This is a genomic window from Labrys monachus (genome assembly GCF_030814655.1).
Lineage (GTDB): Bacteria > Pseudomonadota > Alphaproteobacteria > Rhizobiales > Labraceae > Labrys > Labrys monacha.
In genome coordinates this window covers 57672-115342 of record NZ_JAUSVK010000001.1, presented here as the reverse complement: position 1 = coordinate 115342, position 57671 = coordinate 57672, and the positions used below count along the sequence as shown (strand labels likewise).

Genomic DNA, 57671 nt, shown 5'->3' with positions numbered 1-57671 from the left:
GCCTTCATCGCCGCCGTATTGAACCAGAGATCGTGTGCATCGGCGTTGAAGATGTACATCGGACGATCGCCGGTGAGCTCGTCGAGCCATTCGCGGCGCGGATAATCGTCACCGAACGAAACGCCGACCGTCCAGCCGTGGCCCCGCAGGGGCGCATCGAGCGGCTGCGTGGCGATCCACTTACGGATTTCGTCGAGTATCCTGTCCTTGCCGACGAGGCCGCGAATGTTCACGCCCAGTTTGGTGAGGGCCGCCACGGCGAGGTGGTCGTGGGCATCGATGAAGCCGGGCAGCAGCATTCGTCCATGAAGGTCGACGACGCGCGTCGCGGGGCCGCGCCACGTCTGCGCCCCATCGGCATCGCCGACGTAGACGATCCGATCGCCGAGCACCGCCACCGCTTCAGCCGAGGGTCGGGCGGGATTGACCGTGTGGATCGTTCCGTTGAGAAAAAGCCAGTCGGCTTTTCCGTCTGCTGGCGTTGCGGGCTGCGGCTTCGCTGGCGTTTCCGCTGAAAAGCCCGGCGACGGCGCGTCGACCGCGGCCGCCATGAACACGCCGGCGCCGCGCGGCGCCTGGCTTCGCGAAGCGGGGAAGCACCTGTCGAGGGCTCTCATCCAATCGCAGCTCGGACACATGGCTCAACGTATCCTCTTCACCCCGCCGTCTTGCAAAGGTCCGGTGCGCAAGGCTGATCGAGAACGCATACCGTCGCTCCTTCTTCCACCTCGCGCCCGCCTGAAGAATTGATCTGGGTCAATCTCATGCCCATGCGAACCCAACGAATTCGCTCCCCAAGGGTCCGTCCCGGAAGGGTCGGCGGGGAACGTTCCGGGCGTCACGTCGGCCAGGACCAGCCTCGTCCTGGTCGAGCCGATGTCGGCTGGTCGTCGACGACGCGACGTAAGGGAATGGAGGCGCCTCAGGCCGTCTCCAGCGCCAGGGCGATCCCCTGGCCGCCGCCGATGCACAGGCTCACCAGCCCGCGCTTCAGCCCGTCCCGCCGCATGGAATGGACGAGGCGCGTCGTCAGCACCGCGCCGGTCGCCCCGATCGGATGGCCGTGGGCGATGGCGCCGCCCTCGACGTTGACGATGTCCTCGGGCAGGCCGAGCTGCCGGATCGCGGCGAGGGGAACGGCGGCGAAGGCCTCGTTGATCTCGATCCTCTCCACGCTCGAAAGCGCCCATCCCGCCCGCTCCAGCGCGATGCGGATGGCCGGCACGGGGCCGAGGCCGAACAGCCCGGGCTCGACCGCCGCGACGCCATAGGCGACGAGACGCGCCGCCGGCGCCAGCCCCGCCTTGTCGGCGAAGGCGCCGGTCGACACGATCATGGCGGCCGCGCCGCTGTTGAGGCCCGGCGCATTGCCGGCGGTGATGGTGCCGTCCTTGCGGAAGGCCGGCTTCAGCCCGGCGAGGCCCTCGATCGTCGTGTCGGGCCGGGGCGCCTCGTCGTCCGCGAAGACCGCCATGCCCTTCCGGCCCTTCACCTCGACCGGCACGATTTCCCCGGCGAATTTCCCGGCCTTCTGCGCCGCCGCGAAACGCTGCTGCGACCGGGCGGCGAAGCGGTCCTGATCGACCCGCGAAAGCTGCAGCTGCGTCACCAGATCCTCGGTGTGCCAGCCCGAATGCTCGCCCGAGAAGGCGTCGACGAGCCCGTCGGTCAGCATGGAATCGAGGATCTCGGCGGGCCCCATGCGATAGCCCCAGCGCCCGCCCTCCATCAGATAGGGCGCGCGGTCCATGTTCTCCATGCCGCCCGCCACCGCCGCCTCCATTTCGCCGGCGATGATCTGCTGGGCCGCCGTCACGATCGCCTGCGCCCCGGAGCCGCACACCCGGTTGACCGTCAGCGCGGGCACCGAGACGGGAAGGCCGCCGCCGATGGAGGCCTGGCGGGCCGGGTTCATGCGGTTGCCGGCCTGGATGACGTTACCCATCACCACCGAGCCGATGTCGCGGCCGTCGAGGCCGGCGCGGCGAAGGGTCTCGCGGATGACGAGGGCACCGAGATCGGTCGCGCGCGTCCCCTTCAGCGCCCCGTTATAGGCGCCGATCGCCGTGCGGACGGGATGGCTGAGGACGATGTCTGCGGTGGTCATGGCGCTGATCCTTCCGATATGCCGGCGCTGTTCAGAAATGCTCGACCCAGGGCCGGAGCTCGACCTCGAGCGACCAGGCGTCGCGCGGCTGGCGGAGGAGGTCGAGATAGGTCTGGGCGATGCCCTCCGGCGACAAGGTCGAGTCCGGCCGATCCGGCGGTTCCGGCCGCCGCTCGCTGCGGACCATGCCGTCGACGACGATATGGGCGACGTGGATGCCCCTCGGCCCCAATTCCCGCGCGCTGCTCTGGGCGAGGCCCCGCAGGGCGAACTTGCCCATGGCGAAGGCCGCCGAATGCGCGAAGCCCTTCAGGCTCGCGGTGGCGCCGGTGAGCAGGATGGCGCCCCGACCGAGGGGAAGCATGCAGCGGGCCGCCTGCTGCACGACCAGGAAGCCGCCGAAGGCGCTGATGGCGAGGGCGTTGCGCACCGCATCGGGATCGAGTTCGGCGATCGGCCCCTGCGCCCGGGCGGAGGCGTTGTAGACGACGACGTCCGGCGTACCGAGACGGCCGGCGACGGTATCGAAAACCGCAGCGACCGAGGCGGGATCGGAGGCGTCGCCCGGCAGAGCGAGCGCGCCGATCTCCCCGGCCAGGCCGCCGAGCTTCTCGGGCTGGCGCGCCACCAAGGCGACCTTGAGGCCGGCCGCCGCGAATTTTCGCGCGACCGCGGCGCTGATGCCCGGGCCGGCACCGACGATGAGGGCGGTGGAATAGGGAGTGGTCGCCATGGCAGGCTCCTTCAGCGTGCGGCTCGCGCCGGAATGTCGGCTGGGCTCTCTCCCCGGCCCGCGGCGCCGAGGGCGCGGCGGGTCGAGGCCAGGATCTCGTCGGAAAGGGCGGGGTCGTCCACGGCGCGGGCGAGGACCAGGGCGCCGACCATGCCGGCGAGGGCTGCCAGGGCGCGCTCGCGCCGCTGCCCCTCCGCGTCGGCCGGCATGATGGCGGCGAGCTTGCCGATCGCCGCCGCGATGCCTCGGCCGAAAGCCTGCCGGACGGACGGCTGCCGCCGGCGGGCCTCGCTCCCCAGGGCCGCGTAGGGGCAGCCGGCAGCCGGATCGTCGCGATGCGCGGCGGAGAGATAGGATTCGAGGAGCGTGCCGAGCGGATCGTCCGTCCGCGCCAGCAGCCGGTCCCACGTCCTGCCGGAGCGCTCGACCGCGTGGCGGCAGGCCGTCTCGACCAGCCCGTCCTTGGAGGGGAAGCTCTTGTAGAAGCCGCCGCGCGTCAGCCCGGCACCGGCCATCACATCCTCGATGCCGACGCCGTCGAAGCCGCGCTCACCGAAGAGGCGGGCCGCGACCGCGACCACGCGCTCCTTGTTGCGGGCCGCCTGCTCCCTCGACACTCTCACGATGCCACCTCGGACCTGCCGCCTTGAAAACATGCAGTCCCGTTACGATAGATGATAACAAACATCTATCGCAAGGCGGCAGGAGGCCGCGGGCTGCGGAAAGGCTTTCGCTCCAAGCCGAGATTTTCGGGTCCATCCGCTGGACGGGCCCGAAAATTCTGCTCAGGCCGGCTTGGCCGACGCCCGCAGCATCTGCTCGGTGGTCTCGCCGGTGCGGCGGTCGTGGCGATAGAGCACATCGCCCGCCAGCCGGCCGTCGCGCGCTTCTAGCGCCGCCATCAGCGCCTCGTGCTCGGCCATAGCCTCCGCCCAGCGCTCGGCGGAGGCGAGCGCCGAATAGCGGCCCCAGCGCGCCTTCACCATCAGCGTGGCATGGGTGGCCGCCAGCGTCTCGTTCCTGGCCGCGGCGACGATGGCGATGTGGATCTGGTGGTTGAGCACGAAATAGTCCTGGCGCTCGCCGGCGGCGAAATGCTCCGCCATCCTGTCGTGCATGCGCTTCAGTCGGTCGAGATCCCGGGCGGTCATGCGCGTGACCGCCAGTTCCGCCGCCAGCCGCTCCAGCCCGCCGATCACCTCGAACAATTCGCCCACCCCTTCGGGCGTGAGCTGGCTCACCCGCGCCCCGCGGCCCGGCAGGAGCTCGACCATGCCCTCATTGGCGAGCAGCTTCAGCGCCTCGCGCAGCGGGGTGCGCGACACGTTCAGCGTTTCCGAAAGATTGGTCTCGTGCAGGCGCTCGCCGGGAGGGATGATCCCCTCGATGATCATGTCGCGCAGCCGGTCGACCACCTCCTCGTGAAGGGGCCTCGCCCGGCCGATGGGTGCCGGCTGTCCCCTTTGCAGCGATTTCCTGGGCATTCTGAGCGGCCGGCTGATCACCATGGTTCTTCCAATTTGGGTTCTTCCAATTTGCGACATTCGGCCCGCCCATTCGCTGGGCACGGGACGAGGCTTTGCCTTTTTTGTATGCAGAATGCAACAGATCACTTTGCATGCTGAATTCTGCATGCAAGGATATCTCAGCTTTCCGAGCAGGTTACCATCGTTTTCAGTCTGGCACGTACATTGCATTCCGACAATCGAGGGGGACGCGACGGCCGGGGAAGATCCCCGGACGGCGGGAAGCCCGGCGCATCGCAACCGCCCATCCCAGGGGACCCCGCCGTCCCGGAAATCGAGGAGTGACTCATGCAGACCAAGCTTCCATCCGGCCTTTCGGGCTGGCGCCGCCGCGTCGGCCGGCTCGCCCTGCTGGCGGGCACCGTCGCGGCGCTCGCCATGCCGCAGGCCGCACGCGCCGCGGACCGTTTCGTCCCCGGCACGCCCGAGGCCGGCGCCGACATTCCCAAGGCCACCATCAAGTTCGGCATGCGCCCCTACGCCGACAACACCTTCTATTATATCGGCATGAAGAAGGGCTGGTTCGACGAGGTCGGCATCAGCTTCGATCCCGCGCCCTACGGCCTCAAGGCCAACGATTCCAACGCGACCACCCTGCTGCTCAACGGCCAGCTCGACGTCATCTCCGAATTCTGCCCGCTGATGCTGCCGACCTACAAGCAGGCCGACAAGCTCAAATGCATCGCCTTCACCGACAATTTCCTCGGCAACGCCATCCTCGCCAATCCCGCGCTCAAGCTGAAATCCTTCAAGGACTACATCGCCGAAGGCAAGAGCTATGAGGAGGCGCTGAAGGCGGCGCTGGCGCCGATGAAGGGCAAGCAGCTGGTCGGCGCGCCGCAATTGTCCGACCGCGCCTTCGAGGAATATGTCAACAAGACCTCGGGCGCCGGCTTCCGGCTGCAGGTGCTCGACGATTCCAAGTCCCTCGTCCTCGCCAAGGCCGGCCGCGAGGATTTCGTCAATCCGGAAGGCGCGCCCATCGTCTACACCCTGCGCCAGGCCGGCTGGACCGACCTCATCGACATCGGCGACCTCATCAAGAACGGCCCCGGCGGCGTGGACTCCCCCATCGAGCCGCTGATCGGCATCGTCGGCGTCGGCGCCAACAGCGACTATGTCAACAAGAACCCCAACACCGTGCTGCGCTTCCTGTCGGTGGTCTGGCGCATCATCGCCGAGGTGAAGAAGGACCCCTCGCTGTTCGCCATCCAGGCGCCCTACCTCAATTCTGTGGCCGGCACCGACCTCGACGGCAAGGGCGTGGCCGACACCGTGTCGGTCCTCGACCCCTTCACCAGTTTCGAGGACGACAAGCAATATTACGATGATCCCCACGCGACCGTGAACTACGCCAATGTCTGGGGCGCGACGATCAAGGACTTCGAGGCGCACAAGATCATTCCCGAAGGCAAGGTGAAGCCCGACGACGTCGTCTGGGGCGGCGCCATCTGGCACCTCATGGTCGACTACAAGACCAAGACCGACGCGCTCTTCGCCAAGCTCGACACCGCCAGGCTGAGCGGCGACAAGAAGGCGCTCTACGACAAGGCCAAGGCCTTCTACGCCGATTACGACTTCCTCGACGCCTATCGCCTGGCGCTCGCGGCTTCGGCCTGACCGACATGGCCGAAGCGGAACCGCTGGAGATGACGGAGGGGGCCGAGAATCCGTCCGGCGGCGCGCGCCGGACGGCGGGGTCCCGCCCCGTCCGTCTCCTCGCGCTCCGCCGGCTGGCCGCGGCGCTCGATCCGCTGCGGCTGGCCGGGCTCGTCCTGGTCGTCGCGATCTGGGAGGGGCTCGCCGCGGCGGCGCCGCCCATCATCCTGCCCTCGCCGCTCGCGGTGGCGGCCAGGCTGTGGAACGACTTCCTCGACGCGCCCTCGCTCGCCTATTACGGCGTCGCCAATCCGAACCTGTGCGACAATCTGATCTATACGATGGAGAACGTCGCGCTGGCGGTGGCCGTCGGCGCGGCGCTCGGCACCGTGGCCGGCCTCGTCAGCGCCCGCTTCGGCCTGGTGCGCGCCGTCGTCGACCCCATCATGATGACGGCGGGCACCGTGCCGATCCTGATCGCCGCGCCGTTCCTGCTCATCTGGTTCGGCGTCGGGCGCCTCAGCGCCGTCTGCCTGGTGATCTTCTACGTCGTCGTCATCCTCTATCTCTTCGCCCAGCGCGCGGCGAGCAACCTCAACCCCATCTATGAGGACTTCGCCCGCACGCTGGGCGCGACGCCGCGCCGGATCGTCGTCGACCTCCTCATCCCCGCCACCATCCCCGAGATCCTCGGCGGCCTGCGCATCGCCCTCGCCGGCGCCTGGGGCCTGGAGGCGGTGGCAGAACTCCTCGGCTCGCAGGAGGGCGTCGGCAAGGTGCTGGAAGTGCTCGCCGGCGCCACCGATACCGAGGGCATCATGGCCAACCTGCTCATGCTCGGGCTCGTGGCCGTCATCGTGGACGCCGTCGCCGGCTGGTTCGTGCGCCGCGTCGCCGGCTGGAGCGCCAGCTTCGTCCCCGAAAGGAACTGACCATGGCCGAACCGCAGCGCCGCATGATCGAACTCGTCCATGTCAACCGCCGCTTCCGCCGCGCCGACGGGCAGGAGGTGAGCGCCGTCAGCGACGTGTCCTTCGTCATTCCCGAGGGCGAGTTCGTCTGCCTCGTCGGTCCCTCCGGCTGCGGCAAGTCGACCCTGCTGCAGATGCTGGCGGGGCTCCTCGACCCCAGCGACGGCGACATCGTCGTCGCCGGCCGGCAGATCGCCGGTCCGGGCCCCGACCGCGGCGTGGTGTTCCAGAAGGACAGCGTCTTCCCCTGGATGCGCGTCATCGACAATGTCGAATACGGCCTGAAATGCCGCGGCCTCGGCGCCCGGGAGCGGCGCGAGATCGCCAGCCTCTATCTCAGGCATGTCGGCCTCTCCCATGTCGAACAGGCATGGCCGCGCGAATTGTCCGGCGGCATGCTGAAGCGGGTGGCGATCGCCACGGTGTTCGCCAATGGCGGGCGCGTCCTGATGCTGGACGAGCCGTTCGGCGCGCTCGACTACGTCACCCGCCACCAATTGCAGGACGTGCTGCTCGACCTGTGGAACGCCGACGGCGCGGGCACGCGCCGGACCGTGCTCTTCGTCACCCATGACGTCGACGAGGCGCTGGCGCTGGCCGACCGCATCATGGTCTTCCATTCCGGCCGCCAGGTCGACGACATCGCGGTGACCCAGGACCGCCCCCGCACCACCGACAGCCTGCTCCTGCCCGACATGGTCGCCATCAAGCACAAGCTGCTGCGCCATCTCGGCCTCGACCGCACGGCGGCGCGCGACAGGGGGGCGGCGGCATGAACGCATCCTCCGCCGCGCGCGACCGCTGGATCTCCGTGGCCGTCTTCCTCGCCATCGTGGCGATCTGGCAGCTCCTCTCGATCGCCTATCCCGTCGAGGCCGCCCCGGGCGAGCCGATGGTGGCCGGCTGGCAGGTGCTGTTCAGCCGGACCTTCCTGTTCATGGCCGATTACTGGCAGGGCGGCCTCGGCGTGCCCGCCGTATCGGAGGGCGCTCCGCGCAGCTACGAGGCGGCGGCGCTGTCCCTCCTCAGCCATTCGCTCTACACCCTCACCCGCCTCGCCTGCGGATTGTTCGCCGGCGGCGTCCTGGGCCTCGCCCTCGGCCTCGCCATATCGTGGTCGCGCTGGACGCGGCGGCTGGTCGATCTGCCCGTGCAGTTCCTGCGCACCCTGCCGCTGCTCGCCATGGTGCCGTTGTTCCAGCTCTGGTTCGGCACCGAGTTCATCGGCGAGATCCTGTTCGTCGCCTACGGCATCGGCGTCATCGTGTTCGCCGGCACCGTGAACGCCGTCCGCAACGTGCCGCAGATCTATATCGACAATGCCCGCACGCTGGGCGCCTCCCAGGCGAGGCTCTATCGCACCGTCATCCTGCCGGCGATCCTGCCGGAAATGCGCTCGACGGTGCTGCTGAGCCTCGGCGCCGGCTGGGGCGCCGTGCTCGGCGCCGAATATCTCGGCGCGCAGTCGGGGCTCGGCTACATCATCGTCTACGCCCAGCAATTCGCCTTTCTCGACCGCATGTTCCTCGTGGCGCTGCTCTTCATTCTCTACACCTCGCTCAGCTACTGGCTGGTGAGCCGCATCACCGAGCGCATGCTCGAATGGGCGCCGCCCTCGCAGCGCCGATGAGGAGCGCAAACGTGCCACATCCCCTGCTCGACCGCTCCGCGCCGGACCTTGCCGCTGCCCTGCGCAGCGGCGCAGTCAGCGCCGCCGATCTCGCATCGGCCTGCCTCGACCGCATCGCCGCGCGCGAGCCCGACATCGCCGCCTGGACCTTCCTCGATGCCGACAAGGCGATGGCCGATGCCCGCGCCCTCGATGTGCAACGCGCGCTCGGCCGGCCGCTCGGGCCGCTGCACGGGCTGCCGGTCGGCGTGAAGGACATCATCGACACCTTCGACATGCCGACGGAGAACGGCACGCCGGTGCATCGCGGCCGGCGGCCGGCGGCCGACGCCACTTTGGTCGCGCGGCTCAGGGCGGCCGGCGCCCTCGTGCTCGGCAAGACCGTGACCTCGGAGCTCGCGGTCTACACGCCCGGGCCGACGCGCAATCCGCACGACCTCGCCAGGACGCCGGGCGGCTCGTCGAGCGGCTCGGCCGCCGCGGTCGCCGCCGGCATGGTGCCGCTGGCCCTCGCCACCCAGACCAACGGCTCGACCATCCGGCCGGCCTCCTTCTGCGGCATCGTCGGCTACAAGCCGAGCCTCGGCCTGCTGCCGCGCACCGGCGTGCTCAAGCAATGCTTCATCCTCGACCAGCCCGGGCTGATGGCGCGCGACCTCGCCGGCGCCGCCCTGCTGGCCGAGGCGCTCGCCGGCGCCGATCCGGCCGACGAGGCGAGCCGCGACCCCGGCTTCTCCTTCCCCGCGGCCCTCGCCGGCCCGCTGCCGGCGCCGCGCCTCGCCTTCGTGCGCGGCCCCTATTGGGAGCAGGCCGACGCCTCCGCCCGCGAGGCGCTCGACGATTTCGTCGCCGGCCTCGGCGGCACGGCCGAGACAATGGAGCCGCCGCCCGCCTTCGCCTCGGCGGCGGCAATCCACAAGGTGCTGATGAACGCGGGCATCGCCGAAGCCTTCGGGCCCGACTACGACCGGGCGAGGGACCAGCTCAGCTCCGTCGTCACCGGCATCGTCGAGGCCGGACGCGCGCTCTCCGCCGTGGATTTCGTCGCGGCCCTCAGTGCCCGCGAAGCGCTGCGCACCGCCTTCGCGCAGCTCTTCGCCGGCTATGACGCCGTCGTCACCCCCGCCGCGCTCGGCGTCGCGCCGCCGCGCGAGGACGGCACCGGCAATCCGATCATGGCGACCACCTGGACGCTGCTCGGCGCCCCCGCGCTGACCCTGCCGCTGCTGCGCGGGGCCGGCGCCCTGCCGCTCGGCGTGCAACTGGTCGGCCATCCCGGCGAGGATCGCCGGCTTTTGCGCGCCGCCGCCTGGCTCGAGCGGCAGCCATCCCCTTTCCTCTAGTCCGGAGACGCATTTGCACATCCTGCTGCTCAATCCCAACACGACGGGAACGGTGACCGACCTGATGGCGGAGGCCGGCCGCGCCGTCGCGGCGCCGGGCACCGAGCTCCTGCCGGTCACCGCCGGCCGCGGCATGCCCTATATCTCGACCCGGGCGGAAGCGCAGATCGGGGGCGCCATCGCGCTCGAAATGCTGGCCGGCCACGCCGACGAGATCGACGCGGCGATCATCGCCGCCTTCGGCGATCCCGGCCTGCTCGCCGCCAGGGAGCTTTTCGACTTTCCGGTCGTCGGCGTGTCGGAGGCGGCGATGCTCACGGCCTGCATGCTCGGACAGCGCTTCGCCATCGTCACCTTCTCCTCCAGCCTGGTCGGCTGGTATCGCGACTGCGTCGCCCTCAACGGCATGACCTCGCGCTGCGCCGGCGTCTTCGCGCTCGAACTCTCCTTCGCCGATGTCGCCGGTGATCCGCAGGGGACGAGCGAGGTGCTGGTCGAGCTGGCCGTGCGGGTCGTGCGCGACAGCGAGGCCGACTGCCTCGTCTTCGGCGGCGCACCGCTCGCCGGCCTGGCGCGCCGCGAGCGCCACCGCATTCCCGTGCCGATCATCGATCCCGTGGCCGCCGCCGTGAAGCAGGCGGAGGCTCTCGTCGCGCTCGGCCCGCGCAAGGCCGTCGCCGGCTCCTTCCGCAGGCCGCCGGCCAAGCCCACCTCGGGGATCGAACGGCGCCTCGCCGCCCGCATCGAGCATCGCGACGGCCCGCGCCCGTAAGCAGCGTTCGAGCGCCGGCCGGATGGCGCGCCGACGACGACGACAAAGCCCGCAGCCCCTTGCCTTCCACCCTTGGATTTCTCCCGGGGCGCTCGGTAGGAATCTGCGGGCCTGTCATCACACGTCAACGGACGACTGGTTCGTGGCATGGGCGCATCCGCGTCCCGGAGAACGTTTCACCGCCGTACGTCGCCAATCTGCCTCGGCGTGACGCGACTTATGCTTGCCGCAGGTCGGACATGGCCGCATTGACCTGGATCAAGCCCGCGCATGATCGGCGGGAACCGGCCGGGAGACTTGATCTGGCGCAAGCCGTTCCGCCCCGGAACGGACGACAAATGTTCGGTAGAGACATCGCCCGTTTCGCTCGCCCGACCGAACGACGCGCGCGAGGCCGGCTCGAACGCTGGAGGTTCGCCATGCAGGTTCCCATCGACATCACCTTCAGGCATTGCGAGAGTTCGGATGCCGTCAGGGCCGAACTCGACCGGCAGCTGAAGCATCTGGAAAAATTCGACGACCGGATGACGAGCTGCAGCGTGGTGATCAGCGGCCCGCAGACGCGCCATCGCCATGGCGACACCTTCGAGGTCAACTTGCGCATCGCCATGCCGGGCCGCAAGGACATCGTCGTCCACACCGCCCGCGAGGCGGCCCCGGAACACGAACATGCCCTGGTTGCACTCAGAGACGCGTTCGGCACCGCGCGGCGCCAGGTCGAGGACGCCGTGCGCGACCTGCAGGGCGAGGTGAAGACCCATGCGGTGGAAAGCCATGGCCGCGTGACGAAATTCCTCGCCGGCGAGGATTGCGGCTTCATCGAGACGGCCGACGGCCAGGAGATCTATTTCCATCGCAATGCGGTTCTCGACGGCGCTTTCGACCGCATGGCCGTCGGCTCGGAGGTCCGTTTCGTCGAAGAGCAAGGCGAGAAGGGCGCCCAGGCGAGCACGGTGCGCCTGATCGGCAAGCATCACCTCGAATAGGGATGCAGAGCACCGCCCCCACCTTGCGCCCTTTTTCGGGCGGGTGGCGGGAGCGTTGCCCGTCCGGCCCGCCGATCAGAAGGGCTGCTCGCGCAGGCCGAGCCTGAACAGCAGGCGGGACAGCAGGACCTCCAGCACCACGAAGAGGGCGAGCAGCAGCGCGACGGAGGTCCAGCAGAGGCCGAGCCGCAAGCCGACCAGCAGGAGCGGCACCAGAGCCTCGGGAATCTGGTCGAGGCCGAAGGCCTGGCCATGCACCTTCACACCATGTCGCCGCTTGATGAAGCTCGCGGCGAGATCGCCCGCCATCGCCCCCGCCGCGATGATGGCGCCGTTGGCCCAGCCCAAGCCGAGGACCGCCGATGCCAGCGTGGTGCATGCGAGCGACACGAGGAGGCCACGAAAGGTCTTCGAGGACCCGAACAAAGGCCGGCCGTCGGAGAGGATCACCCCTCCGTCGAGCGGCGCGGCGCAGCGATCGCCGAACAGCGTCTTGGCGAACATCGGCATGCTGTTTGCGACTCCGAGCAGCACGAGCAGGCGAAGCAGCAGGAACCAGTCGTTCACGGCGGTGTCTTCGCGGGCGGACGGCGGATCATCGGGATCATCGTGTGTGCGCCAGGGTCAGGGCCGGCCGGGCCTGCGCCTGTTCGCCGGTGGACGAAGACGACGGCTCGGCCGGATGCTCGCCGCCCTCCTCGGCCGGGGCGGACTCCGCACGCTCCTCACCGGCCTGAACCGGCGCCACCCGCCGCACATGCCGATGGCCGAGGCGCAGTGCGATCGCGAGGGACGCTGCCACCGCCTCGCGTGCAGTCCCGCCGTCCCCGAACGGAAAAAACCGGAAGCCGTCCGTGAGGCTCGCCCGCCAGCCTTCCGCCGTTTCGAAGAGATTGTTGACGCGCAGTCCGGCCTGGTGGGCGCGTTCGATCGCCGCTTCCAATTTCGACTTCACCGGACGGTGCAGCTTGCGGGCTGCCATCGTGCGAGTGTGGACTTCCTGTGTACGCGATGAGGGCATGATCGATCCTGCCTTGAGACGAGCGACGCTCTACGCCGCGGTTCAGCCGCGCGCCGCGATGAACGCAAAAAGGGTAGCATTCAGCCGCCTGCCCGGTTTGATATGCATCAACGGTTCCGGCCTCGCGCGCCCCCTCCGCAGCGCCGCCGGCCAGCCAGCCATGGCGGGATCGTGCATGGCGGCAGCCCGTCTTGATCTGCAGCAATGCGGCCAGCCTCGCGCCGACGCTCAATCGGCGCTCCCGAAGGGACGCGGCAATCGCGCATCCCGCCGATGTCGATCGCCGGCCATGACTCTCACCGCTCGGATCACCTCTTGCAGGTCGCCGCCCGGCCCGATGCCGGGCGTCGAGGCCGGCGCGATCGTGGCGTTCCTCTCGAACCGGGACAGCTATGCCGGCAGGCCCCGGACGGTCGAGGTGCTGGAGACGCATTATTCCTGGCTCTTCATGATGCCGGAGCGGGTCTACAAGCTGAAGAAGCGCGTCAAGGGGCCATTCTTCGACTTCACGACGATAGAGCTGCGGCGGCGCAATTGCGAGACGGAGCTGCGCCTGAACCGGCGGCTCGCGCCGGAGGTCTACCGCGCCGTCGTTCCGCTCACGCTCGACACCGCCGGCCGCCTCGCCCTCGGCGGTGCCGGCCCCGTCGTCGACTGGATCGTGGAGATGACGCGGCTTCCCGCCCGGCGCATGCTGGAGCGATGCCTGCTGGAAGGGCGCTGGACCGAGGGGGAGATCCGCGGCCTTGGCGGCAGGCTCGCCGGCTTCTTCCGCAAAGCGCCGCCCGTCCGCGTGCCGGCCCGCCATGCAAGGGACCTGCTCGGCCGGGAAATCGACACCGCTCTCGACGATTTCGACAATGCCGGCAACCCGATGCTCCTCCATGCGGCGCAACGCCTGGCCCTGCGATTGCGGGCCTTCATCGCCGCGAACGAGGCCCTTTTCCGGCGGCGCTTCCTGGAAGGGCGTTTCGTCGAGGGCCATGGCGACCTGCGGCCCGAGCATGTCTGCCTCGGGCCCGAACCCTGCATCATCGACTGCCTGGAATTCAGCCGCGGGCTGCGTCTCCTCGATCCCGTCGACGAGATTGCCTTCCTGTCGATGGAATGCGCGCGCCTCGGCGCGCCGCAGATCGAGAGGATATTGTTCCAGTCCTACCGGCGCGCCACCGGCGACATCGCCCCGGCCCGCCTCGTCGCCTTCTACAAGGGCTTCCGCGCCCTGGTGCGCGCCCGCATCTCCATCCGCCACCTTCTCGACCCGGTCGTCCGCGAGCCCGGCAAATGGCCGGCGAGGTCTGCCGACTATCTTGCCATCGGCCTGCGCGAAATGCGCAGCGCCCGCTGAAAGGCAAGCCTCGAACGTCAGCCGCCCGGTCCGGTGCCGGATGGCGCGCGGCAAGGGCGCAGAACATCGCATCGATGTGGCGGTGATCGTCGGCGAGCAGCGCCGCCAGCAGGTCGCACGCCATCGGGCCGGCGGCGCGATGCGGCCGATATGTCCCGATCACCGGCTCGCCCGAGCCGGCGGCCTGTTCGAGCAGGCGCCGCAGCCGCACGGCGTGCTCCTTCGGCGCGAGGCGGTCGAGCCGGTCCTCGCCCCAAGGCAGAACGAGCCACGGCCGGGCGTTCTCGCCGAACAGCAGGCGCCAGCCGCGGGCTTCCCCCAGGCTGTGCCAAAACTGTCGCTGCGAGCGGTCGGCTTGCGACGGGCGCGGTCGCGCCTCAGCTCGGGGCTATTGCCTTCGTTCCGAAGGCGTTGACGGCGAGGAGGATGTTGAAGGCGAGGATCGAGAGCGCCGCTTCCGCCTTCACCGCCCTCAGTCCCCCTGGTCAGGAACCTTCCGCCGCCCGGCACCGGACATAGGCCGCCGTCGGATCGGCTGATTGCACGCTCATGGGATCAGCGCCTCCTAGCTCAGGCGGGCAAAGGTGGCGCGGATGTCGTCCACAAGCACCTCAGGCCGCTCAAGCGCTGCGAAGTGGCCGCCGTCATTCTCGCCGTTGAAGTAAATCACGTCGGAATAGCGTTTTTCGGCCCATCGCTTCGAGATGCGGACGTGCTCGCCCTTCAGCATTGTGAAGCCTGTTGGCACGGCGATCGGACCTTTGGGCTGTCCGCCTGCCGGTCCGCCAGCCTTGGAGAGCTCCCAGTAGAGCCGGGCGGCGGACGCGCCAGTGTTGGGAAGCCAATAAAGCATGATGTCGTCAAGAATCTCGTCGAGAGAGAAAGACCCCTCAGCGTTCCCGCGCGTGCCGCCGGTGTCCTGGAACATAGCGTAGATCCAGGCCGCCAGCCCGGACGGCGAATCCGCCAGCGAATAGCCGATCGTCTGCGGACGCGTGGATTGTTCCTTGGCGTAACCGGAAAGATCGTCCCAGAAGTGCTTGGCGTCGCCGAGCATCGCCTTTTCCTCAGGCGATGCTTCCGCCATTTCCTCAGGCGTCGGCATGACCATGGCGAAATTGAGGTGGGTCCCAACCAGGCCCGCAGGCGTCTTGCGCGCAATGGCGTCAGCGACGCCGGCGCCCAGGTCGCCGCCTTGCATGCCCCAGCGGAGGTAGCCGAGTTGCGCCATCAGTTTGATGTAGAGGTCGGCGATCTGGGGCAGGCCGCAACCGGTCGAGGCCGGCTTGCCCGAGAACCCGAAGCCGGGCATCGCGGGCGCAACGATGTGGAAGGCGCGGCGGGGGGCGCCGCCGTGCGCGGCCGGATCGGTCAAGGGACCGATCACCTTGCGGAACTCAAGCACCGAGCCCGGCCAGCCGTGCATCATTAAGAGCGGCAGGGCGTCGGGCTCAGGCGAGCGGACGTGGAGGAAATAGAGCTCCTGGCCGTCAATCGTCGCCATGTGTTGGCCAAGGCTGTTCAGCAGAGCCTCGCAGGCCCGCCAATCGTAGCGGGTGCGCCAATGCTCGCAGAGCGCTTGTACTTTCGCCAGCTGAGGCCCCTGGCTGGTGTCGGCGACCGTTTCGCGATCCGGCCATCGGGTTTTGGACAAGCGCTCACGCAAATCCACGAGCACGCTGTCTGGAATAGCCAGATGGAAGGGCTTGATCGTTGCGGTCATGGTCGTTTCTCCAAAGGCTGGGGAGGCGGCGGGCATCGCGAGGACGGCGGCAAGCGCAAGGAACGCGCGGCGATCCAGTTCGCCGGGTTTGGGCGTGGAGTCAGAGGCTGGCGGCATGGGGATCCTTTCACCGCTCCGATGTATCTTGTTCCGGAAAAAAGGATTAGACGTGCAGAGTGGCACTCAGCGTTCCACCTGAGGAACGAGGCAATGAACTTTGACGATGTTCGCGTGTTCGCCCGAATTGCGGAGCTGAAGGGCATATCAGCGACCGCGCGGGCGCTCGGCCTTCCCAAATCATCGGTAAGCCGGGCGTTGGCACGCATGGAAGCCGCCGCCGGATCCGCCTTGGTCGAACGGTCCACACGGCATGTTCGGCTCACCGACGCAGGGGTTCTGCTTCACACTCACGCCGTGCGCATTCTGGATGACATCGCTGAGGCGGAAACAGCCCTGGAGGGACTGGCGGGCGCGCCGCGCGGGCGTCTGCGCGTGAACGCGACCCATGCCTTCGGCATGGGCGTGATCGCCCCGATGCTGCCTGACTTTTTGGCGCGCTACAGTCAGGTGCAGGTGGCGCTGGACGCTGACGATCGCCGCATCGACCTGGCAGCGAAGGACACAGACTTGGCGATCCGGATCGGCCCGATGGCGGACTCCGCGCTGATCGCTCGCCGGCTGCCTTCGGTGGACTTGTGGCTCTGCGCCAGTCCGGAGTACCTGGCGGCGCATGGGACGCCGAGGACCGTGGCGGAACTGGCTGCTCACAGCCTGGTCGATCGCCAGGATCGCACCGATTGGCGCTTTGCCGACGCCGGCGCGATCGATGTAGAGCCGCGGGTCATCATACCGGACGCAAGCGCACAAAAGATCGTGGTGGAGGGCGGAGCGGGGATCGGTCACTTACCTGATTATCTCGTCCGCCCGGCCGTCGCGAGCGGGCATCTCGTTCGTGTATTGCCGGATGTGATCGCCGCCTCGATCGAGGTCCATGCGCTCTATCCCAGCCACCGCAGCCTCTCGGCCAAGGTGCGGGTATTCATCGATGCGCTTGCCGAACACATGCGAGTCACCGCTAATTTGGCGGAAGGTCACTGACGTCTGGAAAAGACCCGGGAGCGCCGGCTGGCGCCGGACTACCGCACCATTGCCGCGTTTCGGCACGACAATCCGGAGGCGATCATCGCCGCCAGCGCGGCCTTCGTCTGCCGGAAACAAGGGCTCGTCGGCGGGCGCGTCGTGGCGGTGGACGGAACCAAGATGCGAGCGGTCGCGAGCCCAAAGAACATCGCCGGCGCCGAACGTCTCGTCCGAGACATCGCGCACACCGAAAAGGAGATCGCGTACTACCTCGACCGACTCGACATCATTGACGAGACCGGGGCCCAGGGCTTCGAGAATCAGCCATTGCACCGTGAGAATTTTGCGGCCGCCATAGCTTCGCTCCAGCGCCGGAAGGATCGGCTCGTCCGAAGGCAGCAGGAGTTGGAGCGTCGCGACGAAAAGGCGCTCGTCCTCGGTGAGCCGGAGGCAAGCCGATGGGCTATGGCCGTGCGCCCAAGATGCCATCGTATAATCTCCAGAGCGTGGTGGACGTCGACAGCGGGCTGATTGTCCATCACGACGTCTCCAACGACGCCAACGACAGTCCCATGCTGCACCCCGTGTCCGTGGCGGCGAAGAAGGTGCTGGAGGTCGACCAGATCCAGGTACTGACGGGCGGTGGGTACTCCAATGCCGCGGAAATCGCGCGTTGCGAGCGAGAGGGGATCAGGTGGCAGCCCGATCAAGCGCGGCGCCATGAACTCCGATCACTTCCGGCCCAGTTCGTCTACGACAACGCCTGCGACACCATCCGCTGCCCGGCCGGAAAGGCCCTTCGACCGTCTGGTCTACACACCCGGAACCGGGCGATCCGATATCGCACTTCGGCCTGCCCGAGTTGCAGGTTGAAGCCGCGATGCACGCCCGGCGCCCAGCGCACGATTCATGGACTGGTTGATCAAGGCGCTCTGGACCGAATGGAGGCGAGAATTTACGCCGACCCCAGCTTGATGCCGATCCGCCGATGTACCGTTGAGCACCCCTTCGGGACGATCAAGCGCATGTCGGGTGGTGGAAGGTTCCTCACCAGGGGGCTTAGGGCGGTGAAAGCCGAAGCGGCGCTCTCGATCCTTGCCTTCAATATCCTCCATGCGGTGAACGCCTTTGGCTCTACAGCGATCATTCCAAGCTGAGCAGGGGCTTCGCGTCGCGTCAGCCGAGCTCGGACACTGCCGGACTGAGTTCTTGCACAGCCTGCCACGACGCCCTCCGGCAGGCGAACAGGCCGGCCGTGCCGCCTTCCCGCGCCGCGAAGTCGGAATCGGCCAGGGCGGGAAAAAGCAGGCCGTCGCGCCGGACGAGCCAGAGTTCGAGCGCCGCACCCAGGGCGGAATCGACCGGCGTGGCGTCGATGCGGTCGAAGAGGCGTTTCAGGGGCGGAGAAAGGGTCGCGAGCGTGGTCATCATGCGCCTCCGGACAGTCTCCCGCACTTTGACGCGCGGCGCCGCCTGCCGCCTTGATCGTCGTCAAGCCGCAAGCGGGGCGACGGACGGAATCAAGAGGCCAGGAGATCCGCGAAGGGCTCGTTCTCGTGCAGCCGGCGGATCGCCTCGGCCAGCAGCGGCGCGGCGGGGACGATGTCGAGCTTGTCCCGGCAGATCCCGTCCGGCAGGCGAAAAGGCGCCGCCGTGTCCGTCACGATGAAGCGCTCGATCGCCGGGTCGGCGAGGACCTGCTCGGCGCCGGCCGAAAACAGGCCGTGGGCGGCGCAGGCGATCACCCGGCGGGCCCCCGCCTTCCGTGCCGCCGTCGCCGCCCGCAGCAGCGTGCCGCCCGTGCTGACGAGGTCGTCCACGATGATGCACGTCCTGCCTTCGACCTCGCCGACGAAGAGGTCGCCGCTGACCGTGCCGGCGCTGCGATGCTTCTCGGCGAAGGCCCTGCCGATCCGCTGTCCGGTCTGCCGCTCGAGGGCCTCGCGCAGGAGCTCGGCCCGCTTGCCGCCGCCGAGGTCCGGCGAGACCACGCACAAGGGCTCCGTTCCCACCACGGCCCGGATCCTCTCGATCAAGAGCGGCGCGGCGCTCAGCGCCACCGTGCGGCAGCGAAAGGCGTTCTCGAACGCCGCGTCGTTGTGCACTTCGAGCGTGACGACCGCATCGGTCCCCACCGCCTCGAAGAGAGCGCCGACATAGCGGGTCGTCACGGGATCGTTCGGCTTGGTGCGGCGATCCTTGCGGGCGTAGCACAGATACGGCACCACCGCCGTCACCCGCGCGGCCCCGGCATCCTTCACGGCCCCGATGAAGAACAGAAGCCGGCAAAGCTTGTCGTTGGCGCTCCGGCCGGACGAGCCGTTCAGGCTGTGCAGGACATAGACGTCGCGGCCGGCGACCGGGCCGAGGGGCCTGGCCTTGTGCTCGCCATCCTCGAAATCGCGCTCCTCGTGGGCGGTGAGCGGCGCCCCGAGCAGGGCGCTCACCGCCTCGCCGAGGTGGTCGGTCCCGGCGAGGGCGAACAGGCAGAAGCCGGCGCCCGCGACGGGCCGCACGGCGGCCGGGGACCAGAGGGTCTCGTTGTCCGGCATGTCGCTCCTCCAGGTCCGCAGCACCGGCGCCCCCGTCATGAGGTCGCGCCCCGGGCGCCGGCGCGGGGCCCGTCCGCCAGCATGGACGGCGATGGCGCAGCCGCATTGACGCCGGTCAAGACCGATCGGTCATGCCGCAGCGCAGCATTGCATTTGACAATTACAAAACTTTATAGTTTTTAAATTTGGCGACGCGATCCCGCGCCGGACGGTTTTCCCGTTCCTCCTCCGATACTCGATCCCATAAGGCCACCATGATGCGCTTTTCGCGCCGTGCTTCACCCCTTCGCTGCGGCCTCGCTCTGGCGGCGGTCGCGATGCTCGCCAGTTGCAACGATCAGCAGAGCGCCGCCGGTGCGCCGCCGCAGCAGGGCCCGCCGCAGGTCGGCTTCGTCACCGTCAAGCGCGAGCGGCTCGCCGTCACCGAGGAACTGCCGGGCCGCACCAGCGCCTATCTGGTGGCGGAGGTCCGGCCGCAGGTCGGCGGCATCGTCCAGCGCCGCGACTTCAAGGAGGGATCGGAGGTGAAGGCCGGCGATCTTCTCTACCAGATCGATCCGGCCAGCTATCAGGCCTCCTACGACAGCGCCGAGGCGGCGCTGGAGAAGGCGCAGGCCAATGTCGCCAGCTCGCAGCTGAAGGCCCAGCGCTACGCCGACCTCGCCAAGGCGCGGGCGGTCAGCCAGCAGGATGCCGACGATGCCGGCGCCACGCTGAAGCAGAATTTCGCCGACGTCGCCTCCGCCAGGGCATCGCTCGAAAGTGCACGCATCAATCTCGCCTACACCAAGGTGACGTCGCCGATTTCCGGCCGCATCGGCAAGTCTGCGGTCACCGCCGGCGCGCTGGTGACGGCAAGCCAGTCGACGACGCTGGCCACCGTGCAGCAGCTCGACCCCATCTATGTCGACGTCTCCCAGTCGAGCACCGAGCTGCTCCGCCTCAAGCGCCAGCTCGCCGACGGGACGCTCAAATATCCGAGCACCGCCGGCGCGAATGTCCGCCTCTTCCTGCCCGACGGCACCGAGTACCCGCTTCCCGGACGGCTCGAATTCTCCGACGTGACGGTCTCCACGACGACGGGCGCCGTCACGCTCCGCGCCGTCTTCCCCAATCCGCACGAGGAGCTGCTGCCCGGCATGTATGTCCGCACCCTCGTGGAGGAAGGCGTCGACGACAACGCCATCGTGGTGCCGCAACGGGGCGTCACCCGCGACCAGCAGGGCAACGCCACCGCCCTCGTCGTCAACGGCGAGGGCAAGGTCGAGGCGCGAACCCTCGGCATCTACCGTTCGGTCGGCGCCGGCTGGTGGATATCGAAGGGTCTGGAAGCCGGCGACCGCCTGATCATGGACGGCCTTCAGAAGGTCCGCCCCGGCGTCGCGGTCCAAACCGTTTCGCTCGACGCCGCCGCCGGGCAGGCGCCAGCCGGCGGGTCGGCAACGATGACCGCAGACAAGTGAGATAGGCCATGGCTCGCTTCTTCATCGACCGGCCCGTCTTCGCCTGGGTCATCGCCATCATCATCATGCTCGGCGGCGTGCTCGCCATCCGCAGCCTGTCCATCGCCCAATATCCGAGCATCGCGCCGCCCGCGGTCGCCATCAGCGCGACCTATCCGGGCGCATCGGCGCAGACGCTGCAGGACACCGTCACCCAGATCATCGAGCAGAAGATGCAGGGCATCGACAACCTGCTCTATATGTCCTCGACCAGCGATTCGACCGGCAGCCTCACCCTCACCATCACCTTCGCCAACGGCACCGATCCGGACATCGCCCAGGTGCAGGTGCAGAACAAGCTGCAGCTCGCCACCCCCCTGCTGCCGCAGGTCGTTCAGCAGCAGGGCATCAAAGTCGCGAAATCCTCCTCCAGCTTCCTCCTCGTGCTCGGCTTCGTCTCCGAAGACGACAGCATGAGCTACAACGACATCACCGACTATGTGGCGAGCAACCTGCAGGACCCGCTGAGCCGGGTGCCGGGCGTCGGCGACACCCAGCTGTTCGGCGCCCAATATGCGATGCGGATCTGGCTCGATCCGAGCAAGCTGAACAATTACGCCATGACGCCGTCGGACGTCTCGACGGCGCTCACCGCACAGAACGCCCAGATATCCGCAGGGCAGCTCGGCGGGACGCCGGCCGTCGACGGCCAGGAACTGAACGCCACCGTCCTGGCGCAGAGCCGCCTGCGGACGCCCGCGGAGTTCGAGGACGTCATCCTGCGGACCAACACCGACGGCTCGATGGTGCGCCTGCGCGACGTCGCCCGCGTCGAGCTCGGCGGCGAAAGCTACACGACGGACGCCCGCTACAACGGCAAGCCCGCGGCCGGCTTCGCCATCAAGCTCGCCACCGGCGCGAACGCGCTCGACACCGCCACCGCGGTGCGGGCCCGGCTGGCCGAGCTCGAACGCTTCTATCCGCACGGGCTGAAGACGGTCTATCCCTACGACACCACGCCCTTCGTCAGCATCTCGATCGAGGAGGTGATCAAGACGCTGTTCGAGGCGATCGGCCTCGTCTTCGTGGTGATGTATGTCTTCCTGCAGAGCTTCAGGGCCACCCTGATCCCCACCATCGCGGTGCCCGTGGTGCTGCTCGGCACCTTCGGCGTGCTGGCGGTTTTCGGCTATTCCATCAACACGCTGACGATGTTCGCGATGGTGCTGGCGATCGGCCTCCTCGTCGACGACGCCATCGTCGTCGTCGAGAACGTCGAACGGGTGATGGCCGAGGACAAGCTCGGGCCGCTGGAGGCCACCCGCAAGTCGATGGACCAGATCACGGGAGCGCTGGTCGGCGTCGCTCTCGTCCTCTCGGCCGTGTTCGTGCCCATGGCCTTCTTCGGCGGCTCGACCGGCATCATCTATCGGCAATTCTCGGTCACCATCGTCTCGGCCATGGTGCTGTCGGTGCTGGTGGCGCTGATCCTCACGCCCGCTTTGTGCGCCACGCTGCTGAAACCCGCCGCACAGGGGCACCACGAGAAGCGCGGCCTCTTCGGCCTGTTCAATCGGGGCTTCGACAGCACGACCCGCGGCTATCAGTCGATGGTGCGCGGCATCCTGAGACGAGGCCTGCGCTTCGGCCTGGTCTACCTGCTCATCGTCGGCGGCCTGGTCTTCCTGTTCTCGCGCCTGCCCAGCGGCTTTCTTCCCGATGAGGATCAGGGCGTGATGTTCGCCCAGGTCGTCCTGCCGAGCGGCGCCACGCAGGCGCGGACGCTGGGCGTCCTCAAGCAGGTCGAGGACCACTTCCTCAAGGACGAGAAGGACGCCGTCGAATCCGTCTTCTCCGTGGCGGGCTTCAGCTTCGCCGGCTCGGGCCAGAACATGGGCGTCGCCTTCTTGAAGCTCAGGGATTGGAGCGAACGCAAGAGCCCGGCCCTCAAGGTCGGCGCGGTCGCCGGCCGGGCGATGGCGGCCTTCTCGCAGATCCGCGACGCGATGGCCTTCGCCTTCCCGCCGCCCGCCGTGATCGAGCTCGGAAACGCCACCGGCTTCGATCTAGAGCTCGAGGACCGCGCCGGCCTCGGCCATGACAAGCTCATGGCGGCGCGCAACCAGTTCCTCGGCATGGCGGCGCAGGACGGACGGCTCGTCGCCGTGCGGCCGAACGGCCAGGAGGATGCGCCGCAGTTCCAGATCGACGTCGACCGCGGGCGCGCCGGCGCGCTCGGCCTCACCTTCTCCGACATCAACAACACCCTGTCGGCGGCATGGGGCTCGAGCTATGTCGACGACTTCATCGACCGCGGACGCGTGAAGAAGGTCTACATGCAGTCGGAAGCCGCCGCGCGCATGCAGCCCGAGGATCTCTATCGCTGGTATGTCCGCAATACGACCGGGGAGATGGTGCCGTTCTCGTCCTTCTCCCAGGCGCATTGGACCTATGGCTCGCCGCGTCTCGAACGCTACAACGGCATTTCCTCGGTCGAGATCCTGGGCCAGCCGCGGCCCGGCATCTCCAGCGGCGTGGCCATGGCTGCGGCGGAGCAGATCGCGGCGAAGCTGCCGCCCGGCATCGGCTATGAGTGGACCGGGCTGTCCTATCAGGAGCGGCAGGCGGGATCGCAGACCCTCCTCCTCTACGGCCTGTCGATGCTGGTCATCTTCCTTTGCCTGGCGGCCCTCTATGAAAGCTGGTCGATCCCCTTCTCGGTGATGCTGGTGGTCCCGCTCGGCATGATCGGCGCAGTGGCGGCGGCGACCTGGGCGGGCCTTTCCAACGACGTCTATTTCCAGGTCGGCCTCCTCACCACCATCGGCCTCGCCGCCAAGAACGCCATCCTCATCGTCGAATTCGCCAAGGATCTGCAGGAGAAGGGCATGGACCTGGTCGAGGCGACGCTCCTCGCCGTCCGCCAGCGCCTGCGGCCGATCCTGATGACGTCCCTGGCCTTCATCCTCGGCGTCCTGCCGCTGGCGATCAGCAACGGCGCCGGCTCCGGCGCCCAGAACGACATCGGCATCGGCGTCATGGGCGGCATGATCGCCGCAACCCTGCTCGGCGTCTTCTTCGTGCCCCTGTTCTTCGTGCTCGTCCGCCGGGTCTTCAAGCCGAAGCTGCGAGGCGGAGAAGCCGGCTCTCCATCCCCTCTTTCGGCTCCTTCCGAGGCTCACTGACATGACCATCAAACCTCTCCTCGGCGTGTCGATGGCCGCTGCGATCGCAGCCGTCCCGCTCGCGGGCTGCCAGACCCTGGCGCCCGACTATGTGCGTCCGGCGATGGCGTCCGCCGCGGCCTGGCCTACCGGCCCCTCCTACGCCAGGCTGCCGGGCCGCACGCCGCCGGCCGCAGCCGCCGATATCGGCTGGGCGGACTTCTTCACCGATGCCAGGCTGAGGAAGCTGATCGCCATCGCCCTGGAGAACAACCGTGACCTGAGGGTCGCGGCGCTCGACATCGCCAAGGCCCGGGCGACCTTCCAGGCCCAGAACGCCCAGCTCCTGCCCACCATCAACCTGTCCGGCAGCGCGACCCTCGAGCGCCAGCCGAGCACCACCGGCCCCGGCAACGTCGTCACCCGCTCCGGCAGCATCGGCGTCGGCATCAGTTCGTTCGAGATCGATTTCTTCGGGCGGCTGCAGAGCCTGTCGCAGCAGGAACTGGAGAATTACCTGGCGAGCGAGGAAGCCCATCGCACCAGCTACCTGACCCTCGTCTCGGAGGTGGCCAACGCCTATACGACGCTCGCCTCGGACAAGGACCATCTGAGCCTGTCGCAGAGCACCCTCAAGAGCCAGCAGGACTCGCTCGAACTGACGCAGCGCAGCGTCAATGCGGGCACCTCGACGGACCTCGCCGTCGCCCAGCAGCGCAGCAGCGTCGAGACCGCGCGCGGCGACATCGCGTCCTATACGGCGCAGATCGCCCAGGACATCAACGCCCTCACCCTCTATCTCGGCACGAGCGTTCCTCCCGATCTCCTGCCGAACTCCCTGGCGAGCATCGGCGAACCCCGTCGGATTCCGGTCGGGCTGCCCTCGGACGTGCTGCTGCGCCGGCCCGACATCCTGGAGGCGGAGCACACGCTCAAGGGCGCCAACGCCAATATCGGCGCCGCCCGTGCCGCCTTCTTCCCCAGCATCACGCTGACGAGCAACGCCGGAACCAGCCAGGCCCTGGCGCGTTTGTTCAAGGCCGGCAGCGGAGCATGGGTGTTCTCGCCCAATCTCAACCTGCCGATCTTCGACGGAGGCCAGAATCTCGCCAATCTCCGCAGTTCCGAGGCCGACAGGGACATCGACATCGCGCAGTATGAAAAGGCAATCCAGTCCGGCTTCAAGGAAGTCGCCGACGCCCTTGCCGTGCATGGCACGATGGCGGCACGGATGTCGGCGCAGACGGCCCTGGTCGCCGCCTATCAGCGCGACTATGATCTGTCGATGACCCGGTTCCGCGACGGCATAGACAGCTACCTCTCGGTGCTGCAATCGCAACAGTCTCTCTATACGGCCCAGCAGAATCTCATCACCTTGAAGGCGTCCCGCATGACCAATATAGCGACCCTGTACAAGGTCCTCGGCGGCGGGTGGGCACCCAGCGCGCCGCGCCCCGTCGCGATGGCCTCGGGAGCCCGGTAGCAGCTGCCATGGCTCAGCCAGCCCCCATGGAGAAAGCGCGGCGCAAGCCCGGCCGGCCGCCCAGCGCGCCGCCGGAGGAGCGGCGCGCGAAGATCCTCCAGGCGGCCGAGAGCGTCTTTCTCGCCGCCGGATTCGGCGCGGCGAACATGGACGACATCGCCCGGCTGGCGGGCATGTCGAAGCGCACCGTCTACGAGCTCTTCGGCACCAAGGAAGCCCTTTTTTCCGAGCTCGTCGACGCTCGTCACGGCGGCGTGCCCGACCTGAACGACAAGCCCGACGCCTCCGAGACGGAGCTGGTCGACAATCTCACCGACCTCGCCATGTTCATCCGCTCGCCGCGGCAGATCGCCATCCAGCGCGTCATCTTCGCCGAATATATGCGCAACGCCGAGCGGTCCCAGAACGTCTTCAGCCACCTCGCCAGGAGCGGCCAGGACGGGCTTTCGCGCTGGATCGCCGGGCAGGCGAGAGCCGGCCGCATCGCCGTCGCCGATCACGACGAAGCCGCGAGCGTCCTCTTGGGCATGACCGTCGGCCATATGCATGCCAGGCTCCTGCTGCTGGGCCTGGATCCCGACCTGTCGCGGGAGGTCACGCGCGAACGCATCGCCCGCGCCGTGCGGATCTTCCTCGCCGGAACGCGGGCGCCGGCCGAAGCGTCTCCCCCCGGGCCCGGCGAACCGCCCAGGCTGCGCGAGGATGCCGCCTGAAAGGCGCGCCCGGCCGTGCAACTCCCCGGTCCGGCCGGAACGACCCGAGGGGCATCATGTGCCGGAACCAATCGCCTCGGAAGGCATTGAGGCTGCGGACGCTACCCTGGCGTGCAGGTCAAATGGAGGCTGTGATGTCGCGATCGATGGTGATGGGTCTTGTGGCTGCGGTTTGTGTCGGCGCGCCGGCGGCCTGGGCAGCGCCGAGCCTGCCTGTGCCGGTCGCCGGCACGGCGTCCGTGCTGCCCGTGCAATACAGCCCCTGCCCGCCCGGCTACAAGGTCACCAGCCATGGCGGCTGCAAGCTGAGCCATTATTTGCGGCACCACCCCTACCAGAACCCGAACAATTATGCCGATCCGCCGCCGCGCTATCGCGACGGCTATGACAGGCCGCGCCCCCGCTACTACGACGAAGGCGATTGACTCGGAAAATACGTCGAAACAATAGGTTGGAGAAAAATTGCGATGCGATGAGATCGCGATTTTTCTCCAGCGCGGGCCTGCGATCCATCCGTGGCACATCAGGCGCAACAGGATGCCCCGGCGGTCAAGCCGTGCCGGGTAAGCCCGCTCCGCATGCGCCGGAGCGTCCGCACGGCAAGCGCCCGACGGCGGGTGGCACCCTTCCTTTGCGGTGGGCAGGGATGCCGGAGCCGATCTCGGCCGTTCATCGCCCTGAAGGCTGAACGGAGCAGTTTCCGGGTGGACAGAGTCCCTGCCGAGAGCGCTGCCGGCATCGGCCCGGCAAGGCCCGGCATCCCGTCGAAAGCCCGCAGCATTCCCACTACAATGATACCAGGGCCGGCGAATGTGGTTCAAAGATGGCAGGACCCTCCGGCAAGAATTTATCGGCGGCATTCACCTCCTTTTTTCACGGCCCTCTCCTGATTTTCTTAAATTGATGATAGATTTATTTATGATGAATTTGGATATGAGATTGCTTTTCTGAAATATATTCCATTTCTTCAGATTGATCGGGCTCATAACCCAAAGATTTAAATTTGTAACGTCCCCTTTGGTCGGAGTTATATTATCCATCTATCCTTGATATTCGGCCGCACCGATTTTTTGCTGGAAAAAAGATAATTTGTCGCGTCTCAGGCCTTTGAGATGGAATGATGTTCATGCTAGGGAGCTTCTTAAGGTACCCATACGCTTACAAGGGTGCCGTCCAGAAGTTTCGGCCAGTATTCGCCGAGAAAGCGGCCGATATCATTCTGGTTTGGGAGGTCTTATGAAGAATTCGCGCGTTTCTCTCATGATTTCGGCAGCGCCCTGCGCAATGTCCGGCCCCTGGGAAGCAAGGTCACGTTCAGCGGTTTCCCGACGCAAAGCCGGCCTGCCCGTCCTGGCGATGGCCGCGGCGTTGGCATTGGCAGCCGCGAGCCCGGCATTTGCTGCTGACGGTACGAATGGCAATCCCGGCACGAACGGCGCAGCCGGCACCGTGGGAACCGCGGGTCAGAACAACCCCCTCGGAACGGGATCGAATGGCGGCACCGGGGGCACCGGCGTGGCGGGCACGGATGGCGCCAACGGTACGGATGGTACCGCCGGCGATGCCGGCATCGACGGCACGACGGGATATGTGATCACGGGCTCCCCCTCCACGCCCTTCAGCAACACGGGCACGATCGACGGCACGGGCGGCGGCGGCGGCGGCGATGGCGGCAATGGCGGCACGGGTGGCGCCGGTGGTAATGGCGGCAACGGTGGCGCCGGCGGAAGCGGCGGCACGGGTGGTCTTCTCTTCACCGGCGGCAATGGCGGCAGTGGCGGCAATGGTGCCGCAGGCGGCAATGGCGGTGCCGGCGGCATTGGCGGCGACGGCGCCGCGGGCGGCAATGGCGGCGACGGCCTGTCGTCGGTGCTGGACGGCCTGACGATCGACAACAGCGGCAGCATTTCCGGCGGAGCCGGCGGTATTGGCGGAGCCGGCGGCAATGCGGGCAATGGCGGTGCCGGTGGTACTGGCGGCACCGGCGGGACGGGCGGAGCGGGCGGGGTGGCCGGCTCCGGCGGCAATGGCGGCAATGCCGGCAATGGCGGCGTCGGCGGCGTAGGGGGTGCCTCCGGTGCAACAGCGGGCGTGGGCGGCGTCGGCGGCAATGGCGGCACCGGCATCACCGTCAATCAGGCGACGATCAACAACACGGGTGGCGGCACGATCAGCGGCGGTGCCGGCGGCAATGGCGGCGTCGGCGGTGCGCTGGGCGATGGCGGCGCCGGTGGTGCCGGTGGCAATGGCGGCGCCAGCGGTGCCGCGGGCACGTTGAGTGTCCTGTCGGCGTCGGGCACCGGTGGCGATGCGGGGGCTGGCGGCTCCGGCGGGGCTGGCGGAGCCGGCGGCACCGGTGGCGACACCGGCGGCGCGGGCGGCGCCGGTGGCAACGGCACGTCCGGAGGCAACGGCGCCGCCGGCAAGGGCGGCTTCATCGCGGTAAACGGCAATCCGGTTACCGACGGCGCCGGCGGCGATGGCGGTGTGGGCGGCAGTGGCGGAGCCGGCGGCGTAGGCGGCAGCGGCGGCTCGGTGGGTGGTGCCGGCGGTCAGGGCGGCACGGCCGGCGCGGGCGGCAGTGGCGGAAAGGGCGGCAACGCCACCGTTATTCTCGTCCAGGGATCGGATGGCGGCAATGGCGCCGCCGGCGGCACCGGCGGGAGCGGCGGCGCTGGCGGCACGGGCGATATCGGAGGCAGCGCCGGTCTCGGCAATACGGGCGGAGCCGGTGGCTCCGGCGGCGCCGCCGGCAATGGCGGCTACCTCGGCAAGAAGGGAACGGCGGGAACCGGCGCCGGCAAGGGAGGAGACGGCTCCGGCGGTACGGCGGGGGTGAGCACCGGCTCTCCGCCGCCCACCGTCGCAGCCGGCAATGGCGGCGCTGGCGGTGTCGCGATCTCGGGTGACCAGCTGATCATCAACAATGACAGCACCAGCACGATCACGGGCGGCAAGGGTGGTGCGGCCGGCGGAGTCGGCGCCGTGGCCGGCGCCGGCGGTGCGGCCATCAAGGGCACGAACCTCACCATCGTCACGAGCGGCACCATCGCCGGCGGCATGTCCGGCGACGACACGACGCGCGCCGATGCGATCGATTTCACCGGCGGCACCAACAGCCTGACGCTGGAGGCGGGTTATACGCTCCTCGGCAATGTCGTAGGGGAAGCCGGCACGACGAACACATTGATACTCGGCGGCGATGACAATGCCAGCTTCGACGTTTCGAAGGTGGGAGCCCTGAATTCCGCGGCGCAGTTTCAAAATTTCGGCGCGTTCGAGAAGACCGGCGACAGCACCTGGACGCTGACCGGCACGACCACGGCCGTCACGCCGTGGACGCTCGACCAGGGCACGCTCTCCGTCTCGGACGACGGGGCGCTCGGCGATGTCTCGGGCGGGCTGACCTTCAACGGCGGCACGCTGGAGGTGACCGGCACGAGCTTCACCTCGACGACCCGCAGCATCATTTGGGGTGACGGAGGTGGCGGCTTCGACATCGACGACGCCGGCAACACCTTCACCGTCAGCCAGACCCTGACCGGCATCGGCGGCCTGACCAAGAGCGGCGCCGGCACGCTGGTGCTGTCGGGCGCCGACACCTATACGGGGGCGACGACGGTTTCGGCCGGCACGCTGAAGGGCGGGGCGGCCAACGCCTTCAGCGCGGCGAGCGCGACGACCGTCGCCGGCGGCGCGACGCTCGATCTCGGCGGCTTCGGCCAGGCGATCGGCTCGCTGGCCGGCGCCGGCACGGTGACCAACAGCGGCGGCGCGGCCGCGGCCCTCACCGCCGGCGGCGATGATAGCTCCACCACCTTCTCGGGCGTGATCGAGGACGGCACGAGCGCGACCGCCCTGACCAAGACCGGCACCGGCACGCTGACGCTCAACGGCGTCAGCACCTATACGGGTGCGACCACGGTCTCGGCCGGCAAGCTGGTGGTCGGCGACGATGCCTCCTCCGGCGCCAGCCTGGCCAGTATCGTCACGGTGCAGGACGGCGCGGCGCTGGGCGGCAAGGGCTCGATCGGCGGCCTCGTGGTCGAGAGCGGCGGCACCGTCGCGCCCGGCAATTCGATCGGCACCCTCACCGTCAACGGCAATGTCGTGTTCGACGCCGGCTCGATCTACGACGTCGAGGCCGATCCGGCCAGCGGCGACAGCGACCTCATCCATGCCACCGGCACGGCGACCCTCAATGGCGGCTCGGTGCTGCATCTCGGCCTCGGCGGCAACTACCAGGCGCTGCAGACCTACACCATCCTGGAGGCCGACAGCGGCGTCACCGGCACCTTCGACACGATCAGCTCCAACTACGCCTTCATCGATCCGATCCTCGGCTATACCCCCGACAGCGTGACGATGACGCTCGCCCGCAACGACGTCTCCTTCGCTTCGGTGGCGCAGACGCGCAACGAGGCGGCGACGGGCGCGGCGGTCGACAGCCTGCCGCCGGGGACCAACGCGGTGTGGAACGCCGTCGCCGTGCTCGATGCCGCCGGGGCGCGGCACGCCTTCAACCAGCTTTCCGGCGAGGTGCATGCCTCGCTCGCCGGGCAGATGATCGAGGACAGCCGCTTCGTGCGCGAGGCCGCCCTCGACCGGCTGCGCGACGCCTTCTGCGCCACCGGCTTCGGCGCCAGCCCCGCCCGGCCGGATGCCGGCGGCATCACCGCCGGCGCCGGCTGCGAGGCCAATCCCGGCCGCTTCACCGCCTGGGGCCATGCCTTCGGCGCCTGGGGCCATGCCGGCACCGACGGCAATGCCGCCTCATCCTCGCGCTCGATCGGCGGCTTCGTCGCCGGCCTCGATGCGCCGATCTTCGACGACTGGCGCGCCGGCCTGCTGGCGGGCTACAGCCAGTCGAATGTCGACGTCGACGCCAGAGGCTCCTCGGCCACCAGCGACGATTATACGCTCGGCCTCTATGGCGGCAGGCAATGGGGCGCGCTCGCCCTCCGGCTCGGCGGCGCCTATACCTGGCACGACATCGACACCAGCCGCACGGTGGCCTTCGACGGCTTCGCCGGCTATCCGCAGGCGAGCTACCATGCCGCCACGGCGCAGGCCTTCGGCGAACTCGGCTACCGGCTGACCAGCGGCGGCATCGGGCTCGAGCCCTTCGCCAACCTCGCTTACGTCAACCAGCATGTCGACGGCTTCACCGAGGAAGGCAGCGCCGCCGCGCTCACCGCGTCCGGCCGCAACGAGGGGGTGACCTTCTCCACCCTCGGCTTCCACCTCGCCGGCACCTTCGAGACCGGAGGCCTGCCGGTCACCGCCAAGGCGACGCTCGGCTGGCGCCATGCCTATGGCGAGACCACGCCGACCTCGCTGTTCGCCTTCTCCGGCGGCAGCAGCGCCTTCGAGGTCGCCGGCCTGCCGGTCACCCGCGATGCCGCCATCGTCGATGCCGGCCTCGACGTCCACCTCACGCCGAGCACCACCCTAGGCGTCAGCTATGGCGGCCAGTTCGGGCGCCGGACCATCGACCAGAGCGCGAAGGGCACCCTCACGGTGAACTTCTAAATCGCGCGGAGGGGGCCACCAAGGTCCGGGGGGGCAGCGGCTCGGTGCCTCAGCCCCCGGCGGCGGGGTAGACGCGCGAGGATCGGGCCGCCCACCGCAATCGGATCGGGCCGGGATGGTCGGGCAGGCCGCCGGCCAGGGTGTTGCAGGCGATGCGCACCGAGACGCCTTCGCCCCAGCCGGTCTTCGCCTGCAGGTGAATGGCGTCGCCGAGGAAGGTGGTGTCGACGATGGTCGCGGGCAGCACCATCCCGGGCCCCTCTTCGCCATCGCCGGCGATCGCCAGATGGTCGGGCCGCACCATGATGGCGATGGCCTCGCCGGCGCGCCGGCCGGATGCCGGCAGGCCCTTTAGGAGCGTTCCGTCCGGCAGCACCGCCTCGATCTCCGCGCCCTCCACCCGGGTGACCCTGCCCGGCAGGAAGTTGGAATCCCCGATGAAGCCGGCGGCGAAGCGCGTGGCGGGCGCGTCGTAGAGGTCGCGGCCCGAGCCGATCTGCTCGATGCGGCCATGGTTGAACAGCGCGATGCGGTCGGAAAGCCGCAGCGCCTCTTCCTGGTCATGGGTGACGTAGAGAATGGTCACGCCCATCTCGTTGTGGATCCGCTTGATCTCGAACTGGATCTCCTCGCGCAATTTCTTGTCGAGGGCCGAGAGCGGCTCGTCCATCAGCAGGAGGGGCGGATCGTAGGCGAGCGCCCGCGCCAGCGCCACGCGCTGCTGCTGGCCGCCGGAGAGCTGGGCCGGCATGCGGTCGGCATAGGGCTCCAGCCGCACCAGCCTGAGCATCGCCGCCACCCGCGCGTCGATCTCGGCCCGCGGCCGCCGGCGCACGGCGAGCGGAAAGGCGACGTTGCCGGCCACGCTCAGATGCGGGAACAGCGTGTAGCGCTGGAACACCATGCCGATATTGCGCTTGTTGGACGGCACCGGCAGCAGCGAGCTGCCGGCCAGCAGCACGTCGCCCGCCGAGGGCTCCTGGAAGCCGGCGATGACGTAGAGCGTGGTGCTCTTGCCCGAGCCGGAGGGGCCGAGAAAGGTGACGAACTCCCCCTTGGCGATGTCCAGCGATACATCCTGGACCGCGGTGGCGGTGCCGTAGCTCTTGGTGATGCTGCGGATCGAGAGGAAGGGCGTCGTCATGAGGTCTTGTCCTTGCCCAGGAAGGTGGCGAGCAGCATCATCAGGGCGGTGGCCCCGACGAGCAGGGCGGAAGCGGCGGCGATCACCGGCGAAAGGTCCTGCCGGAGCGTCGCGAAGATCCGCACCGGCAGGGTCTGCAGATCGGGGCTCGCCATGAAGACGGCGACCACCACTTCGTCCCAGGAGGCGAGGAAGGAGAAGATCGCCGCGCCGAACAGGCCGAGATGGATGGCGGGCACGGTGACGCGCATCATCGCTTCCAGCCTGCCGGCGCCGCACAGCACGGCCGCATCCTCGATGGCGGTGTCGAAGCGCTCCAGCGCATTCGAGATCGAGATGACGGCGAAGGGCAGCGCCACCACCAGATGGGCGATGACGAAGCCGGCGAAGGTGCCGTTCAGATGCAGCCGCAGGAACAAGGCGTAGAGCGCCACCGCCAGCACCACCACCGGCAGGATCATCGGGGTCAGGAACAGTGCCCGCAGGAAGCCGCGGCCAGGGAAGCGCCCGCGCGTCAGGCCGATCGAGGCCATGAAGCCGAGCAGGGTCGACAGCACGGTGACGGTGACCGCGACCTCGAGGCTGGCGACGAAGGAGGCGATCCAGTCCGGATCGGCGAAGAGCTGGCGGTACCATTTCAGCGTCCAGGCCGGCGGCGGGAATTGCAGCCATTGCGAGGAGCCGAAGGACAGGGCGACGATCAGCACGATCGGCAGCAGCAGGAAGATGCCGACGAGGACGCCGCTGGCGATCAGCAGATAGCGTATCCAGCCCAGGCGGTTGAAATCGAGCAGCATGGCCTCACCTCCCCGCCGTGCCGAAGCCGAAATAACGGTACTGGACGGCATAGATGCCGAGGCACACCACCAGCAGCACCACGGCGGCGGCGCCGGCCAGGCCCCAGTTCAGCAGGGATTGCACGAGCTGGGCGATCAGCTCGGCCAGCATCATGTTCGACGTGCCTCCCAGCAGCGCCGGCGTGACGAAATAGCCGAGCGACATCACGAACACCATCAGCACGCCGGCCGCCACGCCCGAGCCGACCAGCGGCAGGAACACCCGGGCGAAGACCTGCCAGCGGCTCGCCCCGCACAGCGAGGCGGCCCGGAAGATGGACGGATCGAGGCTGCGCATGGTGGCGTGCAGCGTCAGGATCATGAAGGGCAGCATGATATAGGTCATGCCGATGGTCACGCCCGCGAGGTTGTTGATCAGCGGCAGCGGCTGGGCGATCAGCCCGAGCTGCATCAGCATCTTGTTGATGATGCCGGTGCGCTGCAGCAGCACCATCCAGGCATAGGTGCGGGCGAGCAGGTTCGTCCACATCGACAGGACGATGACGGCGAACAGCAGGCGCGACCAGCGGTGCGGCGCGATGGCGAGCAGCCAGGCCACCGGGAAGGCGAGGACGAGGGTCACGGCGGTGACGATGGCGGCCACCAGGAAGGTGTTGGCGAAGACGCGCAGATAGGTCGTCGAGCCGAAGATCTCGGCATAATTCTGCAGGCCGGGCTGCGGTTCGAGGAGGCTCCTGAGCAGTAGCGCCAGCACCGGCACCACGAAGAAGAGCAGGAGGAAGGCCAGCGCCGGCACCACCGGACCGAGCCCCGACGTCCGCCGGCTGCGCGGGACGGGCTTACGATCGGCGATGGTCGGGACTGCGGTCATCTGTGGGATCTCAATGGGGGCGGGAGAGGAAAATCCATGGCGGGCTTTCCCTCCATGAGCGCCAACTTTGCCGAAAAAAGCGCGATTTTCCTTCTCCCATGGGGGAGAAGGTCCCGGCAGGGGGATGAGGGTCTGGACGTCGACGCAGGCAGCACGAAACCGCGCTTCAGTGGTTGAAGTCCAGTCCCTCATCCGGCGCTGCGCGCCACCTGCTCCCAAACGGGAGAAAGAAGATCGCGTTTTTCCCGCAGACCTGGCGCCTGGAGGTTTTCGCTTCCGCGCCGGCAGGGCAATCGCGGTCGGCGATCCCCTACCCGCGGGACCGCCGGCAGAACCGCCGCCCGTCCTATTTCACCTGCCAGTCATACCAGCGCTTGGCGATCTCGTCGCGATGCTCGGCCCAGTAGTTCATGTCGAGATTGATCTGCGAGGCGGTGAACTTGTCGGGCAGCGTCGCCGCGGCCTTGGCATCCATCAGCGCCGCCGCCTTGACGTTGGTGGGGGCGTAGTTGGTCGCCGACGCCATGTCGGCCTGACCCTTGGCGCTGGTGGCCTCGGCCAGGAACTTCATGGCGATGTCCTTGTGCTTGGCGCCCTTCGGCACCACCAGCACGTCGGCCGCGGTGAGGTTCTGGTTCCAGGACAGGCCGACATTGGGATTGTCGGCCTGGATGGCGAAGATGCGGCCGTTCCAGAACATGCCGATCGGCGCCTCGCCGGAGGCCAGCAATTGCTGCGACTGGGCGCCGCCGCCCCACCACACGATATCCGACTTGATGGTGTCGAGCTTCTTGAAGGCGCGGTCGAGATCGAGCGGATAGAGCTTGTCGGGCGCCACGCCGTCGGCGAGCAGGGCGATCTCCAGCACGCCGGGGGCCGACCATTTGTAGAAGGTGCGCTTGCCCGGGAAGGCCGCGGTGTCGAAGAGATCGGCCCAGCTCTTGGGCTCCTTGCCGCCGAGGGCGTCCTTGTTGAAGCCCAGCACGAAGGAATAATAGAAGCTGCCGACCGAGTGGTCGGTGACGAAGCGCGGATCGAGATCGCCCTTCGGGACGACGGCGAAGTCGATCGGCTCCAGCAGGCCGGCCTTGGCGGCGGCCACGGCGAAATCGCCCTCGACGTCGACGACGTCCCAGTCGACGTTGCCGCTGTCGACCATGGCCTTGAGCTTGCCGTAGTCGGTGGGGCCGTCCTGCTTGACGGTGATGCCGGTGGCGGCGGCGAAGGGCTCGGCCCAGGCCTTCTTCTGGGCATCCTGCGTGGTGCCGCCCCAGCTGGTGAACACCATGCTGCCGTCGGCGCGGGCGGCGCCGGCGCCCAGCAAGGCGATGGAGAGGGCGGCGAGGCCGCCCGCGACGATCCTGCTCATGGTCATACGAAGTCCCCTTCTCTGGTTCAGGTCTGTGGTGTCCGACCTTGTTCGACCGCTTTGTGCGTCTTGTCGTTTCGTCCGGCGATGCCGCCCTCAGGCGAGCGGCGAGAAAGCCGCCGGTTTGAGTATCTTGTTCTCCATCGTCTCGATGCAGGCCTGGATCTTCGGCGCGAAGGCCTGCCAGCGCGGATCGGCGGCCAGCGCGCTGCGGCGGGCCTCGCGGTCGTCGAGGCTGGCATAGGCCCAGACATGCACGATCTCGTTGAGGACCCCGATCTCGGAAAAGAAATAGCCGACGAGGGTGCCGAGATGGCTCTTCTGCAGGCCGATGCCCTCGTCCTCGACGAGCCTGAGATAGGCCGGCATCATGCCGGTCTTCAGGCGGTAGGTGCGCATCTCGTAGATCATCGCCGCTCTCCTCAGCGCATCACGAAGGGATCGGGAATCGGATCGTCGGAGGTGCGGATCCACACCGCCTTGGTCCGCGTGTAGTCGAGGATCGATTCCGCCCCGCCCTCGCGCCCCAGGCCCGAGCGGCCATAGCCGCCGAAGGGCACGATGGGCGACACCGCCCTGTAGGTGTTGACCCAGACGATGCCGGCCCTGAGCCGACGGATCAGCCGATGGGCGCGCGTCAGGTTCGTGGTGAAGATGCCGGAGGCGAGGCCGAAGCGGGTATCGTTGGCGAGCGCCACCGCCTGCGGCTCGTCGTCGAAGGCGACGACGCTGAGGACCGGCCCGAACAGTTCCTCGGCGACGCACGGGATGCCGTTGCCGGCGGCCAGCACGATGGTCGGCTCGAAATACCAGCCCTCGGGCAGTCCGGCCGGGCGGCGGCCGCCCTGCACGATGGTGGCGCCCTCGGCAACGCTGCGGGCCAGGACCGCCTCGATATGTTCATATTGGCGCCGCGTCGCCAGCGGTCCCATCTCGCTCGCCTGGTCCTGCGGGTCGCCGATGCGGATGCGCGCGGCCTTGGCCTTGAGGATGTCGACCAGCCGGTCATGCGCGGCCCGCTCGACATAGAGGCGCGAGCCGGCGACGCAGCTCTGGCCGCTGGCGGCGAAGATGCCGGCGATGATGGCGTTGGAGACGCTTTCGAGGTCGGCGTCGGCGAAGACGATCACCGGCGACTTGCCGCCGAGCTCCAGCGTGGTGTGGGCGAGGTTTTCGGCGGTGTTGCGCAGGATGTGGCGGGCGGTGTCCGGCCCGCCGGTGAAGGCCACGCGCGAGACCGCGGGATGGCTGGTCAGGACCCGGCCCGCCGGTTCGCCGAAGCCGGTGATGATGTTGACCACGCCCTTGGGGAAGCCGGCCTCGTGCACCAGCCGCGCGAATTCGAGCAGCGGCGCCGGCCCGTCCTCGGAGGCCTTCAGCACCACCGTGCAGCCGGCCGCCAGCGCCGGCCCGAGCTTCACGGCGGAGAGGAAGAGCTGCGAGTTCCACGGCACGATGGCGGCGACGACGCCGATCGGCTCGCGCCGCAGGAACACTTCCATGTCGGGCTTGTCGATCGGCAGATGCGCGCCTTCGACCTTGTCGGCCAGCCCGCCGAAATAGCGGTAATAGTCCGCGACATAGCCGATCTGGGCCGTGGTCTCGCGGATGATCTTGCCGGTATCGCGCGTCTCCAGCTCCGCCAGGCGCCCGGCATGGCGGGCGACGAGGTCGCCGAGCCGGGTCAGGAGCCTGCCGCGCTGCGTCGCCGTCAGCTCGGCCCAGGACGGATCGTGGAATGCCCGTTCGGCCGCCGCGACGGCCCGATTCACATCCGCCTCCCCGGCCGCCGGCATCAGGGCCCAGGCCCTGCCCGTCGAGGGATCGAGGCTCTCGAAGGTCTCGGCGGCCTCGACGAAGGCGCCGTCGATATAGAGCGGGAAGCGAGGCAGGCTCATCGGGTCTCCCAGCAGAAAATGGCGCCTTCTCCGGAATGCTCTAGGCGAAGGCCGGCAGGACATGCCTGATGAACAGATCGAGCGACTTCTTCTTGCGCTCATGCGAGATGCCGCTGTCGATCCAGATCGAGAACTGGTCGTAGCCGAGCGCCTCATAGGCCTTCAGCCGCCCGATCACCGCCTCCGGCTCGCCGATGACGAGGTTCTTCAGCACCGTCTCGGGCGCGTATTGGGGCATGGCCGCCATCTCCTCCGCGCCGAGAGGCTCCATGAAGCCCTGGCGGATCGGCCGCTTGTTCTGGAACCAGGCGCCGAACAGGCAGTAGAAGGCGCTGAGGTCGCGGGCGAGCGCCTGCGTCTCCGCCGGCGAATCCGACACGAAAGTGTGCTGCAGCAGCATGATGCGTGGCCGCGGCACTTCGGGATGATCGGCGACGGCGGCGTTGAAGCGCTCCATCAGCGCGGCGACTTCGCCGTCGCCCGAGGCGAGCGGCGTCACCTGCACGTTGCAGCCGCTGGCGACCGCGAAATCATGGCTGTTGGGGTCGCGCGCCGCGATCCAGATCGGCAGCGCGTCCTGCACCGGCTTGGGCGAGGCGGTGCTGGCGGGAAAGGACCAGAACTCGCCCTCATGGGCATAGTCGCCCTCCCACAGCTTCTTGACCGCCGGCACCAGTTCGCGCATGCGCCGGCCGGCTCCCCAGGCGTCCAGCCCGGGCACGAGGCGCTCATATTCGAAGGAATAGGCGCCGCGGGCGATGCCGAGATCGAGGCGCCCGTCGCACGCCACGTCGGTGAGCGCGGCCTCGCCGGCCAGCTTGATCGGATGCCAGAAGGGCGCGATGACGTTGCCGGTACCGAGGCGGATGCGGCTGGTCCTGCCCGCCAGATAGGCGAGCTGCACGAAGGGATTGGGCGAGATGGTGAATTCCATCGCGTGATGCTCGCCGATCCAGGCCGTCTCGAAGCCGGCGGCCTCGGCCGTCAGCACCAGCTCCTCCAATTCGTGGAAGAGCTCGCGATGGGGCTTGGCCGGGTCGGAGCGTTCCATATGCACGAAGAGCGAGAACTTCATCGCATGGGCCCCCTTCAGACCTGCCGCTGCAGCGGATGGACGGTGCCTTGCACGGCATCGCCGACATAGATGCCGAAGACATCCTCGTTGCGCTCGCGGACATAGCGGCCCAGCATCGAGCGGATGGCGTAGTCGCGCAGCCTGTCCCAGGGGATGTCGCCGAAGCGGATCAGCCGCAGCGCGCCCGACTGGTCCGGCGGCGCCTTCAGCGTGCCGCGGTAATAGATCGACATCGCGCCCGCCCCGGCCTGCGGATCCTCGAACACCGCGAAGAGGAAGCCGAGATCGGCCTCGATGCCGAGATGGCGCATCCGGCCGGCGAGGCTGGCCGGATCGGTGCCGGTGCCGAGCGCGATGCCGGCCGGCAGATCGAGGCGGCCGTCGTCGCCGGCGATGAACAGGATGGCGTCGTCATGCTCCAGGATCGCCCCGACGCGGACCTTGCCCCCGCTCGCCGCGACCTTGTCGAGCGAAAGCCCGAAGGTGACATGGGCGCCGCGGCAATAGCCGAGAGGGTTGAGCGGCCTGTGGTCGAAGCCGACGACCTCGCCGATCAGGATGACGTGATCGCCCGCCTCGATCGCCTCGTGGCGGCGGCAATCGAACCAGGCCGCGACGCCGTCGAGGATCGGGCTGCCGGCCGGGCCCCTGCGCCAGGCCGCGCCGGCGAATTTGTCGGCGCTCCGCGTCGCGAACAGGCTCGACAGATCGGCCTGGGTGTCGGCGAGGATGTTCACCGAGAAATGGCCGGAGCCGGCGAAGACCGGATAGCTCGACGCGGTCCTGGCAATGCAGATCAGGATCAGCGGCGGGTCCAGCGAGACCGAGGTGAAGGAATTGGCGGTGAAGCCGCGCGGGGCGCCGTCCTCCGCCATCGTCGCCACCACGGTGACGCCGGTCAGGAAGGAGCCGAGCGCCTTGCGGAACGCCAGGCGGTCGAAGGCGTCCTGCGAAGGGCTGCCGGCGGCGGCAGCCGGGCCGCCCCGGTCCTTCGCCGCCGTGCCCACCCGGTCGAGAAAGGCGAGCAGGCGCCGGTTGATCTCCCCGGGGGCGGCGACGCTCATCATATGGCGCTGGCCGCGCACGATCTGGACCTCGCCCTGCGGTGCGAGGCGGGCCATCGCCTCGGACATTTGCGGGCTCGAATTGGGATCGCCGTCGGCGGTGATGAACAGCGCGGGCACGCCGAGCCCGGCCAGCCGGTCGCGATGGGCCTCGTCGGCGGTGGCGAAGAGACGATAGGTGCGGCCATAGCCGACCGGCTCGACGGCGTCGAGCAGGTGCCTCACCCCGGCGGCCGCGGCCTGCCAATGGGCCGGCACCGGCTCGCCGAACCAGCGCCGGACGGTGCCGTCCCAGGACGCGCCGTCGAAGCCGTCGTCGAGCGCCGCCAGCCGGCTCTCGATCGCCTGTCTCTGCTCGGGGCTTCGGCAGAACACCGCATTGGCCGCCACCACGCTCAGGACCCGGGCCGGATGCGACAGGGCGAATTCCAGCGCCACCAGGGCGCCCATGGAATGGCCGACGACATGCACCGCATCGAGGCCGAGGCCGTCCAGCAGAGCAAGGATCTGGTCGGCATAATCCGAGAGGCCGGCATCGGCGGGCGGCAGGCTCGATCCGCCATGGCCCAGCATGTCGAGGGCGATGACGTCATAGCCCTGCGAGAGCACCTCGATCTGCGGCTGCCATACCGTCGCCTGCATGCCGACGCCGTGGACGAGCAGGACGGCGGGGCCCCGGCCGGTCCGCATGAAGCGGGTGGCCGCAGGCACGCCGGTGCGGTCGCGGTAGTGCAGCGTCTCAAACGCCGACATCGGTGCCTCCCAGTTCCTTGAGGTCCTGGTAGCGGTCGCCGATGCGGTGATGCGGGCGCCCGCCCACCGAGGCACCGAGCGCGACGACGATCTCGTCGGGAGCCGGCGCGTCGAGGATGGAGAATTGGATCGTCAGATAATGCGAGCGCATGCCCTCGTCCGCCTTGTGCATCAGCGGGATGACGATCGGGCAATTCGGCCCGCCGCGCGTGTTGGTGAAGCTCAGATAGCTCGTGGCGCCGACCGCCTTGCGATAGTGGTTGCCGAAGCGCAGCGTGTGGATCAGCGCCGAGGCGTGCTCGATCTCGCCCGAGGTGCCGACCACCGCCGCCTTGCCGTAGCCCTCGACCAGATCGCCGCCGCCGGCCATGCGCAGGATCTCCGCGGTGAGCAATTCGCCGAGCGCGGGGGCGACCGCACGGATCTCCGGCCGCAGATCCTCGACGAAGCCGCGCCCGCCCCAGGGATTGGCGATCACCGCCGCGGCGGCATAGAGCTGCAGGGGCGTGGGCGCCGCCCGCCCTCCTTCCACCAGGATGGTTTCCCGGTAGGAGACGATCTTGCGCGGCACCACGGTCATCGAAGCCTCCGACGATTTCCATATTACGAGATTATGGTATACCATAATATATGCGAGTCAACGCATCGCTTGCGCTGACTCGCAAAATCGGTGCAATCGGATTTGAACAGCGAGATCGGGATGGGGGCCTGCGTGAAGCCTGGGGATCTGGAACTGAAGGTCACGCGCAACGCCAAGACGCTGCGCGAGCTGACGCTGGAAAAGCTGCGCGACGCCATCCTGGCCTTTCGCTTCCAGCCCGGCGAGCGCCTGGTCGAGCGCACGCTGTGCGACCAGCTCGGGGTCAGCCGCACGGTGGTGCGCGAAGTGCTGCGCCATCTCGAGGCGGAAGGGCTGGTGGAGACGATCCAGAACCAGGGGCCGGCGGTCGCCCGCCCCAATCCGGCCGACGCCGACCAGATCTACGAGATTCGCGCTTTGCTGGAAGCCGAGGCGGCGGGCGCCTGCGCCGAGAAGGCCTCGCCGGCTGATGTCGCCCGTCTGTCGGCCACCATCGATGCCATCCAGGAGGCCTTCGCCGCCGCCGATCCGCAGGGCGTGCTGAAGGGCACCAGCCAGTTCTACGAGATTCTCTTCACCGTCGCCGGCAAGTCGGTGGCGTGGAGCGTCGTCGGCTCGCTCAATGCCCGCATCAACCACCTGCGCTCCATCACCATCGCGACGCCCGGCCGCTCGCGCGCCGCCGATGTCGAGATGCGCGACATCGTCGCGGCCATCGAGCGCCGCGACGTCGACGGGGCGAGGCGCGCCAGCACCGCCCATGTCAGGGCTGTCGCGGAGCTCGCCCGCAAGTTCCTGTCGACGGCGGGCTGAGCGGGGAACGGCCCGGACCTGCCGGGCCGCCCGCTTGTTCCCGTCTCAGCGGTAGACGATGCCGCCGTCGGTCAGGATGGCCTGGCCGGTGATGTAGTCGGAATCCGGCCCGGCGAGGAAGGAGACCAGTCCGGCGACGTCCTCGGGCGTCTGGGCGCGGCCGAGCGCGATGCCCTCGACATATTTCCTGTAGGTCTCCCCCTTCGGCGCGCCCGTCAGTTCGGCGAAGCGCGCGTCGATTTCGACCCACATGTCGGTGCCGACGATGCCGGGACAATAGGCGTTCACCGTGATGCCGGCGGACGCATATTCCTTGGCAGCGGCCTGGGTGAGCGCGCGCACCGCGAATTTGGTTGCCGAATAGACCCCGAGCATGGCGAAGCCGTCATGGCCGGCGATCGAGGAGGCGTTGATGATCTTGCCCTTGCCGCCGCGCGCCTTGAACTTGGCGGCTGCCGCCTGGATGCCCCAGAGCACCCCCTCGATATTGATCTTGAAGATGCGGTCGACTTCTTCCGGCGTCACCTCGGCGATCGGGTTGACCTGGGCGATGCCGGCATTGTTGACCATGACGTCGAAGCCGCCGAGCATCTTCTCGGCGTGGTCGATCGCCGCATAGACCTGGTCGCGCTTGCCGACATCCGCGATGAAGGTCGTCGTCTTTCGCCCGAGCGCCTCGATCTCCTTGGCGACGGCCGCGAGCTTGTCGCCCTTGACGTCGACGAGGGCGATGTCGGCGCCGTCCTTCGCAAGCCTGAGCGCGATGCCGCGCCCTATGCCCTGGGCCGCGCCTGTCACCAGCGCCACTTTTCCATTGATCGGCATTGTCATGTTCCCTGATTCATTTCGGCAGATCGGCGGGCGGCTTTCTTTCGGCAGCCGCCGGCCGCGGTTTCGGGCCGGGCCGCGCCCTCGACGGAGCGGTCCTGCTCGCACACGGCGCACGGCGCCGATGCGGGCGTCTCGCCCATATGCGCTAACTTAACTTAGGCGGGTGCAACGCTCGGGTCTCCCTTCCCCCTTGCGGGCTCCGCATTTCCTGCGGAAATGTCGGGGGGTAAGGGATGGGGGTCGAGACATAGTCTCGACCGAGGAGATTGTTGTCCCGCCCCCCACCCTTCTATTCCCTCCCCGCAAGGGGGAGGGGGCCCCAAATGTCACGTTTAACAATCTAGAGTTGGCGCGTATGGGCAGCACCGCCTGCGGCGGGCGCTCCGGTTCAGAACGGCGCGTCGATGTCGACGACGTCGATGAGCTTGTGGTTGACGAACTCCTTGATGCCGAGGCCCAGCAGTTCGCGCCCATAGCCCGAGCGGCGGACCCCGCCGAAGGGAAGATCGGCCTTGACCATGGTCGGGTGGTTCACGAACACCATCCCGGTCGAGATCTTCTTCGCCACCTCGGCACCGTGGACCGTATCGGAGGTGAAGACGGAACCGCCGAGGCCGAAGGGCGAATCATTGGCGATGCGCACCGCATCGTCCTCGTTCCTGGCGCGGAACAGCATCGAGACCGGACCGAAGAATTCCCAGTAGCGGGCCGGATTGTCCTCGCCGACCTCGGTCAGGATCGTCGGCTGGACGAAGGCGCCGTGGTTCGGAACGCCGGGACCGACTTCCTGCGCCTTGGCGCCGAGCGCCACCGCCTGCCGGATCTTGTCCTTGACCTCGTCGGCGGCCCCCTGCGAGGACAGCGGCGCCAGCGTGGTGGCGGGATCGAAGGGATCGCCCGCCTTCAACCCGGCCACGCCCTTGACGTAGCCGGGTTGAAGGCGTCATAGACCTCGTCGACGATGATCATCCGCTTGGACGACACGCAGACCTGGCCGCCGTTCCAGTGGCGGCCGAACACCGCCCAGTCGATGGTCTTCTTCAGATCGGCATCGGCCAGCACCACGAAGGCGTCGGCCCCGCCGAGTTCCATGGTCGACTTCTTCAGCGCCTTGCCGGCCTGGGCGGCGACGATCGAGCCGGCGGCTTCCGACCCGGTCAGCGCCACGCCATGCACGCGCGGATCGTTGAGGATGAGCTCGATCTGCGAACGGGTCGCGTAGAGGTTCTTGAACGCCCCCTCCGGCAGGCCGGCCTCGCGCATCAGCCTCTCGAAGGCATCGGCGCTCTGCGGCACGTTGGAGGCATGCTTGAGCAGCATCGTGTTGCCGGCGGAAAGCTGCGGCGCGATGATGCGGGCGATCTGGTAATAGGGGAAGTTCCACGGCTCGATGCAGAGCAGCACGCCGAGCGGTTCGTGCACCAGAGTCGCCCTGCCCTCGGCGCGATCGCTGACCGGCAGCGTTTCGGGCGCGAGCAGCTTCTCGGAATGGACGACATAATATTCGAAGATGCGGGCGGAAAGCTCGACCTCGCCCTTCGCCTCGGCGAGCAGCTTGCCCATCTCCGTGGTCAGGATCCGGGCGAAGGCATCCGCATCCCGGCGCAGGATGTCGGCGGCCTTCTGCATGACCTTGGCGCGCTCGGCGAAGGGAGCCTCGCGCCAGGCCAGGAACGCCTGGTGCGCCTTCTCGATCGCCTGTTCCACCTCCTTGTCGGTGGCATCGGGGAACGTCTTCAGCACTTCGCCGGTATAGGGATTTGTCGTTGCATAAGCCATGACAGGCTCCTTTGTCAGTTGGGTCGGCACGGGTCGGCGGGGATGAGGATCAGCCTCCGATATCCTTGACGGCCTGGACCATCTGGGTCAGCACGGCCTGGGCATCGCCATAGACCATGCTGCAGTTCTCTCCGTAGAAGAGCAGGTTCTCGACGCCGGAATAGCCTTTGCCCTGTCCGCGCTTGACCACGTAGACCTGATGGGCCTGATCGGCGTTGAGGATCGGCATGCCGTAGATCGGCGAGGATTTGTCGGTGCGGGCCGCCGGGTTGACCACGTCGTTGGCGCCGATGACGAGGGCGACATCCGTCGATGCGAAGGCATCGTTGATGTCCTCCATGTCGAAGATGATGTCGTAGGGAACGCCGGCCTCGGCGAGCAGCACGTTCATGTGCCCCGGCATGCGGCCGGCGACCGGATGGATCGCGAATTTGACGTCGACGCCGGCCGCCTGGAGCAGCTTCACGAATTCGTAGAGCTTCTGCTGCGCCTGGGCGACGGCAAGGCCGTAGCCGGGAATGATGATGACGCTCGCGGCGTAGCGCATGCCGATGGCGGCATCCGACGCCTCGCTCGACTTCATCTGGCCGTGGACTTCCGCGCCGCCGGCGGATGCGGCCCCGTCGCCGAAATTGGAGAACAGCACATTGGCGAGCGAGCGGTTCATCGCCTTCGCCATCAGGAGCGTCAGCAGCGTGCCGGCCGAGCCGACGACCATGCCGGCGATCATCAGGGCCGGATTCTGGAGCGCGTAGCCCTCCAGGCCGACGGCCAGGCCGGTGAAGGCATTGTAGAGCGAGATCACCACCGGCATGTCCGCGCCGCCGATCGGCAGCGTCATCATCACGCCGAAGGCGAGCGCGCCGGCGAAGAACAGCACGGCGAGCACCGGCAAGGCGGGCGTCTCGAAGAAGGCGATGATGCCGATGCCGAGCAGCACCGTCGCGAGGAACAGGAGGCCGTTGACGATGCGCTGCGTGCCGAAGCGCCAGGGCTTGTCGAGCTTGCCGTCAAGCTTGGCCCAGGCGATCACCGAACCGGTCAGCGAGATCGAGCCGATGAGCGCGCCGGCGACGGTGACGGCCAGGATGACGGCGCTTTCCGCGCCGCCGGCCGAAAGCGCCACCGCCGCCACGGCCGCCGCGGCGCCGCCGCCCATGCCGTTGTAGAGCGCGACCATCTGCGGCATGGCGGTCACGCCGACCTTGCGGCCGCGCCACCAGGCCCAGCCGCCGCCGAGCACCAGCGCGAGGGCGGCCAGCGCCAGATTGACCGCAAGATGAGGCCGGACGGCATCGGGCAGGTCGGCGAGCGTCAGAAAACTCGCGGCGACCGCGACCACCATGCCGATGCCGGCGACCACGATGCCCGAAAGCGCCGTGGCCGGCGACGACATGCGCTTCAGGCCGAAGATGAAGAGAGTGGCAGCGACAAGGCCGCTCAGTCCCATGATGTGCTGGGCGAACATGTCACTTCCTATCCCCGCTGGACTTGAACATGGCGAGCATGCGGTCGGTCACGACATAGCCGCCGGCGGCATTGGCGGCGCCGAGCGCGACACCGAGAAAACCGATGATCTCGGCGAACAGCGACGTGGCATTGAGCAGCGCATGCAGCGCGCCGACCACGACGATGCCGTGGATGAAGTTCGAGCCCGACATCAGCGGCGTATGCAGGATGGAAGGCACCCGGCTGATCACTTCATAGCCGGTGAAGGCGGCGAGGATGAAAATGTAGAGCGCGATGAGCCAGGTCATCGACGTATCGATCGTCATTGGACTTCTCCCTGCGCGTGCGATGCAGCGGAGGCGCTCGCGGCCTCGATGCTGTCGCCGGCTGTTGCGGTCGTCGGCGCCTCGGCTCGGACCGCCGCGGTCTTCGCCAGCACCTCGTCGGTGAAGTCGAGGCTGAGCGCGCCGTCCTTCACCATCAGTTCGATCAGGTTGAGGATGTTCTTGGCGTAGAGCTCGCTTGCATGCTGGGCGAGGGCGGAGGGGACATTGAGCGGACCGACGATCGTGGCCGGGCCGACGACGACCGTCCGGCCGGGCTCCGTGCCCTCGCAATTGCCGCCGCTCTCGGCGCCGAGATCGATGATGACGGAGCCGGGCTTCATCGCGGCCACCTGCGCGGCGGAGATGAGCCGGGGCGCCGGCTTTCCCGGCACGGAAGCGGTGGTGATGATCATGTCCGCTTCGGCGATGTGCTGGCCGATCGCCTTCTGCACCCGCTCCTTCTCATCCGCCGTCAATTCGCGCGCATAGCCGCCCTCGCCACGCGCATCGACGCCGGTATCGACGAATTTCGCACCGAGCGATTGGGCCTGTTCCTTCGTTTCCGGCCGCACGTCGTAGCCTTCGGTGATGGCGCCGAGCCGGTGTGCGGTCGCCAGCGCCGAAAGCCCGGCGACCCCGAGGCCCATCACCAGGACCTTGGCGGCCCGGAGCGAACCGACCGCCGTCGTCATCATCGGCAGGATGCGCGGCATGTGCACGGCGCCGAGCATCGGCGCGTAATAGCCGGCGAGCGCCGCCTGGCTCGACAGGGCGTCCATCGCCTGGGCGCGGCTGATGCGGGGAACCTGCTCCATCGCGAACGCCGTCACCTGGCGCTGGCGCAGCGCCTCGACGAGATCCGGGGCGCTCGCCGCATAGAGGAAGGAGATGAGCACGGCGCCTGGCTTCATCGCGCGGACGACCTCGATCGGCGGCGGCTGCACGCCGAGCACGATATCGGCATCGGCGACGAGCGCCTTCGGATCGGCGACGATGGTCACGCCGGGATAGGCGGCATCGGCGAAGGTCGCGGCTTGCCCGGCGCCGGCCTGCAGGCTGAGCGTCGCGCCCAGACGTGCCAGCCGGGGCACGACGGATGGCGCCATGGCGACCCGTTTCTCGTCCGGCCTGGTTTCCTTGAGGATGGATATGTTGAGGGGCATGAGTGGGAATCGCCTTTCGCCAGTGATGCGACGTCGTCCCCCCATGCCGTGAACCTTACCGCCCCGCTGCGGAGCCGCCTTGACTCAGATCATGTCCTGATCGAATGAGCGTCCGCGGGACGACGAAGGCGCGCCTGTGCGAAACCGATGGGCGGGTCGAGGACGGGCGCGATGGCCCGGGCCGGCGCTTCGCCGGGCTCTCTGGGGAACGCTAAGCGTCTAGAAAATAACGCGACTTCCCTTCTCCCAGCCGGGAAGGTGGCGCGAAGCGCCGGATGAGGGTCTGAACCTCGCCACTCGAAGCGCGATTTCCAGCGATCCGCGTCGAAATTCAGGCCTCATCCCCCTACCGGGCATGAAGTCGGCCCGATCTGCGCTCTCCGCACGAAGACTTGCGCCGGATCATGCCCACCACGCCAGGACGAACACGATCGCGAAGACGATCGGGAATGCGACGCAAGCCCAGCCGTCGATGCGCTTGACGAGTTCGATCCTGCCTTTTCCCACGAGATGGGCGCCGGCTGCGACCAGGGCCATGATCGCGAAGATGATGATCGTCGACGCGAGCATGAAATAGTCGAACCGCGTCAGATATGTCAGGGTCGGCACGGATTTGCCGATCGAGAAACGGTAGGATATCAGCGTCAGCATCGTGGTCATCGCTATGCTGACGCGGGCGGCTATGATGGACGGATCGATCCAGAGGGCACCGGAGCCCATGACAACGATCAGGATCAGCGGGAAGATGACCAGGACTGCGTAATATCCTATGTGGCGCTGTCCCTCCCACGACAATTGAGCGCCCGAGAGGGGCTGCGATCCCGGAACCGGCTCGAAATTGGCGGCCTCGACCCGGACGGCCCCCATGGACCAGTCGGTGACCGATAATGTGGCCGCCCGGCCCGATTGCGGATAATCGGCTCGGAGGACCAAGGCGACTTCATCGGGGGTGTAGCCGAGACTGACCACCTGAATATGGAAAAGCTGACGGTCCAGGGGAAAGTCGCGCAGATCCATGCGCGCCGAAATGCGGCCGACCCAACGCTGCTGCCACCGGACACGCCCCGACGGGTCGACGTCGACGCGCTGGGGAAGAAGCATGCTTACGCCCCGCTGGTTGACCAATTGCAGGTTCGGGTTCCAGACTTCATCCAATGCCGCGCTGTGAACGGCGCTCCAGCGCCCCGCCAGGCGCGGGTCCTCCCACTCGGCCTGGATGACCACGTCGGCGAGCATGGTCTGGTCGGGCGCCGAGATCTCGAAGATATCGGCAAGATAGAAGCCGACTGCAACCTTCGTCGGCGTCTCGCCTGACGTCGGACGCGACAGGAAAGGCTCGGGCTGGCTGAAAGCCGGACCCGCGCCGGCGGCCAGCAACAGAAAGGCGAGCAGCGCCAATGCGCCGAAGCCTCCGGACCGACGGAAGCGCACCCTGGAAAACCATCCCGCTCTTCGGATCAAAGCCGCAACTCCCGCTGGACGGCGGCCGGCACAGGAACGCGTTTGCGCGTCGTGCTGCTTTGCTCCAGCTCCTTGTTTCGAAGCGTCACCGCGATTCCGGCCCGAACCGCGCCTTTGGCCTCGCCGCTCGGCGCTCGGCGCTCGGCGCTCGGCGGCCATTCTCGGAAAATCCTACGATCGAACCGCGCCATCAGAAATGATCTGTATCAATGGAGCGTGCCCGGCTGGCGGCGGACGCCAGCGGCTCGATGGAGAACCCTGCCCGGCGGCGACCGGCCTGTTGGCAGGAGAGGCTGCAATGCCTGGAGAGGGAAAGTGCCGATACGCCCCTTCGCGCGGGAGCCCCTCGCTTCGCTCGCCGGGGATGACGGGCGTTGCCGAGCGCCCCCCATCCGTCTCGTCAGGCTTTTGTCGGACCTGAATTCGGAACCCTGCAATGTGCTCGCAAAATTTGAAACATTAACCTATGGTATGCGTTGCGTGAAAAGGCATGGCCTGTTTTCGCAACGGTCTGAAAAATTAACGCAATCCACGAAATGGACGCGGTGGCGGCACCTTCGCTGCCCGTCCTCGAATCAAGCAGTGGCGGCTTACATTTTGCGACCTCGACTTCCAAATTGCGGCCCTGCGGCACCGTGCGCCGGAGCTGTCGCCGGCCACGGGGTGAATGAATGCGCGCGACTGACGAGACCGGGACGAACGCCGCGGTAATGGACGCGCGGGACTGGCTGCAGATCCTCTCCCGCTACCGCGATCCCAAACCCTCGCGCAGCATCCTCGAATTGCTGGCCACCATCGTGCCGCTGGCGGCGCTATGGGCCTCGATGTGGGCGCTGCTGCCGGTCAGCTATTGGCTCTGCCTCCTGCTGGCCGTCCCGGCCGCCTGCTTCCTCATGCGCCTTTTCATGATTCAGCACGATTGCGGCCACGGGGCCTGCTTCCGGCGGCGCGCCACCAATGACTGGGTCGGCAGGACCATCGGCGTGCTGACGCTCACCCCCTACGGCTTCTGGCGCCGCACCCATGCGCAGCACCATGGCAGCACCGGCAATCTCGATCAGCGCGGCTCGGGCGACATAACCACCCTGACGGTGGAGGAATATCTCGCCTTGGGGCCGATTCAGCGGCTGACCTATCGGCTCTATCGCAATCCCTTCGTGATGTTCGGCCTGATTCCCCCCTATCTCTTCCTGCTGCATTATCGCGTGCCGTTCGGCCTGATGCGGGCCGGCTGGCAACCCTGGCTCAGCACGATGGGGACCAACCTGGCGATCGCCGGCACGGTGACCTCGATGATCACGCTCATCGGCGTTCAGGCGTTCCTTCTGTTATATGTCCCGGTCATGCTGATCGCCGCTTCGATCGCCGTGTGGTTCTTCTATGTCCAGCACCAGTTCGAGGATACCCGCTGGGAGCACGACCAGCAGTGGAGCTTCCACGAGGCGGCGCTCCACGGCAGCTCGCATTACGAGCTGCCGAAGCCCCTGGCCTGGTTCACGGGAAATATCGGGGTGCATCACGTCCATCACCTGTGCAGCCGCATTCCCTTCTACCGCCTCTCCCGCGTGCTGGTCGATCATCCCCAGCTCGCCAGCATCGGCCGCCTGACGCTGCTCCAGAGCCTGCGATGCGCCACCCTCGCCCTGTGGGACGAAAGCGGCAGGCGACTGATCTCGTTTCGGGATCTCGCTTCATGCCGGCCTGCGGCCAAGGGCGCCTGAGCCCCGCCGTCGGCCTCGCAGACCCTCCGGCCTCGCCTGCAGATCACCCGTTCTGCATGACGACGGCTTTGGTCTGCAGATATTCGTCGACATGCTGCACCCCGGATTCGCGCCCGTAGCCGCTCATCTTGTAGCCCCCGAAGGGGATGACCGGGTCCAGCGCGCCATAGCAATTGATCCATACCGTGCCCGAACGGATGGCCTTCGCCATGCCGTGCGCCTTGGCGCCGTCGCGGGTCCACACGCCGCTGCCGAGGCCGAAGACGGTTGCATTCGCGATACGGATCGCTTCCTCCTTCGTGTCGAAGGGAATGGCGGTGACGACCGGCCCGAAGATTTCCTCCTGCGCGATCCTCATCCTGTAGTCGACGTTCCGCAGCACGGTCGGCTGCACGAAATGGCCGGCCGCCAGCGCGCCCTCGGTCATCCGGTCGCCGCCGGTGGCGACCGCCGCGCCTTCGCCGATGCCGATATCGATATAGCCGCGGACCCGCTCCATCTGCTTGGCAGAGACCACCGGCCCGATCTGGGTATCGCCGTCCAGGCCGTTTCCGACCCGCAGGGTCCTGGCGAAAGCCGAGACCTGCTCGACGAAATCGTCATAGATCGATCGCTCGACCAGCAGCCGCGACCCCGCGCTGCAGACCTGGCCGCTATTGCCGAAAATCCCCATCGCCGTTCCGGGAACGGCCTTCTCCAGATCGGCATCCGCAAACACGATGTCCGGCGATTTGCCGCCGAGTTCGAGCATGAGCCGCTTGATGTTGCCCTTCGACGCCTCGATGATCTTGCGGCCGGTGACCTCGGAGCCCGTGAAGGCGATCTTGTCGACATCCATATGCGCGGCGAGCGCGGCGCCGGCAGTATGGCCGTATCCCGGCACGACATTGACGACGCCGGCGGGAATGCCGGCCTCCAGCGCCAGCTCGCCGAGCCGCAGCGCCGTCAGGGGCGCATCCTCGGCCGGTTTCAGCACCATGGTGCAGCCCGTGGCCAGGACCGGCCCAATCTTCCAGATGGTCGAGGTCAGCGGTGCGTTCCAGGGCGTGATCGCGCCGACGACGCCGATGGGTTCCTTGAGCGTATAGCTGAAGACATCGCCCGGCAGCGAATTGGGCAGCGTATGGCCCTGGATCGCCGTGCACAGGCCGGCATAGAAGCGGAGCATGCCGACGGCCCTTTGCCGCCGGCTGCGGGTGAAGCTGATCGGCGCCCCCATATCGAGGGTGTCGAGGAGGCTGAACTCCTCGAAATGCCTATCGACGAGATCGGCAAATTTCAGGATGCATTCCTGGCGCTGGAACGGCGTGAACCTGCGCCAGGGACCGTCGAAGGCCCGGCGGGCGGCCGCCACCGCAAGGTCGATGTCGCGGGCGTCGCCTTCGGCGACGGTCGCCAGCAATTCGCCGGTCGCAGGGTTGCGCGTTTCGAAGACGCGGCCTTCGACGGCATCGACATGCTTGCCATCGATGATCAGTTTTTTGACAGCGTTGAGCAGGCCCAGATCGTGATGGGTCATGGTGTCGTCCTTTGAGGGAGTGAAGGTCGGGCCCGGTCGCCCCTATGCGCAACTTTAGATTGTTAAACGTGACGTTTGGGCCTTCCCTCCCCCTTGCGGGGCAGGGAGACCCGAGCGTTGCGCCCGCCTAAGTTAAGTTAGCGCATATGGCCCGGTCGCCCGCGCTCAGGCGAAGAGGCCGCGCAGATGGTCGTTCAGAAAGACGCCGTCGGGATCGATCTCACGGCGAAGCTTCTTGAAGGCGTCGTAGCGGGGAAAGAGCCGTTCGAGCCGCGCGGGGGTCATGAAATGATGCTTGCCCCAATGGGGCCTGCCGGCATGCCGGTCGAAGATCGCATCGACGTCGCGGAGCAGTTCCCAGGTCGCGGGCACCGGCGGCCCGGATACGCCGATCGCATAGCCGTCGCGCTCGGCAAACGGGCTCAGGAGGGAATCGTCCGCCTTCACCGGCCGGCTTTCCACCGGGAAGGCGGCACCGGGATATTTGTCGATGAAGAGACGCCGGATCTCGCCGAACGTTTCCTCGAAATCGGCGAAGGGGACCGTATATTCCATCTCGCGGAAGTTCGGCTCATAGATGTTGGGGAAGATGACCGAGCTGTGGCCGAATTCCTCGCTTGGGCCGAGGACCGGTGCGGGATCCTCGACAGGCACGGCGTTGTAGGTCCGCATGTGGCAGATGTCGCTGGCGCGCGTGGCCGTGCTCGGCAGGCCGTCGGGCAGCACGAAGAGGTCTGCCGAGGTCGGGTGCGGCAGCCAGAAGAACCAGAACGTGCGGTTGTCCCGCAGGCGTTGGTGAAGCCCCGCCAGGCAGTCCTCGGTATCGGTGTTCCAGGACCGCTTGTGGATATTGTAGGAGGGCACGGCCTGCAGCGTGAGCGATACCATGGTGCCGAACAGGCCGAGCGAGGAGCGGAAGGCCTTGAAGAGCGCGCCGTCCTTTTCCGGCGAGAGATCGAGGAAGGTGCCGTCGGCGGTGACGATGCGGGCGCTGATCATCTGCGCTGCAAGACAGGGCAGCGTGATGCCGGCGCCATGGGTTCCGGTCGCGATCGCGCCGCCGATCGACTGGGTGTCGATGTCGCCCTGATTGTTGAGCGACATGTTCTTTTGACGCAGGAACCGACTGAGATCGCCGACCGTGATGCCGGGCTGCACGGTGACCTGGCGTTTTTCCTCGTCGACCGAGAGCACGTCCCCAAAGCGGCTGAGATCGATATGGACGCCGGGTGTGGCGACGATCGGCGGATTGGAATGCCCGCGGCCCGACGCCCGGACCGGCAGTCCGAGCTTCCGCGCCTCGAGCACAGCCTGCCGGACGTCGTTCTCGGTGCGGGGCTGCGCGAGATAGCGGGGTACGAAATTCTGTTCCCCGAACCAGTTCCACCACAGCCTGCCCGGCGCGAGGATGTCGTCCTGACCTGCGGTCATTGATCGTCTCCGGATGTCGCCAAGACCGTCAGGCCGTCATCTGCAGCTGGTCTTCGCCCAAAGCCGCATTGACCATGGGCATCACGGTCTTGGCCATCAGCTCCATCGATTTGCGCATGACGGCCTTGTCCGTCCAGTCATGGGCCGTCAGCATCAGGGTCCCGAAGGGGCCGACCTCCTCCCGCAGCTTCAGGATCTTTTCGGCCACCGTCTTCGGGCTGCCGCAGATGACGAAATTGTCGCGCACCATCTCATGGGTGATGGCTTCCGGCGGCGTGTCGCGATGCGGCGCGAGCAGGCCGGGCGCTCCGAGGCGCACATAGACCCGGAACATGTAGTCGTAATACCAGTCAAAGGCACCGCCGGGCGTTTTGACATAGGCCTCGGCCGCTTCGTCGGTATCGGCGACGAAGATGCTGCGGGCGACGCGCCACTTGCTGCCGTCGGGTGTCTTTCCGAGCTTCGTCATCTCGTCGACATAGGTTTCCCAATGGGTCTTGACGACCCAGGCTGCCACGAAATTGGCCGAGATCGGCATCATGTCACGCTGGGCGGCGACGCGGATCGAATGGGAGTTGGGACTGCTGACCGAAAGGGCGAGGGGCGGATGCGGCAATTGATAGGTCTTCGGCAGCGCGCCGACCCCGAGATCCGGCCAGACATTGTCCTTGAGCTGTACGGTCCAGTGCTTGCCCTTGATGTCGTAGGGCGCGTTCGACGACCAGATCTTCAGGATGATGTCGAGTGAATCCAGCATCATCTCGGGCCGGTTCGCGCCGCTCATGCCGAAGGCTTCGAAATCCGATCCGAGGGCCCCGGTGCCGACGCCGAGAATGAGCCGGCCCTTGGTCAGGTGGTCGAGCAGGGCGATGTGGGAGGCGGCCATCACCGGGTGATAGAGCGGCAAGGGCAGGACGCCGGTGCCCAGCTTGATGGTCTTTGTCTGCTCGGCGATGTAGGCCAGGAACATCATCGGCGAGGAAACCTGCTCTATTTCGCAGGTATAGTGCTCACCCATGAAGAATTCCTCGTATCCGAGCACATCGGCGAGCTTCACCGCTTCGATGTCTTCCTGAAGCGTCGTGTGGTAATCGCGATTCAGATTGTGCATCGGCATCATAAAGAAGGAGAGTTTCATCGGCGGTTCCCGTTCGTGGCGTTGGCCTGCGTCAAGTCACGCAACAGCCGTGCCAGCGGGCGAAGATCCGCGGCCACCCCCGGATTGGCATGATCTGCCGGCATTCGCGGGGGCCTGGACATGGCCGGTGTCTCGCAGGAGCGACCTCAGTCTCAATTATGACGGGAGATTGAGACGCGTGTGCGCTTCGCTTCGCGCGCCCGTCGCCGCGTCCGGCGCAGGAGCGCTTCTCGCCGCGCGGGCAGCCATGATCCAGGGCTGCGACTTCAGGTTCGCGGGTCGGACGAGGGGGTTCGTCTCGCTATTCCAGATACGGCGTCAGCACATCTTCGATCCATTTCATGAACGCGCGGACCCGGCGCGACAGATTGCTCCGATGCGCTACGACAAGGGACACGGGGATCGCTCGGCGACGAAGGCCGGGTATGATCTCAACCAGCGCTCCACTCTCCAAGTATTGGCCGATCCCCAAGAGTGGCGCCTGAATCAGGCCAAGGCCGGCGAGGGCAGCGGCATCGTAGGTCTGCGCGCTGTTGACGTGTAGCGCACCTGGCAATGGAAGCGTCGCGTATCGGTCGCCGTCCGGATATTCCCATCCATAGGGTCTTGCGCCCAGCGTCGTCGAAAAATGAATTGTCCGATGTCCCTGACGTTGAAGATCTTCCAGCGAACGAGGGACGCCATAGTGCGCCAGATAGCTAGGGCTGGCGGCGTTGACCATGCGCAACTTGCCCAGTGGGCGGGCGATCAGCGTCTCGTCCCCTATGGATCCAAGCCGCAATACGCAGTCGAACCCCTCTTGAACCAGATCGACTTGCCGATCCGTACTCGACAGCTCCAGTTCCAACTCGGGGTGAGCCGCCATGAAATCCGGCAAGGCTGGCACGACCGTTGTGCGCGCCACTTCGGTCGGAAGATCTACCCGCAAACGCCCGCGAAGTGCCACGTGATCGCCTGCGAACATCGAGTGCAGGTCATCGACTTCAGCAAGCAGACCGCGAGAGCGAGCATGAAATGCGCGTCCGTCCTCCGTCAACTGCACGCTGCGCGTCGTCCGGTGCAGGAGTCTGACACCGACGACTTCCTCCAGCTTCCGGACCGCCGTTGAGGCCCTTCCCTTTTGGATGCCCAGGCTATCGGCCGCGCGGGTGAAGCTCCCCATTTCCGCGACCGTTAGAAAAATCCGGATGGGTTCGAGATTCTGCATCTTCGCGCCTCGGAATTGTTCGTTTCAAAGAGAACAGTAAGTTCATTTTCTCAGAATTTATCATGGCTGAGAGGCACAGTAAGCTCTGACTATGGGATCCCCCCACAGAGAATGACAAATGTCCGAAACCATGAACCTCCATCGGGCGCCTGAAACGATGACCTTGCATCGCGCCCTGTGGGCCGGCCGGATCATGAGTGCGTTTGTCGTTATCGTTCTGGCGGCAGACGGCGCCATTCAGCTTTTCGCGCCGGCACGGATCGCGAGCATGTTGCAGGAAACCGGGTTCGCGATGGACCTGACGCGTGTCGTGGGTCCGATCGTCCTCGCCTGCGCCATCCTTTACGCCATCCCGGCCACCGCCGTCCTCGGCGCGGTCCTGGTGACTGGCTTTCTGGGAGGCGCCATCTGCGCCCATGTCCGCATCGGTGACTTGGGGTCGCCGCCGGAAGTCATTTCGCTGCTTCTGGGCGCGATGACATGGGGCGGCCTTTACCTGCGCGATCCCCGTATCCGGGTCCTGCTGCCGCTCATTCATTGAACCAACCGGGGCAGCGCTCTGCCCCTCGAGATCAGGAGAAAGCGCATGTTTTTGGTAACGGGAATCACCGGAAAAGTCGGCGGCGCGACGGCCGAACATCTGCTGGCGCACGGCAAGGACATCCGCGCGCTCGTCCGCAATCGCGAGAAGGCGGCTTATTGGGCGGACCAGGGCGTGGAACTGGTGGACGGCGACTGGAATGATGCGGCCGCCATCGAGCGAGCGCTCAACGGCGTCGAAGGCGCGTTCGTCATGTTGCCGGCGGTCTGGGCGCCCTCGCCCGATTACAGGGAAGCCAAGGGCGTGATCGCGAACTATGCCGAGGCGCTCACCAAGGCTCCGCCGCCGCGCGTGGTTGCGCTGTCGTCAATGGGGGCGAACAGGACCGGCGGGCTCGGGATGATCACGGCACTGGCGCTGCTGGAGCAAGGTTTTCGCGATCTGACATCGCCACTCGCATTTGTGCGCGCCGGCGGATTTTTCGAAAACTTCCTCTACGGCCTGCAGGTTGCTCAGGGCGGAACGCTACCGGTCTACTATGATCCGACAAACCGGAAATCGACGATGGTCGCGACCAACGACATCGGTGCGGAAGTCGCCACGCTTCTGGCCGGGCCGGCCTGGTCAGGACAGCGCGTCATTGAGCTTGGCTCGATGGTCAGCGCGGATGACGTCGCGGCGCAATTGGGTGAAGTCCTGAATCGCGACGTAAAGGCCTTTGCCGTCCCGCGTGCAGGGTGGGCGGAAGCGTTCGAACAATTCGGCGTCCCGAAGGGCCGCACCGCGCCTGCCGAAGAAATGTTTGAGGCGGTGAACGCGGGATGGATGGACCTCGGGGTTGAGGGGACGGAGCACGTAACGGGGACGACGTCCGCACGCGACGTCTTCGCGGCTGCACGGAAGACCGTGACGGCGTGAACCACGACGTTTACACCAAGAAAGATCGAGACGCGTCGCGGGGCACTCCATCGCGACGCTGAACGAAGGCCGCGCGACCGTTAGCGATTGGCTCCCAT

At 67.5% G+C, this 57671-nt stretch carries 49 protein-coding genes and 1 pseudogene (1 of these 50 only partly in view); 21 read left to right on the top strand and 29 right to left on the bottom strand.

Annotated features, from left to right (window positions below; genetic code table 11):
- From J3R73_RS00500 to J3R73_RS00480, 5 genes are all read right to left on the bottom strand, one after another.
- Positions 1-551, bottom strand: the 5' end (the start) of a protein-coding gene (locus tag J3R73_RS00500; RefSeq protein ID WP_307421473.1) for an amidohydrolase. It extends 1207 nt beyond the left edge of the window; the window shows 551 of its 1758 coding nt (coding positions 1-551); its start codon is at positions 549-551; its stop codon lies beyond the left edge, outside the window.
- A gap of 371 nt (positions 552-922) precedes the next feature.
- On the bottom strand, positions 923-2107 hold the full coding sequence (locus J3R73_RS00495; protein ID WP_307421472.1) for a thiolase family protein: 1185 nt from the start codon (positions 2105-2107) through the stop codon (positions 923-925).
- A 31-nt stretch (positions 2108-2138) separates the two neighbouring features.
- Positions 2139-2840, bottom strand: a complete 702-nt coding sequence (locus J3R73_RS00490) for an SDR family NAD(P)-dependent oxidoreductase (RefSeq protein ID WP_307421471.1) — start codon at positions 2838-2840, stop codon at positions 2139-2141.
- A gap of 11 nt (positions 2841-2851) precedes the next feature.
- Complete coding sequence (locus tag J3R73_RS00485; protein WP_307421470.1) at positions 2852-3463, bottom strand: TetR/AcrR family transcriptional regulator; 612 nt, start codon at positions 3461-3463, stop codon at positions 2852-2854.
- Positions 3464-3625: 162 nt separating this feature from the next.
- Entirely contained in the window at positions 3626-4348 is a 723-nt protein-coding gene (locus tag J3R73_RS00480; RefSeq protein ID WP_307421469.1) for a GntR family transcriptional regulator, read from the bottom strand.
- Positions 4349-4654: 306 nt separating this feature from the next.
- Between J3R73_RS00480 and J3R73_RS00475 the strand changes: the two genes are divergently transcribed.
- The 7 genes from J3R73_RS00475 to J3R73_RS00445 all read left to right on the top strand — a co-directional run bounded on the left by J3R73_RS00475 (position 4655) and on the right by J3R73_RS00445 (position 11667).
- Entirely contained in the window at positions 4655-5986 is a 1332-nt protein-coding gene (locus J3R73_RS00475; RefSeq protein ID WP_307421468.1) for an ABC transporter substrate-binding protein, read from the top strand.
- A 5-nt stretch (positions 5987-5991) separates the two neighbouring features.
- The gene (locus J3R73_RS00470) at positions 5992-6897 is read left to right on the top strand and encodes an ABC transporter permease (protein ID WP_307421467.1); all 906 of its coding nucleotides are present in this window, start codon (positions 5992-5994) and stop codon (positions 6895-6897) included.
- Positions 6898-6899: 2 nt separating this feature from the next.
- Complete coding sequence (locus tag J3R73_RS00465; RefSeq protein ID WP_307421466.1) at positions 6900-7712, top strand: ABC transporter ATP-binding protein; 813 nt, start codon at positions 6900-6902, stop codon at positions 7710-7712.
- Positions 7709-8566, top strand: a complete 858-nt coding sequence (locus J3R73_RS00460; protein ID WP_307421465.1) for an ABC transporter permease — start codon at positions 7709-7711, stop codon at positions 8564-8566. The genes J3R73_RS00465 and J3R73_RS00460 overlap by 4 nt, the downstream gene beginning before the upstream one ends.
- Before the next feature lie 11 nt (positions 8567-8577).
- The gene (locus J3R73_RS00455) at positions 8578-9909 is read left to right on the top strand and encodes an amidase (protein WP_307421464.1); all 1332 of its coding nucleotides are present in this window, start codon (positions 8578-8580) and stop codon (positions 9907-9909) included.
- Between the two features lie 13 nt (positions 9910-9922).
- Positions 9923-10681, top strand: coding sequence for an aspartate/glutamate racemase family protein (locus J3R73_RS00450; RefSeq protein WP_307421463.1), 759 nt, complete (start codon positions 9923-9925; stop codon positions 10679-10681).
- A 419-nt stretch (positions 10682-11100) separates the two neighbouring features.
- Entirely contained in the window at positions 11101-11667 is a 567-nt protein-coding gene (locus J3R73_RS00445; protein WP_307421461.1) for an HPF/RaiA family ribosome-associated protein, read from the top strand.
- Between the two features lie 75 nt (positions 11668-11742).
- On the opposite strand, the gene J3R73_RS00440 is transcribed toward J3R73_RS00445, so the two are convergent.
- The gene (locus J3R73_RS00440) at positions 11743-12234 is read right to left on the bottom strand and encodes a CDP-archaeol synthase (protein ID WP_307421460.1); all 492 of its coding nucleotides are present in this window, start codon (positions 12232-12234) and stop codon (positions 11743-11745) included.
- A 37-nt stretch (positions 12235-12271) separates the two neighbouring features.
- Positions 12272-12649: a hypothetical protein gene (locus J3R73_RS00435; protein WP_307421456.1), complete on the bottom strand. Its 378-nt coding sequence runs from the start codon at positions 12647-12649 to the stop codon at positions 12272-12274.
- A 328-nt stretch (positions 12650-12977) separates the two neighbouring features.
- On the opposite strand from J3R73_RS00435, the gene J3R73_RS00430 reads away from it, so the two are divergent.
- The gene (locus J3R73_RS00430) at positions 12978-14036 is read left to right on the top strand and encodes a hypothetical protein (protein WP_307421450.1); all 1059 of its coding nucleotides are present in this window, start codon (positions 12978-12980) and stop codon (positions 14034-14036) included.
- Between the two features lie 40 nt (positions 14037-14076).
- Positions 14077-14451, top strand: coding sequence for a hypothetical protein (locus J3R73_RS00425; protein ID WP_307421448.1), 375 nt, complete (start codon positions 14077-14079; stop codon positions 14449-14451).
- 150 nt (positions 14452-14601) lie between these two features.
- Here the strand turns inward: J3R73_RS00425 and J3R73_RS00420 are convergent, their stop codons facing one another.
- On the bottom strand, positions 14602-15759 hold the full coding sequence (locus J3R73_RS00420; protein ID WP_307421447.1) for an epoxide hydrolase family protein: 1158 nt from the start codon (positions 15757-15759) through the stop codon (positions 14602-14604).
- Here J3R73_RS00420 and J3R73_RS00415 point away from each other — a divergent pair.
- Positions 15733-16857 carry a LysR family transcriptional regulator gene (locus J3R73_RS00415; protein WP_307421445.1) on the top strand — a complete coding sequence of 375 codons (1125 nt, stop codon included), beginning with the start codon at positions 15733-15735 and terminating at the stop codon, positions 16855-16857. The two genes, J3R73_RS00420 and J3R73_RS00415, sit on opposite strands and share 27 nt — an antisense overlap.
- A gap of 440 nt (positions 16858-17297) precedes the next feature.
- Entirely contained in the window at positions 17298-17996 is a 699-nt protein-coding gene (locus tag J3R73_RS00410; RefSeq protein WP_307421443.1) for a transposase, read from the top strand.
- 19 nt (positions 17997-18015) lie between these two features.
- Here J3R73_RS00410 and J3R73_RS00405 read toward each other — a convergent pair whose 3' ends face one another.
- The gene (locus J3R73_RS00405) at positions 18016-18270 is read right to left on the bottom strand and encodes a hypothetical protein (protein WP_307421441.1); all 255 of its coding nucleotides are present in this window, start codon (positions 18268-18270) and stop codon (positions 18016-18018) included.
- Positions 18271-18359: 89 nt separating this feature from the next.
- A complete protein-coding gene (locus J3R73_RS00400; protein ID WP_307421438.1) occupies positions 18360-19391 on the bottom strand; it encodes a ribose-phosphate diphosphokinase in 1032 nt (343 codons plus the stop codon).
- A gap of 254 nt (positions 19392-19645) precedes the next feature.
- Here J3R73_RS00400 and J3R73_RS00395 point away from each other — a divergent pair, with 254 nt between their 5' ends.
- The 6 genes from J3R73_RS00395 (at position 19646) to J3R73_RS00370 (ending at position 31725) form a co-directional block, all read left to right on the top strand.
- A complete protein-coding gene (locus tag J3R73_RS00395; RefSeq protein ID WP_307421436.1) occupies positions 19646-20854 on the top strand; it encodes an efflux RND transporter periplasmic adaptor subunit in 1209 nt (402 codons plus the stop codon).
- 8 nt (positions 20855-20862) lie between these two features.
- Positions 20863-24018: an efflux RND transporter permease subunit gene (locus J3R73_RS00390; RefSeq protein WP_307421434.1), complete on the top strand. Its 3156-nt coding sequence runs from the start codon at positions 20863-20865 to the stop codon at positions 24016-24018.
- Between the two features lies 1 nt (position 24019).
- Positions 24020-25480 carry an efflux transporter outer membrane subunit gene (locus J3R73_RS00385; RefSeq protein ID WP_307421431.1) on the top strand — a complete coding sequence of 487 codons (1461 nt, stop codon included), beginning with the start codon at positions 24020-24022 and terminating at the stop codon, positions 25478-25480.
- 8 nt (positions 25481-25488) lie between these two features.
- Positions 25489-26193, top strand: coding sequence for a TetR/AcrR family transcriptional regulator (locus tag J3R73_RS00380; protein WP_307421429.1), 705 nt, complete (start codon positions 25489-25491; stop codon positions 26191-26193).
- A gap of 134 nt (positions 26194-26327) precedes the next feature.
- The gene (locus J3R73_RS00375; RefSeq protein ID WP_307421428.1) at positions 26328-26618 is read left to right on the top strand and encodes a hypothetical protein; all 291 of its coding nucleotides are present in this window, start codon (positions 26328-26330) and stop codon (positions 26616-26618) included.
- A gap of 1024 nt (positions 26619-27642) precedes the next feature.
- Complete coding sequence (locus tag J3R73_RS00370) at positions 27643-31725, top strand: autotransporter domain-containing protein (protein ID WP_307421426.1); 4083 nt, start codon at positions 27643-27645, stop codon at positions 31723-31725.
- Positions 31726-31774: 49 nt separating this feature from the next.
- On the opposite strand, the gene J3R73_RS00365 is transcribed toward J3R73_RS00370, so the two are convergent.
- The 9 genes from J3R73_RS00365 to J3R73_RS00325 form a co-directional block, all read right to left on the bottom strand.
- Complete coding sequence (locus J3R73_RS00365; RefSeq protein WP_307421424.1) at positions 31775-32869, bottom strand: ABC transporter ATP-binding protein; 1095 nt, start codon at positions 32867-32869, stop codon at positions 31775-31777.
- Positions 32866-33666, bottom strand: a complete 801-nt coding sequence (locus tag J3R73_RS00360; RefSeq protein ID WP_307421421.1) for an ABC transporter permease — start codon at positions 33664-33666, stop codon at positions 32866-32868. Before J3R73_RS00360 ends, J3R73_RS00365 begins: the two co-directional genes overlap by 4 nt.
- 4 nt (positions 33667-33670) lie before the next feature.
- Positions 33671-34537, bottom strand: a complete 867-nt coding sequence (locus J3R73_RS00355) for an ABC transporter permease (protein WP_307421420.1) — start codon at positions 34535-34537, stop codon at positions 33671-33673.
- 346 nt (positions 34538-34883) lie between these two features.
- Positions 34884-35906: an ABC transporter substrate-binding protein gene (locus J3R73_RS00350; protein WP_307436973.1), complete on the bottom strand. Its 1023-nt coding sequence runs from the start codon at positions 35904-35906 to the stop codon at positions 34884-34886.
- A 96-nt stretch (positions 35907-36002) separates the two neighbouring features.
- Complete coding sequence (locus tag J3R73_RS00345; protein WP_307421417.1) at positions 36003-36317, bottom strand: NIPSNAP family protein; 315 nt, start codon at positions 36315-36317, stop codon at positions 36003-36005.
- 11 nt (positions 36318-36328) lie between these two features.
- Positions 36329-37798 (bottom strand): aldehyde dehydrogenase, encoded by a 1470-nt coding sequence (locus J3R73_RS00340; protein ID WP_307436971.1) that lies wholly within the window; start codon positions 37796-37798, stop codon positions 36329-36331.
- 46 nt (positions 37799-37844) lie between these two features.
- A complete protein-coding gene (locus tag J3R73_RS00335; RefSeq protein WP_307421415.1) occupies positions 37845-38879 on the bottom strand; it encodes an LLM class flavin-dependent oxidoreductase in 1035 nt (344 codons plus the stop codon).
- Positions 38880-38893: 14 nt separating this feature from the next.
- Complete coding sequence (locus J3R73_RS00330) at positions 38894-40696, bottom strand: alpha/beta fold hydrolase (RefSeq protein ID WP_307421413.1); 1803 nt, start codon at positions 40694-40696, stop codon at positions 38894-38896.
- Positions 40683-41276 carry an amino acid synthesis family protein gene (locus J3R73_RS00325; RefSeq protein WP_307421412.1) on the bottom strand — a complete coding sequence of 198 codons (594 nt, stop codon included), beginning with the start codon at positions 41274-41276 and terminating at the stop codon, positions 40683-40685. The genes J3R73_RS00330 and J3R73_RS00325 overlap by 14 nt, the downstream gene beginning before the upstream one ends.
- 132 nt (positions 41277-41408) lie before the next feature.
- Between J3R73_RS00325 and J3R73_RS00320 the strand changes: the two genes are divergently transcribed.
- Positions 41409-42089: a GntR family transcriptional regulator gene (locus tag J3R73_RS00320; RefSeq protein ID WP_307421411.1), complete on the top strand. Its 681-nt coding sequence runs from the start codon at positions 41409-41411 to the stop codon at positions 42087-42089.
- Positions 42090-42134: 45 nt separating this feature from the next.
- On the opposite strand, the gene J3R73_RS00315 is transcribed toward J3R73_RS00320, so the two are convergent.
- The 6 genes and pseudogenes from J3R73_RS00315 to J3R73_RS00290 form a co-directional block, all read right to left on the bottom strand.
- A complete protein-coding gene (locus tag J3R73_RS00315; protein ID WP_307421409.1) occupies positions 42135-42914 on the bottom strand; it encodes an acetoin reductase in 780 nt (259 codons plus the stop codon).
- A gap of 394 nt (positions 42915-43308) precedes the next feature.
- Positions 43309-44699, bottom strand: a pseudogene (locus tag J3R73_RS00310) (NAD-dependent succinate-semialdehyde dehydrogenase).
- A 49-nt stretch (positions 44700-44748) separates the two neighbouring features.
- Entirely contained in the window at positions 44749-46167 is a 1419-nt protein-coding gene (locus tag J3R73_RS00305; RefSeq protein WP_307421407.1) for an NAD(P)(+) transhydrogenase (Re/Si-specific) subunit beta, read from the bottom strand.
- A 1-nt stretch (position 46168) separates the two neighbouring features.
- Entirely contained in the window at positions 46169-46474 is a 306-nt protein-coding gene (locus J3R73_RS00300; RefSeq protein ID WP_307421406.1) for an NAD(P) transhydrogenase subunit alpha part 2, read from the bottom strand.
- A complete protein-coding gene (locus J3R73_RS00295; RefSeq protein ID WP_307421403.1) occupies positions 46471-47637 on the bottom strand; it encodes an NAD(P) transhydrogenase subunit alpha in 1167 nt (388 codons plus the stop codon). Before J3R73_RS00295 ends, J3R73_RS00300 begins: the two co-directional genes overlap by 4 nt.
- A gap of 402 nt (positions 47638-48039) precedes the next feature.
- Complete coding sequence (locus J3R73_RS00290) at positions 48040-49035, bottom strand: ligand-gated ion channel (RefSeq protein ID WP_307421400.1); 996 nt, start codon at positions 49033-49035, stop codon at positions 48040-48042.
- Positions 49036-49769: 734 nt separating this feature from the next.
- Between J3R73_RS00290 and J3R73_RS00285 the strand changes: the two genes are divergently transcribed.
- Complete coding sequence (locus J3R73_RS00285) at positions 49770-50819, top strand: fatty acid desaturase (RefSeq protein ID WP_307421398.1); 1050 nt, start codon at positions 49770-49772, stop codon at positions 50817-50819.
- Between the two features lie 43 nt (positions 50820-50862).
- Here the strand turns inward: J3R73_RS00285 and J3R73_RS00280 are convergent, their stop codons facing one another.
- The 4 genes from J3R73_RS00280 to J3R73_RS00265 form a co-directional block, all read right to left on the bottom strand.
- Positions 50863-52338: an aldehyde dehydrogenase family protein gene (locus J3R73_RS00280; protein WP_307421395.1), complete on the bottom strand. Its 1476-nt coding sequence runs from the start codon at positions 52336-52338 to the stop codon at positions 50863-50865.
- A 165-nt stretch (positions 52339-52503) separates the two neighbouring features.
- On the bottom strand, positions 52504-53769 hold the full coding sequence (locus tag J3R73_RS00275; protein WP_307421393.1) for a D-arabinono-1,4-lactone oxidase: 1266 nt from the start codon (positions 53767-53769) through the stop codon (positions 52504-52506).
- A 28-nt stretch (positions 53770-53797) separates the two neighbouring features.
- Positions 53798-54907, bottom strand: a complete 1110-nt coding sequence (locus tag J3R73_RS00270) for an LLM class flavin-dependent oxidoreductase (RefSeq protein ID WP_370879829.1) — start codon at positions 54905-54907, stop codon at positions 53798-53800.
- A gap of 301 nt (positions 54908-55208) precedes the next feature.
- Positions 55209-56114: a LysR family transcriptional regulator gene (locus tag J3R73_RS00265; RefSeq protein WP_307421387.1), complete on the bottom strand. Its 906-nt coding sequence runs from the start codon at positions 56112-56114 to the stop codon at positions 55209-55211.
- 118 nt (positions 56115-56232) lie between these two features.
- Between J3R73_RS00265 and J3R73_RS00260 the strand changes: the two genes are divergently transcribed.
- Positions 56233-56655, top strand: a complete 423-nt coding sequence (locus tag J3R73_RS00260; protein ID WP_307421385.1) for a DoxX family protein — start codon at positions 56233-56235, stop codon at positions 56653-56655.
- Positions 56656-56700: 45 nt separating this feature from the next.
- Positions 56701-57573 (top strand): NmrA family NAD(P)-binding protein, encoded by an 873-nt coding sequence (locus J3R73_RS00255; RefSeq protein WP_307421382.1) that lies wholly within the window; start codon positions 56701-56703, stop codon positions 57571-57573.
- Positions 57574-57671: the final 98 nt, after the last annotated feature.

Bases quoted from the DNA above. Each gene is read 5' to 3' on its own strand.
- J3R73_RS00495 (WP_307421472.1), bottom strand. From the start codon at position 2,107: ATGACCACCGCAGACATCGTCCTCAGCCATCCCGTCCGCACGGCGATC.
- J3R73_RS00490 (WP_307421471.1), bottom strand. From the start codon at position 2,840: ATGGCGACCACTCCCTATTCCACCGCCCTCATCGTCGGTGCCGGCCCG.
- J3R73_RS00480 (WP_307421469.1), bottom strand. From the start codon at position 4,348: ATGGTGATCAGCCGGCCGCTCAGAATGCCCAGGAAATCGCTGCAAAGG.
- J3R73_RS00475 (WP_307421468.1), top strand. From the start codon at position 4,655: ATGCAGACCAAGCTTCCATCCGGCCTTTCGGGCTGGCGCCGCCGCGTC.
- J3R73_RS00470 (WP_307421467.1), top strand. From the start codon at position 5,992: ATGGCCGAAGCGGAACCGCTGGAGATGACGGAGGGGGCCGAGAATCCG.
- J3R73_RS00465 (WP_307421466.1), top strand. From the start codon at position 6,900: ATGGCCGAACCGCAGCGCCGCATGATCGAACTCGTCCATGTCAACCGC.
- J3R73_RS00460 (WP_307421465.1), top strand. From the start codon at position 7,709: ATGAACGCATCCTCCGCCGCGCGCGACCGCTGGATCTCCGTGGCCGTC.
- J3R73_RS00445 (WP_307421461.1), top strand. From the start codon at position 11,101: ATGCAGGTTCCCATCGACATCACCTTCAGGCATTGCGAGAGTTCGGAT.
- J3R73_RS00435 (WP_307421456.1), bottom strand. From the start codon at position 12,649: ATGGCAGCCCGCAAGCTGCACCGTCCGGTGAAGTCGAAATTGGAAGCG.
- J3R73_RS00430 (WP_307421450.1), top strand. From the start codon at position 12,978: ATGACTCTCACCGCTCGGATCACCTCTTGCAGGTCGCCGCCCGGCCCG.
- J3R73_RS00425 (WP_307421448.1), top strand. From the start codon at position 14,077: ATGGCGCGCGGCAAGGGCGCAGAACATCGCATCGATGTGGCGGTGATC.
- J3R73_RS00415 (WP_307421445.1), top strand. From the start codon at position 15,733: ATGGAAGGGCTTGATCGTTGCGGTCATGGTCGTTTCTCCAAAGGCTGG.
- J3R73_RS00420 (WP_307421447.1), bottom strand. From the start codon at position 15,759: ATGACCGCAACGATCAAGCCCTTCCATCTGGCTATTCCAGACAGCGTG.
- J3R73_RS00410 (WP_307421443.1), top strand. From the start codon at position 17,298: ATGGGCTATGGCCGTGCGCCCAAGATGCCATCGTATAATCTCCAGAGC.
- J3R73_RS00405 (WP_307421441.1), bottom strand. From the start codon at position 18,270: ATGATGACCACGCTCGCGACCCTTTCTCCGCCCCTGAAACGCCTCTTC.
- J3R73_RS00400 (WP_307421438.1), bottom strand. From the start codon at position 19,391: ATGCCGGACAACGAGACCCTCTGGTCCCCGGCCGCCGTGCGGCCCGTC.
- J3R73_RS00395 (WP_307421436.1), top strand. From the start codon at position 19,646: ATGATGCGCTTTTCGCGCCGTGCTTCACCCCTTCGCTGCGGCCTCGCT.
- J3R73_RS00390 (WP_307421434.1), top strand. From the start codon at position 20,863: ATGGCTCGCTTCTTCATCGACCGGCCCGTCTTCGCCTGGGTCATCGCC.
- J3R73_RS00385 (WP_307421431.1), top strand. From the start codon at position 24,020: ATGACCATCAAACCTCTCCTCGGCGTGTCGATGGCCGCTGCGATCGCA.
- J3R73_RS00380 (WP_307421429.1), top strand. From the start codon at position 25,489: ATGGCTCAGCCAGCCCCCATGGAGAAAGCGCGGCGCAAGCCCGGCCGG.
- J3R73_RS00375 (WP_307421428.1), top strand. From the start codon at position 26,328: ATGTCGCGATCGATGGTGATGGGTCTTGTGGCTGCGGTTTGTGTCGGC.
- J3R73_RS00365 (WP_307421424.1), bottom strand. From the start codon at position 32,869: ATGACGACGCCCTTCCTCTCGATCCGCAGCATCACCAAGAGCTACGGC.
- J3R73_RS00360 (WP_307421421.1), bottom strand. From the start codon at position 33,666: ATGCTGCTCGATTTCAACCGCCTGGGCTGGATACGCTATCTGCTGATC.
- J3R73_RS00355 (WP_307421420.1), bottom strand. From the start codon at position 34,537: ATGACCGCAGTCCCGACCATCGCCGATCGTAAGCCCGTCCCGCGCAGC.
- J3R73_RS00350 (WP_307436973.1), bottom strand. From the start codon at position 35,906: ATGAGCAGGATCGTCGCGGGCGGCCTCGCCGCCCTCTCCATCGCCTTG.
- J3R73_RS00345 (WP_307421417.1), bottom strand. From the start codon at position 36,317: ATGATCTACGAGATGCGCACCTACCGCCTGAAGACCGGCATGATGCCG.
- J3R73_RS00335 (WP_307421415.1), bottom strand. From the start codon at position 38,879: ATGAAGTTCTCGCTCTTCGTGCATATGGAACGCTCCGACCCGGCCAAG.
- J3R73_RS00330 (WP_307421413.1), bottom strand. From the start codon at position 40,696: ATGTCGGCGTTTGAGACGCTGCACTACCGCGACCGCACCGGCGTGCCT.
- J3R73_RS00325 (WP_307421412.1), bottom strand. From the start codon at position 41,276: ATGACCGTGGTGCCGCGCAAGATCGTCTCCTACCGGGAAACCATCCTG.
- J3R73_RS00315 (WP_307421409.1), bottom strand. From the start codon at position 42,914: ATGCCGATCAATGGAAAAGTGGCGCTGGTGACAGGCGCGGCCCAGGGC.
- J3R73_RS00305 (WP_307421407.1), bottom strand. From the start codon at position 46,167: ATGTTCGCCCAGCACATCATGGGACTGAGCGGCCTTGTCGCTGCCACT.
- J3R73_RS00300 (WP_307421406.1), bottom strand. From the start codon at position 46,474: ATGACGATCGATACGTCGATGACCTGGCTCATCGCGCTCTACATTTTC.
- J3R73_RS00295 (WP_307421403.1), bottom strand. From the start codon at position 47,637: ATGCCCCTCAACATATCCATCCTCAAGGAAACCAGGCCGGACGAGAAA.
- J3R73_RS00285 (WP_307421398.1), top strand. From the start codon at position 49,770: ATGCGCGCGACTGACGAGACCGGGACGAACGCCGCGGTAATGGACGCG.
- J3R73_RS00280 (WP_307421395.1), bottom strand. From the start codon at position 52,338: ATGACCCATCACGATCTGGGCCTGCTCAACGCTGTCAAAAAACTGATC.
- J3R73_RS00275 (WP_307421393.1), bottom strand. From the start codon at position 53,769: ATGACCGCAGGTCAGGACGACATCCTCGCGCCGGGCAGGCTGTGGTGG.
- J3R73_RS00270 (WP_370879829.1), bottom strand. From the start codon at position 54,907: ATGAAACTCTCCTTCTTTATGATGCCGATGCACAATCTGAATCGCGAT.
- J3R73_RS00265 (WP_307421387.1), bottom strand. From the start codon at position 56,114: ATGCAGAATCTCGAACCCATCCGGATTTTTCTAACGGTCGCGGAAATG.
- J3R73_RS00260 (WP_307421385.1), top strand. From the start codon at position 56,233: ATGTCCGAAACCATGAACCTCCATCGGGCGCCTGAAACGATGACCTTG.
- J3R73_RS00255 (WP_307421382.1), top strand. From the start codon at position 56,701: ATGTTTTTGGTAACGGGAATCACCGGAAAAGTCGGCGGCGCGACGGCC.